This window comes from Pseudoxanthomonas mexicana (genome assembly GCF_010093385.1).
GTDB lineage: Bacteria > Pseudomonadota > Gammaproteobacteria > Xanthomonadales > Xanthomonadaceae > Pseudoxanthomonas_A > Pseudoxanthomonas_A mexicana.
In genome coordinates this window covers 1-55,214 of the sequence record NZ_PDWV01000006.1, presented here as the reverse complement: position 1 = coordinate 55,214, position 55,214 = coordinate 1, and the positions used below count along the sequence as shown (strand labels likewise).

At 66.1% G+C, this 55,214-nt stretch carries 57 protein-coding genes, 1 other RNA gene and 1 pseudogene (1 of these 59 running past the window's edge); 34 read left to right on the top strand and 25 right to left on the bottom strand.

The window, feature by feature from the left end; all coding sequences use genetic code 11:
* From CSC76_RS03905 to CSC76_RS03885, 5 genes are all read right to left on the bottom strand, one after another.
* On the bottom strand, positions 1-515 hold the 5' portion of the coding sequence (locus CSC76_RS03905) for an efflux RND transporter permease subunit (protein WP_056881674.1). Its footprint begins 2,674 nt before the window's first position; only the first 515 of its 3,189 coding nucleotides appear in the window; the start codon lies at positions 513-515; the stop codon falls past the left edge of the window.
* 10 nt (positions 516-525) lie between these two features.
* On the bottom strand, positions 526-1,761 hold the full coding sequence (locus tag CSC76_RS03900) for an efflux RND transporter periplasmic adaptor subunit (protein ID WP_056881675.1): 1,236 nt from the start codon (positions 1,759-1,761) through the stop codon (positions 526-528).
* Positions 1,758-3,008 carry a TolC family protein gene (locus CSC76_RS03895; RefSeq protein WP_081420489.1) on the bottom strand — a complete coding sequence of 417 codons (1,251 nt, stop codon included), beginning with the start codon at positions 3,006-3,008 and terminating at the stop codon, positions 1,758-1,760. The genes CSC76_RS03900 and CSC76_RS03895 overlap by 4 nt, the downstream gene beginning before the upstream one ends.
* A 66-nt stretch (positions 3,009-3,074) precedes the next feature.
* Positions 3,075-3,401: a hypothetical protein gene (locus tag CSC76_RS03890; protein WP_155944765.1), complete on the bottom strand. Its 327-nt coding sequence runs from the start codon at positions 3,399-3,401 to the stop codon at positions 3,075-3,077.
* A gap of 123 nt (positions 3,402-3,524) precedes the next feature.
* On the bottom strand, positions 3,525-3,797 hold the full coding sequence (locus CSC76_RS03885) for a metal/formaldehyde-sensitive transcriptional repressor (RefSeq protein WP_056881807.1): 273 nt from the start codon (positions 3,795-3,797) through the stop codon (positions 3,525-3,527).
* 53 nt (positions 3,798-3,850) lie between these two features.
* Here CSC76_RS03885 and dmeF point away from each other — a divergent pair, with 53 nt between their 5' ends.
* From dmeF to CSC76_RS03865, 3 genes are all read left to right on the top strand, one after another.
* Positions 3,851-4,831 carry a CDF family Co(II)/Ni(II) efflux transporter DmeF gene (gene dmeF, locus CSC76_RS03880; protein WP_056881678.1) on the top strand — a complete coding sequence of 327 codons (981 nt, stop codon included), beginning with the start codon at positions 3,851-3,853 and terminating at the stop codon, positions 4,829-4,831.
* Positions 4,828-5,019 carry a DUF1289 domain-containing protein gene (locus CSC76_RS03875; protein WP_056881679.1) on the top strand — a complete coding sequence of 64 codons (192 nt, stop codon included), beginning with the start codon at positions 4,828-4,830 and terminating at the stop codon, positions 5,017-5,019. The genes dmeF and CSC76_RS03875 overlap by 4 nt, the downstream gene beginning before the upstream one ends.
* Before the next feature lie 239 nt (positions 5,020-5,258).
* Entirely contained in the window at positions 5,259-5,900 is a 642-nt protein-coding gene (locus CSC76_RS03865) for an SEC-C metal-binding domain-containing protein (RefSeq protein WP_162108745.1), read from the top strand.
* 29 nt (positions 5,901-5,929) lie between these two features.
* On the opposite strand, the gene CSC76_RS03860 is transcribed toward CSC76_RS03865, so the two are convergent.
* The 9 genes and pseudogenes from CSC76_RS03860 to CSC76_RS03820 all read right to left on the bottom strand — a co-directional run bounded on the left by CSC76_RS03860 (position 5,930) and on the right by CSC76_RS03820 (position 20,670).
* Positions 5,930-7,168, bottom strand: a complete 1,239-nt coding sequence (locus tag CSC76_RS03860) for a site-specific integrase (protein ID WP_155944768.1) — start codon at positions 7,166-7,168, stop codon at positions 5,930-5,932.
* 70 nt (positions 7,169-7,238) lie between these two features.
* Entirely contained in the window at positions 7,239-9,272 is a 2,034-nt protein-coding gene (locus CSC76_RS03855; RefSeq protein WP_162108744.1) for a DEAD/DEAH box helicase, read from the bottom strand.
* 3 nt (positions 9,273-9,275) lie between these two features.
* Positions 9,276-9,872, bottom strand: coding sequence for a hypothetical protein (locus CSC76_RS03850; RefSeq protein ID WP_162108743.1), 597 nt, complete (start codon positions 9,870-9,872; stop codon positions 9,276-9,278).
* Positions 9,869-11,785 (bottom strand): hypothetical protein, encoded by a 1,917-nt coding sequence (locus tag CSC76_RS03845; RefSeq protein WP_056881693.1) that lies wholly within the window; start codon positions 11,783-11,785, stop codon positions 9,869-9,871. The genes CSC76_RS03850 and CSC76_RS03845 overlap by 4 nt, the downstream gene beginning before the upstream one ends.
* Positions 11,786-12,144: 359 nt before the next feature.
* The gene (locus CSC76_RS03840) at positions 12,145-14,604 is read right to left on the bottom strand and encodes a hypothetical protein (protein WP_155944770.1); all 2,460 of its coding nucleotides are present in this window, start codon (positions 14,602-14,604) and stop codon (positions 12,145-12,147) included.
* A 140-nt stretch (positions 14,605-14,744) separates the two neighbouring features.
* A pseudogene (locus tag CSC76_RS03835) lies at positions 14,745-15,674 on the bottom strand (OB-fold nucleic acid binding domain-containing protein); the annotation flags it as partial.
* Positions 15,675-15,762: 88 nt separating this feature from the next.
* Positions 15,763-18,213, bottom strand: a complete 2,451-nt coding sequence (locus CSC76_RS03830) for a TonB-dependent receptor (RefSeq protein WP_162108741.1) — start codon at positions 18,211-18,213, stop codon at positions 15,763-15,765.
* Positions 18,214-18,270: 57 nt separating this feature from the next.
* Entirely contained in the window at positions 18,271-19,431 is a 1,161-nt protein-coding gene (locus tag CSC76_RS03825) for an SO2930 family diheme c-type cytochrome (RefSeq protein WP_162108740.1), read from the bottom strand.
* 3 nt (positions 19,432-19,434) lie between these two features.
* Complete coding sequence (locus tag CSC76_RS03820) at positions 19,435-20,670, bottom strand: parallel beta-helix domain-containing protein (protein WP_162108739.1); 1,236 nt, start codon at positions 20,668-20,670, stop codon at positions 19,435-19,437.
* 120 nt (positions 20,671-20,790) lie between these two features.
* Between CSC76_RS03820 and CSC76_RS03815 the strand changes: the two genes are divergently transcribed.
* Entirely contained in the window at positions 20,791-21,828 is a 1,038-nt protein-coding gene (locus tag CSC76_RS03815) for an AraC family transcriptional regulator (protein ID WP_202923479.1), read from the top strand.
* Positions 21,829-21,922: 94 nt separating this feature from the next.
* On the opposite strand, the gene CSC76_RS03810 is transcribed toward CSC76_RS03815, so the two are convergent.
* The 6 genes from CSC76_RS03810 to CSC76_RS03785 all read right to left on the bottom strand — a co-directional run bounded on the left by CSC76_RS03810 (position 21,923) and on the right by CSC76_RS03785 (position 26,939).
* Positions 21,923-22,306, bottom strand: coding sequence for a RidA family protein (locus tag CSC76_RS03810; protein WP_162108738.1), 384 nt, complete (start codon positions 22,304-22,306; stop codon positions 21,923-21,925).
* A 32-nt stretch (positions 22,307-22,338) separates the two neighbouring features.
* On the bottom strand, positions 22,339-22,719 hold the full coding sequence (locus CSC76_RS03805) for a hypothetical protein (protein WP_162108737.1): 381 nt from the start codon (positions 22,717-22,719) through the stop codon (positions 22,339-22,341).
* 15 nt (positions 22,720-22,734) lie between these two features.
* Positions 22,735-24,906 (bottom strand): RelA/SpoT family protein, encoded by a 2,172-nt coding sequence (locus CSC76_RS03800; protein WP_162108736.1) that lies wholly within the window; start codon positions 24,904-24,906, stop codon positions 22,735-22,737.
* Between the two features lie 125 nt (positions 24,907-25,031).
* A complete protein-coding gene (gene rpoZ / locus CSC76_RS03795) occupies positions 25,032-25,331 on the bottom strand; it encodes a DNA-directed RNA polymerase subunit omega (protein ID WP_162108735.1) in 300 nt (99 codons plus the stop codon).
* A gap of 133 nt (positions 25,332-25,464) precedes the next feature.
* Positions 25,465-26,082, bottom strand: coding sequence for a guanylate kinase (gmk, locus tag CSC76_RS03790; protein WP_162108734.1), 618 nt, complete (start codon positions 26,080-26,082; stop codon positions 25,465-25,467).
* On the bottom strand, positions 26,079-26,939 hold the full coding sequence (locus CSC76_RS03785; RefSeq protein WP_162108733.1) for a YicC/YloC family endoribonuclease: 861 nt from the start codon (positions 26,937-26,939) through the stop codon (positions 26,079-26,081). Before CSC76_RS03785 ends, gmk begins: the two co-directional genes overlap by 4 nt.
* Before the next feature lie 111 nt (positions 26,940-27,050).
* On the opposite strand from CSC76_RS03785, the gene rph reads away from it, so the two are divergent.
* From rph to CSC76_RS03720, 13 genes are all read left to right on the top strand, one after another.
* The gene (rph, locus tag CSC76_RS03780) at positions 27,051-27,776 is read left to right on the top strand and encodes a ribonuclease PH (RefSeq protein WP_162108732.1); all 726 of its coding nucleotides are present in this window, start codon (positions 27,051-27,053) and stop codon (positions 27,774-27,776) included.
* A gap of 31 nt (positions 27,777-27,807) precedes the next feature.
* Entirely contained in the window at positions 27,808-28,197 is a 390-nt protein-coding gene (locus CSC76_RS03775) for a VOC family protein (protein ID WP_162108731.1), read from the top strand.
* A 4-nt stretch (positions 28,198-28,201) separates the two neighbouring features.
* Entirely contained in the window at positions 28,202-28,795 is a 594-nt protein-coding gene (rdgB, locus tag CSC76_RS03770) for an RdgB/HAM1 family non-canonical purine NTP pyrophosphatase (RefSeq protein WP_162108730.1), read from the top strand.
* 3 nt (positions 28,796-28,798) lie between these two features.
* Positions 28,799-29,953, top strand: coding sequence for a radical SAM family heme chaperone HemW (gene hemW / locus CSC76_RS03765; protein ID WP_162108729.1), 1,155 nt, complete (start codon positions 28,799-28,801; stop codon positions 29,951-29,953).
* 88 nt (positions 29,954-30,041) lie between these two features.
* Positions 30,042-32,531 (top strand): DUF1631 domain-containing protein, encoded by a 2,490-nt coding sequence (locus CSC76_RS03760; protein ID WP_162108728.1) that lies wholly within the window; start codon positions 30,042-30,044, stop codon positions 32,529-32,531.
* Entirely contained in the window at positions 32,528-32,875 is a 348-nt protein-coding gene (locus CSC76_RS03755) for a PilZ domain-containing protein (RefSeq protein WP_162108727.1), read from the top strand. Before CSC76_RS03760 ends, CSC76_RS03755 begins: the two co-directional genes overlap by 4 nt.
* A 67-nt stretch (positions 32,876-32,942) precedes the next feature.
* Positions 32,943-34,283 (top strand): Xaa-Pro dipeptidase, encoded by a 1,341-nt coding sequence (pepQ, locus tag CSC76_RS03750; protein WP_162108726.1) that lies wholly within the window; start codon positions 32,943-32,945, stop codon positions 34,281-34,283.
* 60 nt (positions 34,284-34,343) lie between these two features.
* Entirely contained in the window at positions 34,344-34,778 is a 435-nt protein-coding gene (locus CSC76_RS03745) for a hypothetical protein (protein WP_162108725.1), read from the top strand.
* A 133-nt stretch (positions 34,779-34,911) separates the two neighbouring features.
* The gene (locus CSC76_RS03740; RefSeq protein ID WP_162108724.1) at positions 34,912-35,241 is read left to right on the top strand and encodes a hypothetical protein; all 330 of its coding nucleotides are present in this window, start codon (positions 34,912-34,914) and stop codon (positions 35,239-35,241) included.
* A 56-nt stretch (positions 35,242-35,297) separates the two neighbouring features.
* Positions 35,298-35,678 (top strand): VOC family protein, encoded by a 381-nt coding sequence (locus CSC76_RS03735; RefSeq protein ID WP_162108723.1) that lies wholly within the window; start codon positions 35,298-35,300, stop codon positions 35,676-35,678.
* Positions 35,679-35,686: 8 nt separating this feature from the next.
* Positions 35,687-35,917: a hypothetical protein gene (locus tag CSC76_RS03730; RefSeq protein ID WP_162108722.1), complete on the top strand. Its 231-nt coding sequence runs from the start codon at positions 35,687-35,689 to the stop codon at positions 35,915-35,917.
* Between the two features lie 63 nt (positions 35,918-35,980).
* Positions 35,981-36,376, top strand: a complete 396-nt coding sequence (locus CSC76_RS03725; protein ID WP_162108721.1) for a YciI family protein — start codon at positions 35,981-35,983, stop codon at positions 36,374-36,376.
* Positions 36,376-36,822 (top strand): GFA family protein, encoded by a 447-nt coding sequence (locus tag CSC76_RS03720; RefSeq protein WP_162108720.1) that lies wholly within the window; start codon positions 36,376-36,378, stop codon positions 36,820-36,822. The genes CSC76_RS03725 and CSC76_RS03720 overlap by 1 nt, the downstream gene beginning before the upstream one ends.
* Before the next feature lie 34 nt (positions 36,823-36,856).
* Here CSC76_RS03720 and CSC76_RS03715 read toward each other — a convergent pair whose 3' ends face one another.
* Positions 36,857-38,182, bottom strand: coding sequence for an aminopeptidase P N-terminal domain-containing protein (locus CSC76_RS03715; protein ID WP_162108719.1), 1,326 nt, complete (start codon positions 38,180-38,182; stop codon positions 36,857-36,859).
* On the bottom strand, positions 38,182-38,724 hold the full coding sequence (locus CSC76_RS03710) for a UPF0149 family protein (RefSeq protein ID WP_162108718.1): 543 nt from the start codon (positions 38,722-38,724) through the stop codon (positions 38,182-38,184). Before CSC76_RS03710 ends, CSC76_RS03715 begins: the two co-directional genes overlap by 1 nt.
* A gap of 202 nt (positions 38,725-38,926) precedes the next feature.
* Between CSC76_RS03710 and CSC76_RS03705 the strand changes: the two genes are divergently transcribed.
* The 7 genes from CSC76_RS03705 (at position 38,927) to rpiA (ending at position 44,143) form a co-directional block, all read left to right on the top strand.
* Positions 38,927-41,122: a putative bifunctional diguanylate cyclase/phosphodiesterase gene (locus tag CSC76_RS03705; RefSeq protein ID WP_162108717.1), complete on the top strand. Its 2,196-nt coding sequence runs from the start codon at positions 38,927-38,929 to the stop codon at positions 41,120-41,122.
* A 138-nt stretch (positions 41,123-41,260) separates the two neighbouring features.
* Positions 41,261-41,482: a TIGR02449 family protein gene (locus tag CSC76_RS03700; RefSeq protein WP_162108716.1), complete on the top strand. Its 222-nt coding sequence runs from the start codon at positions 41,261-41,263 to the stop codon at positions 41,480-41,482.
* Positions 41,479-41,775, top strand: coding sequence for a cell division protein ZapA (locus CSC76_RS03695; protein WP_162108715.1), 297 nt, complete (start codon positions 41,479-41,481; stop codon positions 41,773-41,775). The genes CSC76_RS03700 and CSC76_RS03695 overlap by 4 nt, the downstream gene beginning before the upstream one ends.
* Before the next feature lie 84 nt (positions 41,776-41,859).
* Positions 41,860-42,046, top strand: a non-coding RNA gene (ssrS, locus tag CSC76_RS03690) — 6S RNA.
* Between the two features lie 178 nt (positions 42,047-42,224).
* Complete coding sequence (locus tag CSC76_RS03685) at positions 42,225-42,851, top strand: 5-formyltetrahydrofolate cyclo-ligase (RefSeq protein ID WP_162108714.1); 627 nt, start codon at positions 42,225-42,227, stop codon at positions 42,849-42,851.
* Positions 42,848-43,315: an EVE domain-containing protein gene (locus CSC76_RS03680; protein ID WP_162108713.1), complete on the top strand. Its 468-nt coding sequence runs from the start codon at positions 42,848-42,850 to the stop codon at positions 43,313-43,315. Before CSC76_RS03685 ends, CSC76_RS03680 begins: the two co-directional genes overlap by 4 nt.
* 177 nt (positions 43,316-43,492) lie before the next feature.
* Positions 43,493-44,143 (top strand): ribose-5-phosphate isomerase RpiA, encoded by a 651-nt coding sequence (gene rpiA, locus CSC76_RS03675; protein ID WP_162108712.1) that lies wholly within the window; start codon positions 43,493-43,495, stop codon positions 44,141-44,143.
* Between the two features lie 23 nt (positions 44,144-44,166).
* Here rpiA and CSC76_RS03670 read toward each other — a convergent pair whose 3' ends face one another.
* Positions 44,167-44,511, bottom strand: coding sequence for a hypothetical protein (locus CSC76_RS03670; RefSeq protein WP_202923478.1), 345 nt, complete (start codon positions 44,509-44,511; stop codon positions 44,167-44,169).
* A 208-nt stretch (positions 44,512-44,719) separates the two neighbouring features.
* Here CSC76_RS03670 and CSC76_RS03665 point away from each other — a divergent pair, with 208 nt between their 5' ends.
* The 3 genes from CSC76_RS03665 to CSC76_RS03655 are packed head-to-tail and all read left to right on the top strand — an operon-like array spanning position 44,720 to position 46,540.
* Positions 44,720-45,145 carry a hypothetical protein gene (locus CSC76_RS03665; protein WP_162108710.1) on the top strand — a complete coding sequence of 142 codons (426 nt, stop codon included), beginning with the start codon at positions 44,720-44,722 and terminating at the stop codon, positions 45,143-45,145.
* 58 nt (positions 45,146-45,203) lie between these two features.
* Positions 45,204-45,653, top strand: a complete 450-nt coding sequence (locus CSC76_RS03660; protein ID WP_162108709.1) for a DUF192 domain-containing protein — start codon at positions 45,204-45,206, stop codon at positions 45,651-45,653.
* Between the two features lie 38 nt (positions 45,654-45,691).
* Positions 45,692-46,540 carry a SirB1 family protein gene (locus CSC76_RS03655; protein ID WP_162108708.1) on the top strand — a complete coding sequence of 283 codons (849 nt, stop codon included), beginning with the start codon at positions 45,692-45,694 and terminating at the stop codon, positions 46,538-46,540.
* A gap of 196 nt (positions 46,541-46,736) precedes the next feature.
* Here the strand turns inward: CSC76_RS03655 and CSC76_RS03650 are convergent, their stop codons facing one another.
* Entirely contained in the window at positions 46,737-46,967 is a 231-nt protein-coding gene (locus tag CSC76_RS03650; RefSeq protein ID WP_202923477.1) for a rubredoxin, read from the bottom strand.
* 27 nt (positions 46,968-46,994) lie between these two features.
* On the opposite strand from CSC76_RS03650, the gene thiE reads away from it, so the two are divergent.
* From thiE to CSC76_RS03620, 6 genes are all read left to right on the top strand, one after another.
* Positions 46,995-47,633 (top strand): thiamine phosphate synthase, encoded by a 639-nt coding sequence (gene thiE / locus CSC76_RS03645; RefSeq protein WP_162108706.1) that lies wholly within the window; start codon positions 46,995-46,997, stop codon positions 47,631-47,633.
* Between the two features lie 123 nt (positions 47,634-47,756).
* Positions 47,757-49,049 carry a glutamate-1-semialdehyde 2,1-aminomutase gene (gene hemL / locus CSC76_RS03640; RefSeq protein WP_162108705.1) on the top strand — a complete coding sequence of 431 codons (1,293 nt, stop codon included), beginning with the start codon at positions 47,757-47,759 and terminating at the stop codon, positions 49,047-49,049.
* Entirely contained in the window at positions 49,046-49,675 is a 630-nt protein-coding gene (locus tag CSC76_RS03635; protein ID WP_162108704.1) for an HAD-IA family hydrolase, read from the top strand. The genes hemL and CSC76_RS03635 overlap by 4 nt, the downstream gene beginning before the upstream one ends.
* Positions 49,676-49,745: 70 nt before the next feature.
* Positions 49,746-50,870 carry a DJ-1/PfpI family protein gene (locus tag CSC76_RS03630; RefSeq protein ID WP_238394865.1) on the top strand — a complete coding sequence of 375 codons (1,125 nt, stop codon included), beginning with the start codon at positions 49,746-49,748 and terminating at the stop codon, positions 50,868-50,870.
* A gap of 3 nt (positions 50,871-50,873) precedes the next feature.
* The gene (locus CSC76_RS03625) at positions 50,874-51,563 is read left to right on the top strand and encodes a response regulator transcription factor (RefSeq protein WP_162108703.1); all 690 of its coding nucleotides are present in this window, start codon (positions 50,874-50,876) and stop codon (positions 51,561-51,563) included.
* The gene (locus tag CSC76_RS03620; RefSeq protein WP_162108702.1) at positions 51,560-52,888 is read left to right on the top strand and encodes a sensor histidine kinase; all 1,329 of its coding nucleotides are present in this window, start codon (positions 51,560-51,562) and stop codon (positions 52,886-52,888) included. The genes CSC76_RS03625 and CSC76_RS03620 overlap by 4 nt, the downstream gene beginning before the upstream one ends.
* Here the strand turns inward: CSC76_RS03620 and CSC76_RS03615 are convergent.
* Positions 52,842-54,074: an acetylornithine transaminase gene (locus CSC76_RS03615; protein ID WP_162108701.1), complete on the bottom strand. Its 1,233-nt coding sequence runs from the start codon at positions 54,072-54,074 to the stop codon at positions 52,842-52,844. The two genes, CSC76_RS03620 and CSC76_RS03615, sit on opposite strands and share 47 nt — an antisense overlap.
* 114 nt (positions 54,075-54,188) lie before the next feature.
* Between CSC76_RS03615 and CSC76_RS03610 the strand changes: the two genes are divergently transcribed.
* On the top strand, positions 54,189-55,073 hold the full coding sequence (locus tag CSC76_RS03610; RefSeq protein ID WP_162108700.1) for an ion transporter: 885 nt from the start codon (positions 54,189-54,191) through the stop codon (positions 55,071-55,073).
* The last annotated feature ends 141 nt before the right edge of the window (positions 55,074-55,214 follow it).

The following is a 55,214-nucleotide window of genomic DNA, read 5'->3' as shown; positions in this document are numbered from 1 at the left end:
CGAATGACCCAGTCCTGCAACGTACGTAGATCGGTCGATGTCCACTCGGTGCCATCGGGCTTCCTGGCGCCGGCATCGGCCTCGACCGTGTACATGAAGATCTCACCCAGACCGGTGGCGACCGGACCGAGCGTGGGCTTCACGTCAGCGGGTAATTGCGAGGCGGCTTGTTGGAGCCGTTCGCTGACCTGCTGTCGGGCGAAGTAGATGTTGGTACCGTCTTCGAACACCACCGTGACCTGGGACAGGCCATAGCGGGAAATCGAGCGGGTGTATTGCATGCCGGCCATGCCGGCCAAGGCGGTCTCAACGGGAAACGTTACCCGTTGCTCGGCTTCAAGCGGTGAGTAGCCGGGCGCCTCGCTGTTGACCTGGACCTGCACATTGGTGATGTCAGGCACGGCGTCGATGGGCAGACGCCCATAGTTCCAGACGCCCAGCGCACTGACGGCTAACACCAACAGCAGGACCAGCCAGCGATGCGCGATCGCGGCTCTTATGACGCGTTCTAGCATTGTCCTGTCCTCAGTGGTCGTGGCTGGCGCCAGACTTGTCGACGTCCGCCTTGATCAGAAAGCTCTGCTCACTGACGTAGGGCGTGTTGGGTTTCAGACCCCCAAGCACTTCGACAAACTCACCATCGCGTGCGCCCAGTTCGAGCATGCGCACCTCGTAGGTCTCCCCTACCTGGGCAAAGACCACGGTGAAATCGCGAAAGCGTTGAAGGCCCGACTCTTTGACCGCCAGCGGGACCTCGCGCGAGGCCACCGTCACCTCTGCCGAGACCGCCATGCCCGGGCGCCAGCGCCCTTCGGCGTTGGGCAGGGTCACGCGTGCCACCACCGTCTGGCCGGTGGCCAGCGGCAGCAGCGTCTCGATCGTGCCTTCGGCACTGGTACCGCCCGTGGCCGAGGAGACCTTGACCTGCTGGCCGGGCGTGATCTTTTCCGCATCCGGACCAATGGCGCGCAAGTCGACCCACACATCCGACATGTTGGCGATCTCCACCAGCGTGTTGGTATCGGCCACATCGCCCACGTTGGTCGGGCGTTGCAACACAATGCCATCGAAGGGCGCGGTGACGGCGTAGGTGCGCATGCTGTCGTTGCCCTCGACCGTGACCAGCGTCTGGCCACGCTTGACGCGATCGCCCTGCTGGACCTGGACCGAGCGCACGATGCCGGGGAAGCGTGCCTTGACCTGCGCGCGCCGGTTGTCATCCACGGCCACATTGCCCATCACCTGGATGGTCTCGCGGATCACCACCGGTCCGGCGTTCTCGACGACCACGCCGCCGTCTTTGGCGGCTTGGGCCGGGATCGTCGTGCGGCCTTCATAGGAGTCGTAAGTCCAAGTATGGGTTTTCCCCGCGTACTGGGCTTTGACTTCCACATCGAAGGAATGCGGCTCGGTCACCTGGCCGCTGCCGGTCAGGTACTGGTCTTCAGGCGTGAAGGTGAAGATATTGGTTTCCCCGTCCAATCGCTTGAGCGTCACGGTGGGAACCACTTCGCTTGGCTTGATCAGCTTTCCATCTTTGTAGGCATACAAACGATACTGAGGTGGAACGTTAGTTTCGAAGATCGTGACTTCGATGGCGAAATCCCCATCACGCAGCATGCGGCCGCGATTGGGACCGCGCTCGTAGTCGCCGCTGGCCGGGGCCGCTTCAGCGGCGGCTTCACCGGCCTTGGATGCCGGTTCACCGCCGCACGCCACCAACAGCAAAGGCAACAGCAAGAGAGTGAGATGACGACTCATGGAAAGGTGTCCTGGGTGGTTGCGGTGAGCCGATCGAGCTCCACCAGCAAGGTGTGATAGCGCGCATAGGCCTCGACGAGGCGCTCGCGCAGTTCAAAGAGCGTGGTCTGCGCCTGGGAGAGCGAGAGAAATGAGAACCGCCCTGCTTCGAAGCCGCGCCGGGTAAAGGCCAGGGCTTGCTCGGCTTTGGGCACCACACGTCCGCGCAACGACTCCACCTCGGTGCGTGCATGGCCCAGTTCCTGGTACTTCTCAAAGACCAGTTGATGGCGCTCGAACTGCTCGGCTTTTCGGCGCGCTTCGATGGCCGCCAGTTGCGCGTCGGCTTCGGCGATGGAGTACCCCGCCCGCGTGCGGCTGCCCAACGGTACGGACACCGACATCACCAGACCTTGATCACTGGGCCCTTCCAGACGACGCACGCCGACGTTGAAGTTCAGATCGGGTTTGCGAGCCGCCTCAGCGATACGACGACGGGCTTCGGCCAGGCGAGCCTCACGCGAGAAGGCTTGCTGATCGATCGTGTTCGGCAAGCGCGCCAGCAGCGTGTCCAGCGGTTCGACCTCGGGCAGATCGGTCAGATCAGCAGCCACCGTGTCGAAGTCCGGGATCGTGTCGCCCCAGGTCGCGGCCAAGGTGGTGCGGGCGCTGCTGAGCTCGTGCTCGGCATGCTCACGATCCAGCTCTGCGTTGGCCACGACGATTTCAGCCGCACGCAGATCCGACTCGGGGTTGCGTGCGGCCCAGACCCAGCCTGCTACCTCGCGGCGCGTACGCTCGGCTTGGCGAACGCGTTCGTTGGCAAAGTCCAGGCGCTGCTGATCCACTGCGACTTCGATGAAGCGGGCCGCCGTGCGACTGGTCAGTTCGATACGCGTGGCGTCGGCAGCGGTTTGCTGCTGATCGATCTCGGCAGCGCCCAAGGCCTGGCGAGCGGCGCGCTTGCCGCCCAACTCGATCAGACGGCCGATCCGCAAGGTGCTTTCGGCCGAATTCACTCCGCTGAGTGAACCGGTACCGCCCACGTTCTCCAGTTCGCCGGTGACGAAGTACTGCGGGGCCAAGCCCTCGCGCTCGGCGCGGGCACGGACGGCATCGAGTTGAGCTGCTTCGGCCGCTAGGGCCGGATTTGCACCTAAGGCGCGGGAAACCGCCTCCTGCAGGCGCAGAGGTTCAGTGGCGTGTGCCCATGGCACAACACCACAGGCTCCGGCCAAGGCCAGAACCCATGCATAACACAAGTTCACGGAACATCTCCGATTGGTTGATGGACAGACGTACTCAGGCCGCGCTAACGGCGGCCGGCCCTGTCATCAGGCAATCGGAGGTCTAAACGGCGAAGAGAGTCGCTGGGGAAGCGAAGAAGCCGGCGTCCACTGCAGACGCTGAGAGGCAGCCACTTCGACGGGCGGCAGGCGGAAACTGGTGAGCAGGCCGGAGGAAGAACCCGAATCGGCCTGGTGCATCAGCAGGTGCGTGCCCGAGGCGTGGTCTTGGTCGTGATCGGCATCGAGGGCATCGCCAGGATGGCCGTGGCCGTGCTCGCTCGCGACTTCGGCCGCATGCGCGGCCCCGTGGATTTCACCCACGAAATTCAGTGCCGGCCGCACGAGAACGCCCAGCACCAGCAGCAACAGCATGCTGACGTGCAAGACACTCTTGGCGCGGGCGGAAAACCGGATCACTGCATTAGCCTACGGGGTTAAGGACGGGCCTGTCCAGCACAGACGTTCGGGAAAGCAGCACCCACCAACGGTCTGCGATCAACGGGCATAACGGGTCAGCAAGTCCATGATGGCGCCGGCTTCCTTGGCCCGCTCGGCCTCGGTTTCGGCGGTCACCACATGCTCGCTCAGATGACCGGCGAGCACTTCCATCATCAGCGCATGCATGGCGCCCTTAGCCGCGGCAATCTGGATCAGCAGATCACCGCAGTCGCCTTCGGCTTCCAGTGCGCGCTCCAATGCCGCGACCTGACCGCCGATGCGGCGAACGCGGGTGAGCAGCTTCTTTTTGTCGCGGTGGGTATGCGCCATGGAAGCGATCATATACCCTATGGGGGTATCCAGCAACCCATCCCTGCCCCGTCATGAACCTCGATGCCCTGGCCGCTACGCGGCGCCATTCCCACGCCTTCGACCAAGGCAACCCGCTCGCCGAGCGCAACACGCGTCGGGCCATGATCCTGACCCTGATCATGATGGTCGTGGAGATCACCGGAGGCTGGTGGTACAACTCGATGGCCGTGTTGGCCGATGGATGGCACATGAGCTCCCACGCGTTGGCACTGGGCCTGTCGGTCTTCGCCTACGCCTGTGCGCGCCGCTTCGCGCAGGACCGTCGCTTTGCCTTCGGCACGTGGAAGATCGAAATCCTGGGCGGTTACACCAGCGCAATCCTGCTGCTGGGTGTGGCAGGCCTGATGGCCTTCCAGTCCATCGAGCGCCTGTTCCGCCCCAGCACCATCCACTACGAGCAGGCCATTGCCATTGCCATCGTGGGCCTGGCGGTCAACCTGCTGTGCGCCTGGTGGCTGCGGGATCACCATGATCACGGGCACGGGCACGACGATCACCATCACCATCACCATCACCATGAGCATCATGGCGATCACGGACACAGCGCCCATCACGATCTGAACCAGCGCTCGGCTTACCTGCATGTCATCGCCGATGCGGCGACCTCCGTGTTGGCGATCATCGCGCTGCTGGGTGGCATGTACTTCGGTGCGGCCTGGCTGGACCCGGTGATGGGGCTAGTGGGCGCGGCCCTGGTCTCGGTGTGGGCCTGGGGCCTGATTCGCCAGACCAGCAAGGTCTTGCTCGATGCGCAGATGGATGCTCCCGTAGTGGAAGAAATCCGCGAAGCCATCGAGCAAGGCTCGGTGCCGGCGCGTATCAGCGATCTGCACGTCTGGCAGGTAGGCCGTGGCAAGTTCGCCTGTGTGGCCGAGGTCGTGACCGAAGATCCCGTGCATCCGGATCATTTCAAGCATGCCTTGGCCATTCACGAGGAGATCGTGCACGTGACCATCGAGGCGCGGACCGCGCTCAGTGAAACGCCGCGATGAGCCGCCCCTCCCCTTGCACGGACATCTGCCAGTTCGATCGGAAGACCGACGTATGCGTGGGCTGCTTTCGCACCACCGAGGAGATCCGCAGTTGGCGCAAGTACACCGAGCACAAGCGACGCAGCATTCTGTCGCACGTGCCGCGGCGGCGGGCCAAGATCCAGGCACGTCGCGGCCAGCCGTCATAGCTTTGCGCACGAGCGCAGCGACGGCTACAGCACCTGCAGGGTAATCAGCGTCAGCACGAGGTAACGGCCCACCTTGGCCAGCGTCACCAGCAGCAGGAAGCGCCAGAGCGGCTCTTTCATGACCCCGGCGGCCAAGGTCAGCGGATCACCAATGATCGGCACCCAGCTCAGCAGCAACGACCAACTGCCATAGCGCTCGGCACAACCTCTGGTTTGATGACGAGCAGAAACTGGTGCACATGGATGAGGGGTTCTCGCTCGGCATTGACATCGCTATGGCCGCGCGACGACGCGCACTACCTGGCGCCGCGACGCCACCAGGGCTACTGACCCACCATGAAGGAACGACGCTAAGCCGCATCTTGCAAGAGATTCAAGTCAGACCTGAGCCTGCGGTTCTTGATCAGGGATTCCAACTGTTGGAGTTAGATGGCCCAACGCGGGACGATCTCAACCGGCTGATTGACGGGCAGGCGCAGCAGGCCGCCCGTGATGGCAAGCCGCACAGCCTCGCGCTCATGTTCGCGGATAAGAGTGGACTCACGGTGCTGATCAGTGCGGAAAATGACCTAGAGGCGTCTCAGAGGCTGGCCGTGCTGACGACGCGCCGAAAATACCTGCAGAAGGCCGACCTATGGTTCGGCCTGTGCCTGGCCCCAGACCAGGCCCGGCTAAGATTCGGCATGCGACTGGCAGAACCTTGGCATCAGGATGATCAACTCGATGCCGCTGTGGCCCGAGAGGAACAGGTCCCGCCAGTGTCACGGAATGCCGCCATGAGGCAAGTGCTTCGAGGCGGAGAAGGCAACCAAAAAATCGGTCGAAATGATCCTTGCCCATGCGGTAGCGGACGAAAGTGGAAGAAGTGCTGCGGCCCATGAATTCCGAGTAGTCGCTGGCGCCGTGCGCCCTATCGCAACTTCTTCTTTCCGCCTTTCGGGTTAGCAGGAGCGCCTCGTCGAGATAGCTCCGCCCGCAGCGCAGCGTTCTCCGCCTTGGCTACTGCGAGCTCTGATTCGGCTTCTTCCAAGCTCGTTCGCAGCTCATGTGTGTGGTCTTTATGCGTACTGGCATGGACTGCTCGCTGATAGGCCACTTGAGAGGACAAGCTCCTGTGCCCCAGCCTATGAGCGGTGCCGTGCATGACATCCTCCATCGCGGTCGAGTAGCCGCCCGCGCGCCGCGAGGAAAGATCGTCGCGCGTGGAATCCTCTGCATACTTGCGACGAAACGAGTGAACGCCCGCGCCGCGACCGGCCTCAACCCCAATTTTCCTGAAAGCAGAGCCAATCATCTGCGTTATCGTCTTGTTGCCCAGGGGCGTGCCGGTTTTCCCACTCACGAAGAGTCGACCCTTCGCTTCTTTCTCACTCCATCCCCCCTGAATCAGCCAGCGCTCTCGCCATTGAATGAATCGTGAGATGCGTAGAGCAAGCGTTAGAGGAACGCCAAATGAGTCAGAGTGTCCGCCTTTCTGAATCGCGGGTCGGATCGGAACGCCATCGCCAGGCATTTTCTCATTCGGATGCGTTGGAAAGTCACCGCTCTCCAGAAACGTCATTGTGCCGGCACGCCAACCTACACGTGATGCGAGCTCAAGAATGATGAGGTTTCGCTCAGCGATGAAAGGGTCGTTTGCCTCGGACAGGACTTCCGCGACCTTCCTTTTGTCTTGGCCGCTCGCAAAGTACTGAGCACCCGATCGATTCCCCAATCTCCCGAACAGCAGCGGATAGGCATTCTTGTCCAGACCACTTTTCCGTTTACTGTTAGCCGAGGGCATGTTGAGTGTCGATTTGATCGGCGCGTCTTCGCCGGGCCCAAGAATCGTTCCGCATCGCTCCGTCCGCTCTGCCCAAGCGTAGTAGCGGTAGATCCACTTGAGCTGGATATTGACCGTTCGCTTTGCTGCGTTCTCATTCCCCTTGCCACGCACCGATGCTTTCACCCGCTTAAGCGCAAGATCTTTGAATCCCCGTAGCTTGGCATTGTCGGCATCCTTCCAACTGGCGCTTGTGCCGTCCAGAAATCGCAGCCACGCCAGCAACGCGTATGACACTGCTTGCACCTTGGATGTGTACGCTTGGCTCGATCCACTCTTGGCCTCGGTCTCGGCGACATAGCACACGTAGTCATGAAACTCGTCCATGAGACGTAGCTTCGCGTTGTAGAAGACTGGCAAACGCTCAGTGCCGACTCCTACCCACTCCACCAAAGCTTCAGTCCTCGTCACCGAGCATCTCCATGATCTCCATGACAGTGGACATACCTACTTGGCGATTCATCAGAAGGCTACCGGCGCTGCCATGCTGGCGAGCACCGGCGTCTGAGACATCCCCAATGCCGCGTATTCTCATGTCGTGTTCGGCAAGAACGAATCCATCGTTGGTATCAACCAGCGCCTGTAGCCTTACATCTGCATCTAAACCCACCGCGCGGGGCAGGTACAAGTAGCAGTGACCCTCTCCCCCCTCCCGTGCCAAGCGCCCACGCAACTGGTGTAGCTGCGACAGACCAAAGCGTTCTGCATGGACGATAACGACGCCTCGCAGATTGGCAATGTTCAAGCCCACCTCAACCACGGTTGTGGCGACTAAGATGCGGGCAGCGCCCGTTGCCATGTCTTCGAAAGCCTGGTGTACATCCGCCTCACCCGAGGCCCCATGCAGGGCGCGCACTAATCCAGGGAACATGGTGCTCCACTTATGTGCCACGCGCGCCACCGATGGAAGGTCAGGCCCTTCATCGTCCTCCCCCTCCTCCCTCCGAGGACACACGATCAGAACTCGAGCGCCTGCATTCAGCAGGCTCCTGAGATGCTCAACCATGTCCGATGTGCCGTTTCGATGCACAATCTGGGTACGGATGTCTTGCGGACTGTGGCGTTCCGTCAATCGCAGCACATCCAACTTCCCGTACAGCAGCATGGCCTGTGTGCGAGGAATAGGAGTGGCGCTGATCTCGACAACATGCGTTCCATCCTTTACCAAGGCACGTCGCTGCTCCACCGAGAAGCGATGCTGCTCATCGATGACGCACACATCCAAGTGGCCAATGTCACGAAACAGTAGGGCCGTTGTTCCGACGAGCCAACGCGCGTTCGTCATCGCTCGATCATTCGTCTTCCCGGTAACCAGGGCGGCATCGAACTCAGGAAATAGACGACAGATCTCCTGATGAGCCTGCACAGCCAGTCGTTCGTTGGGCAGGAGAACGGCCGCGCGTGCAGCCGAACGGACAGCGGAGGCAACCGCCATTTGGTAGACGATCGACTTCCCCATGCCGACATCGGCATTGATTAAGGTAGAGGACGCCTCTGTCCCACCAAAGCGCTCTGTCAGGCGATCGACCGCCCTAGCCTGCTCGTGCGTGAGGACAAAAGGCGCACGCGATGCGAGATCCTGCCAAGGCGAGAGGGCCAGCGGCTTTCTCACCGCGACTGGACACTGCTTGGCTGCCCTAAGATCCCCCACCGTGATGAGCGCTGACAAACGCTCAAGGTGCCATTGCGCGCGCTCTCCCACGTCCGGCGACGAAGGGAAGTGGGCTCTAACCAGCAAGTCCTCTAGGGTTCCTTCGGGCCTTCCCAGCAGTCTTCTCAGTTGCCCGTCGCTCACAAAGGCTCGTGCCCTTGCTCGGAGTTCTGCAGCACACAGGGGGATGGTAGACGGCAGTAGAGCTGCCATGACTCGACGGGCCATGGCCAGGGACAGCACCCGCGCCTTGCCTGGGTAGTGGGGCACTACCGCACCAATCAGACTCTGATCCAGCAATGTCGGATTGTTCAAATAGACATGCGCGCCCACCTGGGTAAGCGTACCCGCGAGTGCGATCGGCCCCTCGGACTCTTCGAGTGTCTTCTGCAGCGTTCGCGCATCGCCGAAGACCGAGAAACGTAGCTGCATCCCCTCCTCATCAAGGAGTGCCCCTTGCGCTTGCGGGCTGCGCTTGCCTCCCCAGCGCCCTGCACCCCACTTCGTACGCATGTTGCCTGCGTAACGTCCCACAACTACAACTTCCTGTCCCTGGCCGGTAAGGCCAAAGAAGCGCTCAATGGGTACTCGCGCATCTAGATAGCGCGACGGAAGGTAGAGCGGTACCTGCCACCGCTCCACCAGGCCCGTGGACTGGAGCTTTTTAAAGCCCTTCGCGGGCTCTATACCCGCACCCAGAGCCACAGCAAGTGCCAGGCCAGGAGCGAGGTCATGATGGTGATACATGGCGGTGATTTGCTGTCTCTGTTCTGGCGGCATCATCTATCGAACCGACTTGAGGCTCGTCGTCTTACGCAAGGTCTTAGTTAGCGCTGCGATTTGCTCATGTGCCTGAGCCAGTTCGCGCTCTTTCTCCCTTAGCAGCCCCAAGGTTCCCTGGTGCGCCCTCTTCTCGGCACCGAGATCTCTCCGGGCCGTGCGGACTTCGGCTCTTGCCTGACGATACCCCAGTAGTGCTCCGGCGCGCTTAGCGCGCTCGACCTCCGCCTTCTCCTTTGCATCTTCCACAGCAAGCTCAGGATTCAAGGCTCTCCGACAAGCTTCGGCTGTGACCTCCAACTGGCGAAGCAACTGGTTGATAGCCAGATGCAGCGAGGCATTAGATTTGAGCGTTTGGAACGCCGTCTTGCGAAGAAGCGGTTCGGACTCACGGACCGCCGCAGAGTTCTGACTACCATCCCAGGCACTGAAGCTCCGAAGACTGGTCGGATACCACTCAAGCTGTTTTGGATGCTCCGAGCCGACGCACACGGGAACTCCATCACGCGCCCAGCGCGTCATGAGATCCTTCTTTGCACTCATGGCAAGATCTGCCTGAGCACGCAAGCGACGTGAAACATGCTGATCAGAGACACTCATTCCGGCACCTTCTTTCCTGGTGGCTTGGTCAGTGGGCATCGCTGACGTTGGATAAGCGACAGTTCCAACTCTACAAGCTCTCGAGAGCACGAGGCGGTGGCGCGAAGAACTTGCGCTTCTCGCGGGTCGGTTGCCAGAGCTGCCTGCTCATCCAGGCGCTTGGCATCCTGCTCCACGTTCAGCAAAAAGGAGCTCGATGTACTGTGAAATACACAGGCGCCGCAGATATCCACTCCTGCCAGCTCCCTACGAATTGTCCCCTCCTTGCTACAACGCCCTCTCAAGCCGACCCGCGCGCCAGATTCTTCCGCCCAACAGACCCCATGAGACATCGGGGTTGGCGCGTACCCCCTGCTCTTAAACTGCTTTCGGATTTCGCTTTTCAGGGTCGCTGGGTCGCGATCAGGAAACTCGACGTGCCGCCAGATGCGCTGAATCCAACGATGTACACGCCTCGTCATTGGCCCCCCGGCACCGTCGGAAGTTAGCATCGCATCCAACTGCGCATCCGCGTAGTGGCGCTGGGCTTCTGACATCTCTTGCTCTGGGAAACAATCCGCTCTGTGCCGATGTAGTGCCTCAATTCGATCTGCCTTGTCTCGCATGGCTGGGTCGGTGATGTAGACCCTGGTCGTTTCGAGATCAAAGTGTGCAAGGAACTCCGACAAGGCCTGCAACTTGGGGTGTTCCCATCGATAGAAGTACACCAGCGCAAAGAAACGTCGGAACATGTGAGTCTTGCGTTCAGAATCAGCAACTCCCGCCAGCGAATACAGTTCCCCGCTGTGTTCGTCAAAGGAAAAACCAAACATGGCGCTCGCATCCCCGAGAAGCGCCGCGCTGCCGGGGAAGGAGAACAGCTTCTGGGCACGCCTATCCTGATCCGAGGTTCCGACCTCCTCGCCGGGAAGAGCGGCGGCCCTCAATCTTGTCAGCACGTCCACTGCATGCACCGTCAGCGCTGATGCCGGCATCTTCATCCAGGCATTCCAGGTCTTCTCGATGTAGATGTCCAGGGCATATGCATCGATATCGGGATCAATCTTCTCAAGGCACGCCGCGTAGATGCCCCATGGCCGACTCCCCTCTCCGACTACCTCATTCTTTCTTCTTGCTTGCGTAATGGCAATCAGGACGAAAGCCGCCGTCAAGAGATTCTTCACCAGCAGGGAGATGCTCTCACCGGTTGCAGTGGTGAACGAGGCCACTTCATAGGGAAAGTCCACACGCGACTTTAGCTCTGCGTATCGTTCACGTATCGCTGCATTCACGCGCGTGCTGACGTTCGCCTCGCCTTTGTACTCAGATGCTGTCCCAACAAGCGTCTCTCGCCAGAACGCCACGAGCTCGATAACTGCATCAGCCTTGTTGTAAAGCCACTCAAGCGACTCCGCTAGCAACTTAGCAGCATCCTCCACCGTCAAGTTGGCGGTCCGCCCATCCGGAATCCCGTTGGCAAGGCGCGCATGAAGCCGGGCGTTAGCGAAGGGTTCAAAGCTCAGCCTGTCAAGCGTCGCGGGAAGAATGCAAAGTCCATTCAGTGCACCGAAGCAGTTCTTGAACGACGCCTCGGACCAGGGCTGCATATCGTCGCTTCTCCGTTCCGCCCCGACTGTCACCTTCTGCATCAGACCAGCTATTTCCTTACGGAGGAACATCGGATACTCCCGCGATGTGACTACGTATCCAAGGTAAGAGGAGAGTCGCTCCGAAGAGATGCTGCAAGTCGCCCCATCATGAGATGAAGCAACCTGCAGAAGTAGGGCTTTATCGTCTTCGCAGCGCCTGACTAGCTCCCTCAGCTCGGCCTCCGTGTTTAGGGCGCTGAACCACCCCTTGGGTTGCAACTCGAGCGCCAGCCTCCTCATATCGTCCAAGGTCACATCGGCCAACTTGTAGATCCGATTCTTCACGCACCATGCGAAAAACCTGGACGTATGATTGAGCGAGTTGACCGCTTTACCTAGAGCGTCATGCCCGGTCCCGGCTGACAGAACGTTGCAAAATTGCGCGCGCGCAACATCTACCCAGTGCGGAAATTTCCCAAGAGTGAAGCTTTCCGAGAAGGGTCCGTCAGGACCATTGGCTGGCAGCGGAATTCGGGAGAGGTCGATGAGCCTAATCTTGTCACCGTTGGCCACCCGTAGAACCGGGTCATTCCAATCGCTTAGAATCCTTCTATCTCGTGCAACTCCCGTGGGCCAAGCGCCCTCATCTGAATCTCGGTTTGGCGATGGCGCAATCAAACCAGCGTCAACTTTCACGCCTTTTTTCATACCCTCTGCTCCAGCAAACACGCATACTCGGAGTCCGAGATGAGTGCCCAGAGTGCGGCTGTAAACTCGATCCGTGGAAGATGGACCTTGGAGAATCTCTCCGATGATTCAGCGCGTAATCTTTGCCAGTTCTGTGCGTAGTAGGCCCTCTGTCGAATGAGATGCATGACCCTGATCTTGTCCAGTACCAAAGGCTGCTCTGGGTCAACCATCCAGACGTCACACTCCGGCGGCATCAGACGATCCGTCACCGCACTGTCACTCACGGGAAATAGCAGCCTCTTGTCCACGTACGAAAGAGGCATCCCGCTCTTTGTCACCGCATCCTCGCCACCAGCGGCCCACACAATCGAGGCGCTTAGCACCTTCTGGAACTTCGCAATGTTGGCTGAGTTCAATACCCGAAATACGGTGCCGTCAAGATAGCCCGCAGTTGTCCTGATGCTTGTGTGCCCCAGGCGTCCTTGTGTCGCATGTGGATCGTCATGGCTAAGATAGTCAGCACCCGCGCTCTGATTTCGAAGCTGCTCCCGTGTAAAGTGCGGAAGCTCGTAGTAGGCAATGAATCTCGACAGAATTTTATGGTCTGTACCTCGCCCAAAGACTCGACGGCCCACCCCTTTCTCGATGAAGGTAACAAACAAGCCTGGCGATTCGCGAGACCAGTAGCGATCGACGTTGGCGTTGTGCTCAATCATAAGATCGATGCCAGCCTGAAGGAGCTTATCGACCGGCTCCACACTGGCGTTTTCCATCTCTCCATTTTTTCCCTTCAATGACTGGAACTCCAATCGCGCCCCCTCGCGACGAACCCCATTAGCCTCCAGATGCTTCACCGTGTCGCGATTCCATGAAGTGACTATCTGTATCTTCATTTCAATTGCCAACTGAACCCAGCGTGGCACCCACCAGATCATTTGAATGGCAAAAGAGTAGAATGGTGATGAACGACCTCCGCACCAGTTCACCAGTTCTGGGTACTCTTCGCTGATCCGTCCGAATGCGCGGTTGAAGCGACCTTGGTGGACATTCGAACGAAGCTCCCTATCGCGAGCCTCTCGATAAAGCTCGTGCTTCTGAGCGGCAAAGAAGGTGACTCTTGCAATGTCCTCAGTGGCAGCACCTCTCAGCCATTGCCGGAAATCCTCTCGCCCGTCACCAAGCCCCTTCATTTGATCCACGTAGGACCGGAAAGAGTCATCAACGCCCATCTCACCGGCGCGAAGCATGAATTTCCGCCAGTTGATGAACTCTGCTAATGCATGGTCACACGCATTCTCGATACGCTTCAGCCTATCTTCCAAGTGTTCCGCAGCACGCTCTCTACTCAGTGCGCCATCACCTCCTACGACGTGAATGATTGGAGGGCGGTTCTCCGGCGATATCGCTCCAGGATCGGCAACCTCACTGATGAGTCCGCGACTTCTTCTCGCCCAGTGCTTCGTGCTATCCAGTTGAACCTTGCTCGCACGAGTTCCTAGCGATTGAAATGCGCCATGAAAGGCCTCTTGGAACGCGCTCAGGTAGCCGCTTCTTGACCGCGGCTCTAGAGGGCGGGCATCACAACATGAGATCAGTGCATTGGTGAGAACTTGGAGATCATCTTCCTGAAGAATGTCAGATCGTGAGCTTAGGATTGCACGAACCCTAGCTTGCGAAATGCACGACGTCGCGCAGATCCATTCAACGTGACGCATCAGCCTTTGGAAGTACTGATGACTTACGGGAGTTGGCATCGCATCCAACACTTCCGTCAAGAGGCCGCCCTGCCGAACTCCCAGTTGTTCGAAGTCCACAACGTACCCTGGGTATGTCCTACGTCCGTGGGGGTTGTTCTCTGTCGGGAGGAAGACTAAGTTGCCTTGGCACGCTTTGAATTTGACGGCGGCCGCGTTCATTCTCTCTTGAAGTGCCGCCCACTCCCCGGTTCCAGGGCCGCCGGGAAGTCGCAGCCGTAGCTGCGAGAAGATGACAACCAGGCGCGCTCGTGGCCCCTTTGGCGTTACGCTTATCGCGCTGCTAGAGAAGCCGCGGGCTTCGGCTTGTTCGATGATTGCGCTGGCATGGCAGACTTTCGCTTCGTTACGCTTCTCGCAGATTGCATAGTCTGCGAGGAATGCTTCCATCTTCTTAATCACCGCTTCCATTCTAGAGGGCGGATAAACCCGCCCCACTAGACGCGTCACCAGGGCTTTCAGTGAAGAGCGGGGAAACGCTTCGCTTTCCAAACACTGTGTAGCTCCGACCCACACGAGATCAGCCTGCTCTTTCAATGTGGATTGAATGCGCTCCAGAAGCTTTTCAGTCCATCCACCTGCTGGCCGAAGCAAGGGGATTTGGATCGCGCCACATTTGGTGTGGACAGCCACCGTTGCCTTGATGTCTTTTGGACGGCGCGCCCGAGCGCCTTCCCGCCAGGACTCCTGGATGGCATCTAGTAAGTACGCCAGGAACAACTTGACATGCCATCGAAGGGCACCCCGCTTACTCTGAGCGCTTAAGGTAAGCCCCGCCCTCTTTCCTTCAGGCTTTGGTAGCCTATTGGAGCTCTTCTGCATCGAAAAGGTCTTCTGTGTACGCCCATCGATGCTAACATTCCGGTGCCCACATCGCCCTGCACCAGGCGCAGCATCGGCGACGGGCGCGCGATGTCCTCGCGGATCTGTTCGAAGACGCGCGTCTGCGCACCGGTCAGCGCGAACGGCAAGGCCTTGACCAGCGCTTTCACCAGCGTGCCCCGCCCCTTCAGCGCAGGCGCCCGGTGTTGCTGCAGGGCCAGCCGCTGGCGCCGCAGGCTCAGGTGGTGCGCGAGCAGCTCTTCGATCGCCAGCCGGCGCTGCGCCGGGTGCGTCCCCAGCGCCAGCGCGGCCACGTCCGCATCGCGTGGCGGACGATGCATGGTCAGCAGCGCGTCGCGCAGCGACGGCAATCCGAGGCCTTCGAGCAACGGCGAGGGCAGCAGCTCCAGCGCGCCCGCTTCCGGCAGGCGCTCGAGTGCCTGACCGATCAGTTTGCGCAGCGTCGCCGGGCCCAGCCCTTCGACGGCCGGGTAGATCGGGTCCAGCGCATCGCGCAGCGCGACGTCGTCCGCTTCGCCCAGCACCCGGTAGCTGGGGTGGATGATCTCCAGCCCATGCTGGCCGGGCTTGGGCGTGCCGTAGCAGCGGAGGCGGGTGCCCACCGCGAACTGCGCCACCTTCGCCGCGCGGAAATGGAAGAACCGCAGCACCAGCGTGCCATGCCCTTCGTCGCCTATCGCCACCCGAAGCACGGGGCGATAGCGGAAGCCGCGCTCGACGGCTTCCACCCGGCCTTCCACCTGCGCGGGCACGCCCGGCTGCAGCAGCCGGATCGGCGTGAGCGTCGTGCGATCCTCGTACCGCAGCGGCAGGTGCAACCACAGGTCCTGCAACGTCACCAGGCCGCGCGCCGCCAGTTTCTCCGCCACGCGCGGACCGACGCCCGGCAGGCGGCTCAGGGGTTCGGCGGAGAGATCGACGACGGGGACGTTGCGACGCACGGGCATCGCACAAGCATGCCGTGATAAGCGCCAAACAAAAACCCCGGCACCGTGAGGTGCCGGGGTGCCCACGTCCAGCGCGTCGCCGCGCGGCTCAGAACTTCACGGCCACTTCCATCCCGTAGGTGCGCGGCTCGCTGATGGTCGCGCCGACGACGCCCAGCGGACCGCGGCCATAGGTGTTCAGGCCCTTCACGTACTGGTTGTCGAAGATGTTGTTGCCGTAGACGGCCCAACTCCAGGTGCCTTGCGGCGAAGTCCAGCCGACCCGCACATCGGTGCGCTCGCGCGGCTCGCCGATGTCCAGCAGGGCGTTCACGCCGCAGTCGCCCTGCAGGTCCGAGCCCGCATTGCAGCGCGTGCGCCCGCGGTAGGCATGGCGCGCGGACAAGCGCAGGTCGCCGCTGTCGCCCAGGCTCATCTTGTAGGCCGCGCCGACCGAGGCGGTGAAACGCGGCTCGCCGGTCGGCTCGCCGTCCAGATCCACGCCTTCCGGCGTCACGTAGTCCTTGTACTTGGAGTCGATCCACTCCGCCTGCGCGTCCAGGGTGAAGGCGTCCGTCACCTTCCAGCGCATGTCGAAGTCGATGCCCGTGGCCTCGAGATCGCCGGTGTCGAACACGAAACGCGGGATGTCGACCGGATTGTTCGGGTCCGGATCGATCAGCCGGATCGACTGGCGGTTGTCGTAGCGGTAGTGGAACAGCGACGCGTTGTAGGAGAAGCGGCCGAACGACTGCTTGATGCCCACTTCCGCGTTCCACACGTCCTCGTTCTCGAACGCCGGGCCGATCTGCAGCGCGTTGAAACCGCCCGCCTTGTAGCCCTTGGCCAGCGAACCGAACACCATCGCCCTGTCGTTGAAGTGGTAGTCGACGACGAAGCGCGGGCTGAAGTCGCTCCAGCTGCGCTTGTCGCGCACCAGCACGCCCTTGTTGACCATCGCCGGCGGATCGATGAAGGCCATGTCGAAGGTCAGCAGCTCGCGGGTGATCGGGATGCCCATCTGCGCCAGCGCATCGAAGAAGCCCAGCGATTCCAGCAGGTCCAGCTTGGCTTCCAGCTCGGGCGCGTTGCGGGGCGTGTTGAGCCAGGTGAAGTCCTTCTCGTCGCGGGTGTAGCGCAGGCCGAAGGTCAGGTTGAGCTTGTCGGTGGCGCGCCAGATCACGTCGCCGAAGGCCGCGTAGGCGGTCGTCGACAGCGTGTTGGTGAAGCGCTCGTTCCAGCGGTCGCCGACCAGGGAGACCGGGATGCCGGCACTCTGGGCCAGGAACGAAGTGAACCCGAACAGGCTGCCGTCCGGGGTTGGCGCGATGCCAAGATTGCGCACGATGTTGTCGACCGCGGCGGTATTGGTGTTCACCTCGCTGGTCTGATCGGCGTCCTCCTTGAAGAAGCTGGCGCCGGCCACCCAGTCCAGACGCGCGTTGCTGCCGGCGAACTTGAACTCCTGGTAGAACGTCTCGTTGCTCTCGGTGTTGACCGAGTCGATGTACAGGTCGGCGCGGTTGGTGCCGTCCTCCTCGGTCTGGTTCAGCGCGTCGTACTGCCGCCAGGACGTGGTCGAGGTCAGGTGTCCCCAGGTCAGCGCGTGGTCCACGATCAGGGTGACGCCGTCGAAGGTGCGCCACTCGGCGTTGGTGGCGTCGCTGTAGGTCGGGATGTCGCGCGGATCGAGGGAGTCGTCGGGATCCACCGGGGCCGGCGGCCGCTGCGGATAGGCTGGCAGCGGCACGATGCCGGTGGCCACGCGGCCGTTCTGGTCCAGGCTCTCGTGGTCCCAGCTGACCAGCGCGGTGGTGTTATCGCCCAGTCCCACCTGCCAGGCGGCGCGCGTGGCCCACACGTTCTCGCCGCCCAGATCCTTGCCGGTGGCACCGTCCTTGAACCAACCGTCGCTGTGGTTGAACAGCGCGTTGAAACGCAGGGCCGAGTTGTCGCCGGTCGGGAGGTTCCACATCGCATCGGCGTACTGCTTGCCATAGTTGCCCAGGCGAAGGCGCAGGCGGGCCTCCAGCTCGTCCTGAGGTCGCCGGGTCACCAGCGAGATTGCGCCGGCAGCCGTGTTTCGGCCGAACAGCGTACCCTGCGGGCCCTTCAGCACCTCGATCCGCTCGACATCGACGAAGGGCAGCAGCACGCCGCCACCGCGGCCGCCGTAGACGCCATCGACGAACACGCCCACCGCCGGATCGGTGCCGATACCGAAGTCGCTGGTCTCCACGCCCCGCAGCCGGAACGAAGGCTGGGTCGGCTGCGCCGCATCCACGACCAGGCCTGGTACGAAGGCATCGATGTCGCCCAGGTTGTCCGCCGCCACGTCATCGAGCAGCTGCTGGTCCACGACCTGCAGCGCGATCGGCACGTCCTGCAGCTCCTGCTGGCGGCTCTGCGCGGTGACGACGATGGCGTCCAGGTTGGTGGCGTCCTGCTCGCCCTGCGGCGTCGACTGGGCCCATGCCGTACCGCCCGTCCCCAGCACCACGCAGCCGCCGAACAGCGCGCGCCGCAGCCCGACCACCAGATTCCGTTGCGTCACTTTCATCACTCCCTCCCAAGAAGCGTTGGTGCGGAAGCCGGCCTCAACGTGCCGGCGGCATGTTCACGATTCCCCTGCAGCGCTCCCGCAACTCCCCGGCTGCGCGTTGATCCAGTCGCGGATCAGCTGCACGCCCTCGCGGTGCACGACTGAGCGGCCGACCTCCGGCATCATGATCGCGGGATCGGCGCTGTCCATGCGGAATTCGAAGATGGAAGCTGCGGCATTCCCCGGCTCGATGTCGTGCAGGCGGTTGCCGGTCCCCTTCCCCGCTGCGATCGGCTGCTTGCAGAAGCCCAGTTTCAGTCGGTCCTGCGTCTGCGCGTCCAGCCACAGGCCCGAGGTGATCGCGGGACCGGTGGCGCTGTGGCAATGGCCGCAGTTGATGTCCAGGTAGGCACGCGCCCGCGCGTCCAGCGGCGCCGCGGCCTCCATCGCATCGACCAGCCGCGGCGGGTTGGCCGGCACGCCGGCCAGGTAGCCGACGCGCACGAGGTGCGCGAGCTGGGTCTCGCGGCCCCCCGCGTAGTCGAAGGCGCGGTTGAGGGGGCGGGCCTTCGGCCCGATCGGCAACAACTTGCGCGACTTGTTGTCGGTGATGTGGCAGCCGCCGCACTGATTCTGGTCGGGCACCTGGTACTCGGCCGTCTCGCGCGCGCCGGCGGCGTCGACCAGATCCAGCGTGACCAGCTCGCCGGTGCGCTTGAGCGTGGCCTGCGTCTGTGCCTCGTTCCAGACATAAGGCAGCGCGACCCACCCCTCCGCGCGATGCACCAGCAGGCGGGTCTCGATCAGGCGCACCTTGGCGAGATCGAGGGCTTCACCTTCGAGTGAGGACTGCGACGGCGGCGTGCGCGCGACGGATTTCCCGTCCCACGTCGTACCTGCCGGCAGCGGGAAGTAGAAGGTCTTGCTGAGGATGGTGCCCACCGGGAAATCGAAACTCTGTTCCGGCCGGTACGTCGCCGATGTGCCCTCGGGCATCCACACCGTGCGCAACTTGTGCGCGTAGTCGCTGAACAACGGCGTGTTGAGATCGTAAGGCACCACGCCTGGGTTGAGGCGGAGCTTCCCGTCTTCGATGCGCAGCACGCCCCACTCATCCAGCGTCTTCGGCTGCCCCTCGGCGAAGAAGTGCACGCCTGCCGACGGACGGCACGCCGAGAGCACCAGGCCCAGGGAGGCGATCACGAGCAGGAGCCCGTGCCAGTAAGGTTTGCGCATGCCTTACCCGCGCTTCAGATCGACCGCGGGCAGCCGGGGCAGCTCGCAGTCGTGGGCCTTCGCATCCTTGCTGGGGTTGCCGAAACCGCCGGGACCATCGGCGTTGACCACGCCACTGACGTCGCGCAGGCAGATCTGCGGCCCGATCTTCTTGCCGTCGACCAGCCGCTCCTTGTTGAAGTAGCCATCCCACAGCACGTCGGGGAAACGGCCGCGCAGCCCGTAGGTCGCCACCTTCAGCGCCTTCAGGTCGAAGCCGTCGGGCGAATCGCCGCCGCCGGACAGCGTGTTGCCATGGATGTAGATGCGCTCCGGATACGGATCGAAGTTCGGTGACGCGCTGCTGTCCTTGTAGCCGGTGGAGTAGACGCTGGAGACGATGATGTTCGCCGTCGCGTTGTCGCGGATCTCGTTGCCGAAGATCTCGATGTCGTCGTTGGAGTTGATGACGATGCCCGACCCCGCTGGCACGCTGGCCACCGGCGTGCCCTTGGCGCCGAAGTTCTCGTGGTTGTTGGCGATCACCTTGTTGTCGTAGACGCGGATGTTGCCGCCCTGCTGCGACAGGCCCGGCATGTTGAACACCAGGATGCCGCCGGTATTGCCGGTCGCCACGTTGTCGTAGACGTCGGCGTTGAGGGTGTTCTCTATCTCGATGCCGGCCACGTTCTGCTCGGCGCGGCTGCGGCGCACGATCACGCCATCGGACTGGCCCACGTAGATGCCGGCATCGGATGCGCCGATGGACACCGTGTCCTCGATCAACACGTTCTTCGTCAGCACCGGATAGATGCCATAGGCGCCGTTCTTGGTGCTGGGGCCGCCAGTCCACTGCACCTTCACGCCGCGCACGGTGATGTTGGACGACTCGCTGATCTTCAGGCCGTCGCCCTTGGAGTCCTCGATGGTGAGGTTCTCGATGGTGAAGTCGTCGCCGTTGACCAGCAGCCCTTCGGCGCCGGCCTTCTGGCCCTTGAAGCTCAGCACGCTCTTGTCCATGCCGGCGCCGCGGATGGTCACCCCGCTCGCGCGCAGGGTCAGGCTGCGGTCGAAGGCGTGGCGACCGGCCGGGATCTCGATCACGTCGCCCGGCTTGGCATCCAACAGGCGCTCCTGCAGGGTGGTGGCGAAGGCCGCGTCGCCGGCGGGCACCTCGGCCGCCGGAGGCGCGTCGGGCTGGCAACCCACGGCCAGCAGCGCCAGGGCGCCGGCCACTGCCACGGAAATGCTGCGCTGCATGAATCGCCTCTCCCCATACGGCTGCGTAGTGCCTGGCAGTCTGGTGCGCCGCCCCACGTCACGCAGAGGGCGGGAGCGGCATACTAAGGGGGGGAAAGCGGACAAGCTGGAGGGGCTTCGATGCGCTGGAAAACCGGACTCGGCAACCGCCTGCTGGTGGCCAACCTGCCGACCAACATGTTGTGCGGCCTGGTGCTGCTGGCCGGCGAATTCGGCGTGAATGCCGAAAGCTGGTTCGCCGGCATGCGCCTCAACGTGCAGGAAATCCACGACCCGCAGGCGCGGGTGTCCTACCGCCAGGCCAGCGAGATCATCCGTCGCGCCCTGCCGACCCTGCCGATCGACGGCGTGGGCCTGGCCATGGGCGAGAAGCAGAACGGCGGCAACTTCGGCCTGCTCGGCCTGGCGATGAAGACCGCGCCCACCTTCGGCGACGCCGTGCAGATCGGCCTGGAGTACCAGCGCAACCTCGGCCCGCTGATGGACCTGGACGTACAGGATCGCGAAGATGGCGCGCTCGCCGTCGTCGCCACGGCGCCGGAGGAGGCCGCCGACCTGCTGCCCTTCCTGTGCGAGGAAATGTTCGCCAGCACGCTGATGCTGGCGCGCGAGCTGGCAGGCCCCGACTTCCGCCCGCTCTGGCTGGAACTGGGCTATCCCGCACCGCGTTATGCCAGGCGTTACGACGACCTGTTCGGCTGCGAGATCCGCTTCAACCAGACGCAGCACGCGATGGTGGTGGATCGCCGCTGGCTGGAACTGCCGTTCGCCAGCTACAACCCGGTGACCTCACGGCAGGCACTGGCGTTGTGCCAGGCGCAGCTGGCCGCCATGTCCCTGCGCGGCGAGACCACCGCGGCGGTCGAACGCCAGCTGCGCCCGCGCCTTCGCGACAATCCGCAGATGACCGATGTCGCCGCCGCGCTGCACCTGAGCGAACGCACGCTGCGCCGGCAGCTGGCCGAGGAAAGCACCAGCTTCAGCGCCGTGCACGACCGTGTGCGCACCGAACGCGCGCTCGAACTGCTGCAGGACCTGGAACTGACCATCGCCGCGGTCGGCAGCCAGATCGGCTTCACCGACGTGCGCGAGTTCCGCCGCGCGTTCAAGCGCTGGACCGGGCACACGCCCAGCGAGATGCGCGGCACGCCGACGTAGGGCAGCGCCCGCGTCACGGCGTTTCCCTCCCCGGGGCAACGCCGATCGAAGGTGTTCGGCGCCGGGCGGTCCCGGCGCCCCGCGCCTCAGCCGGTCAGTCGAGCACCATCACCGCATCGACTTCGAACGCCGCGCCCTTTGGCAGGCCCGACACTTCGATGGTCGAGCGCGCGGGATAGGGCGCGGCGAAGTAGTCCTGCATCACCGCATTGACCGCCGCGAACTGCGACAGGTCGGTCAGGTACAGGCCCAGGCGCACGATCCGGTCCAGCGAACCGCCTGCGGCCTCGGCGACGGCCTTGAGGTTGTCGAACGCGCGACGCGCCTGCGCCGCGATGTCGCCTTCCACCAGGTTGCCGGTGGCCGGATCCAGCGGGATCTGCCCGGAAAAGTACACCGTGGTGCCGGCGCGCACGGCCTGCGAATAGGGACCGATGGCGGCGGGCGCGTGGTCGGTGTGGATGATCTGCTTGGTCATGGGTTGTCCTGTATGAAGAAAGTTTGACAGTGCTAACGCAGAATTTCGGGTCGTATGTCGTCCTGAAACGCGAAGTCGCAATCGACACGTGGTACCCCACCCACGATCTTGAGCGATGCCAGCGGCGCGCGGTTAGCCGAGCCTGCAGGTACTCTCAGACGGCGATAAACGCCACTCGAAAGATCCCAGTCGTACACATAGAGACCGACAGAAGCATAGTCATCCCAGACGTGCACCGTCCCCCAGTTGGGCGTCTCGATCAGCGACAGTACGGCGTCCAGCGATTCGCGGGCATCTATCGCAGACTTTGGTGCCATCCCTGAGCCTGCGGTAGAAAAAAGCGCCAAACGACCTTCCTTATCGATCGCGAGCCAGTCAAATTCGAAACCGACGATCTCGGGCGCAGGCCGCATACCTTTGTGGATTCCTTACTGCCGACGCACGCCGTGCACGACGTTGAGCCGCCGCAACCGGCGCATCACTTCCGCCAGGTGGTTGCGGTCGCGCACCTGGATGGAGAAGCGCAGCACGGCAACGTTGATGTCGCGCTCCAGGTACTCCACACGTTCGATGTTGGACTGGCTCTTGGCGACCGCGGCGGCGACCTGCGCCAGCACGCCGGGACGGTTCTCCACGTCGATCAGCAGCGCGGCGTCGTAGTCGCCGGTGACCTTGGCGTCCCAGGCGATCGGCACCCAGCGTTCCGGCGACTTGCGGAACTCGGTGACGTTGGGGCAGTCCAGGCGGTGCACCACGATGCCCTTGCCGGCGGTGTGATAGCCCATGATCTCGTCGCCCGGGATCGGCTGGCAGCACTGCGCGAAACTGACCACGCCGCGTTCGCCGCCGGTGATCAGGATCTTTTCCTGCGAATGCTTCGAATGGCCGCCACCGCGCAGCTCGGCGAAGGCGGTCAGCGCCTGCGCCGCCTGCGAGGGCATCCAGTTGCCCAGGGCGACGTCGGCCAGGAACGCCTCCAGGCGCGGGTACTTGTGCTCGCTGAGGAAAGCCTCCAGGCGCTGCTGCGGCAGGCGCTCGAGCGAGCTGTCCAGGTCCTCCAGCGCGCGGTCGAGCATGCGATGTCCCAGCTGCACCGCGTCCTCGTGCTCGAGCTGCTTCAACTGGTGGCGGATCGCGGTGCGCGCCTTGCTGGTCACCACGAACTCCAGCCACTGCGGCTTGGGCGCGGCCGACTTGGCGGTGATGATCTCCACGCTCTGCCCGCTGGCCAGCTTGGTACGCAGCGGCACCAGCTTCTTGTCCACGCGCGAGGCCACCGCCTGGTTGCCGACATCGGTATGCACCGCGTAGGCGAAGTCCAGCGCGGTGGCATTGCGCGGCAGCGACAGGATCTTGCCCTTCGGCGTGAACAGGTACACCTCGTCCGGGAACAGGTCCACCTTCACGTTGTCGAGGAACTCCAGCGACGAACCGGCCGCGCGCTGGTTGTCGATCAGCTCGACGATCCACGCATGCGCGCGGTTCTGCGCGCTGTTGGGCGAGTCGGTGCCGTACTTGTAGGTCCAGTGCGCGGCGATGCCGCGCTCGGCGATCAGGTCCATCTCGGTGGTGCGGATCTGCACCTCGATCGGCGAGCCGTACGGCCCGAACAGCACCGTGTGCAGCGACTGGTAGCCGTTGGCCTTGGGAATGGCGATGAAATCGCGGAAGCGGCCGTCCAGCGGCTTGTACTGCGCATGTACGGCGCCCAGGGCGTGATAGCACGACGGCACCGAATCGACGACCACGCGGAAGCCGAACACGTCCATCACCCGGTCGAAGCTCTTTCCCTCGCTGCGCATCTTGTTGTAGATGCTCCAGGGCGTCTTCACCCGGCTGACCAGGCGGTGCTCGATGCCCTCCTTGGCCAGCCGCTGCGACAGGTGCGCTTCGATCTGCGCCATCGATTCGCGGCGCATCACCGGCTGGCTGCGGATGTGCTTGTCGATGACCGCGTGCCGCCACGGATGCAGGGCGCGGAAACCGAGGGCCTGCAGTTCGGACTTGACCAGGTTCATGCCCAGCCGCTGGGCGATGGGCGCGTAGATCTCCAGCGTCTCGCGGGCGATGCGCCCACGGGCCTCGGCACTCTGCGCGCCCAGGGTGCGCATGTTGTGCAGGCGGTCGGCCAGCTTGATCATGATCACGCGCAGGTCGCGCGACATGGCCAGCAGCATCTTGCGGAAGCTTTCGGCCGCGGCTTCCTGGCGGTCGCGGGACTTCAGCTTGTCCAGCTTGGTGACGCCATCGACCAGTTCGGCGACGGATTCGCCGAACTCGCCGGCGATTTCCTCACGGGTGAGCGGCGTGTCCTCGATGGTGTCGTGCAGAATGGCCGCGATCAGCGTCTCGGCATCCATGCCCAGTTCGGCCAGCACGCCCGCCACGGCCACGGGATGGGTGATGTACGGTTCGCCCGACTTGCGGGTCTGGCCGGCATGCGCGGCGGCACCGACTTCCCACGCCCGCCGCCGCAGCGGCAGCTGCTCCCTGGGGAGGTACGCCGCCGTCTTCTCGAACTGGGCCACGTAATCCGGCAAGCCGTCGTCGCGCGATGAAGACGGGCTGCGGAGGGCCTTGGCGGAACGACCTGGATTCATGCCGCCAGACTATGCCAGTCAGGTCGTCACGGCAACGCGCACATGGCGTCCGGAAACGCGAAAAGCCCGCTTGCGCGGGCTTTCCAGCGATCGTCCGTTCCGATGGGAACGATGGACGGATGCGATCAGTCGTCGCCCTTGGACAGGTCGTCGTCGGCGACCACTTCGGCGGCGGCCCATTCCAGCGCCTCACGCTCGGCGCGCTCGCGCTCGGCCTTCTCCACGCGGTCGATCAGGTCGTTGTCGATCTTGCGCGCGGCGATCTCGCGCAGCGCCAGCACGGTCGGCTTGTCCTGCGCTTCGGTGTTGTCGATCTGGGCATCGACGCCGTTGGCCAGCTGGCGGGCGCGCTTGGCGGCCATGGTGACCAGCTCGAAACGGTTGTTGACGACTTCCAGGCAATCTTCGACGGTGATGCGGGCCATGCGGGCTCCCGGCGACCGTTGGCCGCCCAGTGAATACGGAAAGGGGCGGCGATTGTAGGCAGCGGGGCCCGGCAAGGCAAGCCTTTCTTTTAAAATCAACCAGTTATCCGGGAAAACCGGCGCTGCGCCGCCCTCAATCGGCCAGCAGGGCGGCAATCAGGCCGGCGTGGCGGACATCCTGGGCCTCACGGCGCAGCCGGCTGGCGGTGAAGATGGCATGCATCTGGGCCACCGCCTCCTCGAACACGTCATTGACGATCACGTAGTCGAATTCGCCGTAATGCGACATCTCCTCGCGGGCCGCCGCCAGGCGTCGCTGGATGACCTCCTCGCTGTCCTGTCCACGGGCGCGCATGCGCTGCTCCAGCGCCCGGCGCGACGGCGGCAGGATGAACACGCTGACCGCATCCGGCACCTTCTCGCGCACCTGGCGCGCGCCCTGCCAGTCGATCTCCAGCAACACGTCCTTGCCGGCGGCCAGCTGCGGCTCCACCGACTGGCGCGCGGTGCCTTTCCAGTCGCCGTGCACGCGGGCGTACTCGAAGAAATCGCCGGCGCAGATCATCGCCTCGAACTCCTCGGCGCTGATGAAGTGGTAATGCTGCGCATGGCGTTCGCCCGGTCGCGCGCCGCGCGAGGTGAACGAGATGGACAGGGCGATCTCGGCGTCCCGGGCCAGCACGGCGTTGACGATGCTGCTCTTGCCGGCCCCGGACGGCGCCGCGACGATATAGAGGGTTCCGCGCTTCATTCGATGTTCTGCGCCTGTTCGCGGATCTGGTCGATCAGCACCTTCAACTCGACCGCGATGTTGGTGGTGCGGATGTCCACGGACTTGGACCCCAGTGTGTTGGCCTCGCGGTTGAACTCCTGCAGCAGGAAGTCCAGCCGGCGTCCCTGAGGCTCCTTCTGGGTGAAGATGCGGCGAATCTCCTTCACATGGCTGTCCAGCCGGTCCAGTTCCTCGTCCACGTCCAGCTTCTGCAGCCACAACACCAGTTCCTGCTCCAGCCTGCCCGGCTCCATGTTCTGGGCCACGTCGGCCAGGCGGGCCTCCAGCTTCTGCCGCTGGCCGGCACGGATCTGCGGGATGAGGGTACGCACCTCGGCCGCCAGGGCGGCGATGCCGTCCACCCGCTCCAGGATCGCCGCGACCAGCTTGCCGCCCTCGCGCTCGCGCGCGGCGACGAACTGGTCCAGCACCGCGTCGAGCAACGCCAGCGCTTCGGCCTGCAGGGCCTCCATGTCCACGCCCTTGCTCTGCAGCACGCCGGGGAACTGCAGCAGGTCGGTCAGCCCGGTGCGCAGGTTCGGCATGCGCGAGGACAGGTCCAGCGCCAGTTCCGACAACTGCGCCACCACGCGCGGGTTGAGCTGCAGCGCGCCGGTGCCGTCGGGCGCGCGCAGGCGCAGGGTCAGGTCCAGCTTGCCGCGCGAAACCCGCGCGACGACGCGCTCGCGCAATGCCGGTTCCAGCACGCGCAGCTCATCGGGCAGGCGCACGCCCAGTTCGAGGAAGCGGTGGTTGACCGCCCGCAGTTCGGCCGCCAGCGTGCCACCCTCGGTGGCGCGTTCGGCGGCGGCGAACGCCGTCATGCTGCGGATCATGCGGAAGCCCATGCGAACAATGAGCGGCGCATCTTAGCAGTACGGGCGCCGGCGTCCCGGCGTGCCGGGGACGGACTGCTAAACTTCGCCCCCCTCACCGCGGATGCCCCCATGTCCTTTTCCCGCCCCAGCGGCCGCCAGCCCGACCAGATGCGCGACGTCAGCATCCTGCGCAACTACACCCGGCACGCGGAAGGCTCGGTGCTGGTCAGCTTCGGCCACACCCGGGTGCTGTGCACCGCCAGCGTCGACAACAAGGTGCCGGGTTTCCTGCGCGGCAAGGGCGAGGGCTGGCTGACGGCCGAGTACGGCATGCTGCCGCGCTCCACCCACACCCGCAGCGACCGCGAGGCCGCGCGCGGCAAGCAGGGCGGGCGCACGCTGGAGATCCAGCGCCTGATCGGCCGCACCCTGCGCGCCTGCGTGGACCGGGGCGCGCTGGGCGAACGCACCATCACCCTGGACTGCGACGTGCTGCAGGCCGACGGCGGCACCCGCACCGCCGCCATCACCGGCGCCTACGTGGCGCTGGTGGACGCGGTGAACTGGCTGAAGTCGCGCAAGGAGATCAAGCGCGATCCGATCCATGGCGCGGTGGCCGCGGTCTCGGTGGGCATCTATCGCGGCACGCCGGTGCTGGACCTGGACTACGCCGAGGACAGCGACTGCGACACCGACATGAACCTGGTGATGAACGACGGCGGCGGCTTCATCGAACTGCAGGGCACGGCCGAGGGCCATGCGTTCCGCCGCGACGAACTGGATGCACTGCTCGCCCTGGGCGAGAAGGGCATGGGCGAACTGTTCGCGGCGCAGCGTGCTGCGCTGGCGGGCTGAGTTCCGCTCCTCCAGATATCCGGCAATCCTCATGCAGATCCTCAGCCTGGTCACCCTGCTGGTCGACGACTACGACCGCGCCATCGCGCACTACTGCGGCGCGCTGGGCTTCGCGCTGCGCGAGGATACCGACCTGGGCGGCGGCAAGCGCTGGGTGCGCGTCGCGCCGCCCGGTGACGGCACCACCGACCTGCTGCTGGCCGTGGCCACCACCGACGCACAGCGCGCGCGCATCGGCGACCAGACCGGCGGGCGCGTGGGCTTCTTCCTGCAGACGGACGATTTCTGGCGCGACCATGCGCGGATGTCGGCGGCTGGCGTCGAGTTCCTCGAGTCCCCGCGCGAAGAAAGCTACGCCACCGTCGCCGTCTTCCGCGATGCCTACGGCAACCGCTGGGACCTGCTGCAACCGAAAGGATGACCGCATGAAACTCGTCCTCGCCTCCTCCAACCAGGGCAAGCTGGAAGAACTGCGCGGCCTGCTGGCCGACAGCGGCATCGAACTGGTCGCGCAGTCCGATCTGGGTGTGGAGGACGCCGACGAAACCGGCACCACCTTCGTCGAGAACGCCCTGATCAAGGCCCGTCACGCCAGCCTGCAGACCGGCCTGCCCGCACTGGCCGACGATTCGGGCATCTGCGTGGACGCGCTCAACGGCGCGCCGGGGCTTTATTCGGCCCGCTATGCCGGCGGACACGGCGACGCCCAGCGCAACATCGACAAACTGCTGGACGCGCTGCATGGGGTGCCGGGCGAGCAGCGCGGCGCGCACTTCTACTGCGTGCTGGTGCTGCTGCGCCATGCGCACGACCCGCAGCCGCTGATCGTCGAAGGCGAATGGCAGGGCCGCATCCTGCACGAACGCCGCGGCACGGGCGGCCACGGTTACGACCCGGTGTTCTTCGACCCGCAGTTCGGCCAGTCGGCCGCGGAGATGCCGCTGGACGAGAAGAACCGCATCAGCCACCGCGGCAAGGCGCTGGCGGCGCTGAAGCAGCGCCTGCTCGCACTGGCCTAGCCCATGCTGATCCCGCCGCCCCTGGCGCTCTACGTGCACCTGCCATGGTGCGTGCGCAAATGTCCGTACTGCGATTTCAATTCGCACCAGGGCAAGGGCGGGCTGCCGTTCGACGCTTACGTGGACGCCCTGCTGCGCGATCTGGACCACGACCTGCCGCTGGTCTGGGGCCGCACCGTGCACAGCGTGTTCTTCGGCGGCGGCACGCCGAGCCTGTTCCCGCCCGAGATGATCGACCGCTTCCTGCAGGGCGCCAGCAGTCGGCTGCGCTTCGCGCCGGGACTGGAAGTGACGCTGGAGACCAATCCCGGCACGGCCGAACACGGGCGCTTCGAGCACTACCGCGCTGCCGGCGTGAACCGCATCAGCTTCGGCATCCAGAGCTTCGACGATGCCAGCCTGCAGAAGCTGGGGCGCATCCACGACAGCCGCGAGGCCGAACATGCGGTGAAGCTGGCGCAGGATGCCGGCTTCGACAACCTCAACCTGGACCTGATGTACGCCCTGCCCGGCCAGACGCTGGCGATGGCCGAGCATGACCTGCAGCGCGCGTTCGCCCTGCAGCCTGCGCACGTCTCCCACTACCAGCTCACGCTGGAACCCAACACGGTCTTCTTCGCCCGGCCGCCACAGGGAATTCCCGACGACGACCTGGCCTGGGACATGCAGGAGCATTGCCAGGCGCTGCTGGCCGACGCCGGCTACCAGCATTACGAAGTCAGCGCCTATGCCCGCGCGGGTCGCCGCTGCGCGCACAACCTCAACTACTGGCGTTATGGCGATTACATCGGCATCGGCGCCGGCGCGCACGGCAAGATCACCGTGGGCGCCACGCAACAGGTCCTGCGGCGCTGGAAGGTCAAGCATCCCACTGCCTATCTCGCCTCAGCGGGCACGCCGGACGCGATCGGCGGGGACGACGACATCACGCCGGAACGGCGCCCGTTCGAATTCATGCTCCACGCGCTGCGGCTGCAGGACGGCTTCGCCCTGGCCGATTTCACCGCCACCACCGGGCTGCCGGCAGAACACATCGCGACGCCGTTGGAACAGGCCCGTCAGAGCGGCTGGCTGGCGCTGTCCGGGACGCATGTGATGCCCACCGCGCTGGGGCGCCGCTTCACGAACGACGTGATCGAACTGTTCCTGGACCATTGACGCCCATCGCCCTGCCAGGGCGACGGATGGATGCGCCGGCAACGGCGGGTGTGATAATGATGCGGCTACAGGGGAGCCCACTGCACCGATGACCGGCACACGACCGCCTTCGCCCGCTGCCACGCCGACCACCATCGCGTCGTCGGCCTTGCCGCCGCGCGTGCGCCGCGTGCTGCAGAACCTGTACGACCATATCGCGACCGACTTCATCGCCGCGCTGAACGCGATGCTGGTGGAGTTCGAGCAGCAGCTGTTCAAGCAGGCCGAGCAGGCACGCAGCAACCATCTGCAGGCCCAGGTCTTCGTCGACCTGCGTGCCCTGCAGAAGCACCGGACCGAGCTGGTCCCGCACTACATGTTCGGCCTGGAAGCCGAGCTGGCCGGCATCCGCACGCCGCGCCCGGCAGCGGAGACCGCATCGGCGCTGCGCCTGGACTACCAGACGCTCACGCTAGTCGAAGACGCGGTGATGGACCAGGAAATCGTGCTGCGCGAAGTCGCGCGCCGGCACGAGCAGCGCGGCAATGCGCAGATCCTCATGCTGGGCCAGCGTTTCGGCGTGCTGGCCCGGGCACCCGCCTACGACGCGGATACGCTGCCGCTGGGCCCCCACCGTCTCTGCCAGGTGCTGAAGGAGGCCGCCACCTGCCTGCAGCTGTCGCTGGATGCGCAGCTGGTGCTGTATCGCACCTTCGACCACAAGGTGATGCAGAACTACAGCGAATGGGCCGGGACGGTGAACCAGTTCCTGTCGCGCGAAGGCATCCTGCCGGGACTGGTCTACATGCCGCGGCGTGTCCGCGTGCAGGAGGCCATTCGCCATCCGCGCGACGCGGCCGACGGCACAGCCCGCCCCCTGACCGGCTGGCAGGGTGCTGCCTCGCACTGGGCCACGCTCACGCCCGAGCAGCTGAACGCGGTGGCGGGCGCCCTGACCGGCAGCAGCACGGCGTCCGGCGCGGGCGTGGGCACAGGTGCGGCAGCGGCGGTCGCTCAGGCGGGCGAGGCTCCACGCACCTCCGCGGACAACGCTGAAACACCGGGCGATGCGGCAGGCTCGTGCGAAGTGCTGCAGAAGCTGCTGGCGATCCGCCGCGGCGGCCTGCAGGCCGATGCACAGGCGCTCGCCGATGCCGCCGTCCAGCCGGGGGGACACGGTACGCTGGCGCAGGGCGCAGGCGGCCACCCCGCAGGCCCGACCGGGCCCGGCGGCCGTGGCGGCGCCGGCACTCCGTCGGGGCCGGGCGCCGGCGCACCGCGACTGCTTCCCACCCCCGACGTACTGGACACCTTGCGGGCCATGCAGGCCGCGCCCCTGCCCGCGCGCACGCCAGAGCAGCCGCGCCGCACGGTGCAGGACCTGCAGCAGGCGATGCTGGCGGCCGCCCGCGCGCGGCATGGACCCGATGCCACGCTGGCCAGCGCGGATTCGGACACCTTCGAACTGCTCGACCTGCTCTACAACGAGATCGAACGCGAAGTGCAGCACGATGCGCCCGCCGCCGACATGCTGGTGCGGCTGCAGGTGCCGGTGGTGCAGGCCGCCCTGCGCGACCGCAACTTCTTCCTGCGCGCACAGCATCCGGCGCGCGACCTGCTCAACACCGTGGCCGAGTCGGGCGCCACCTGGCTGGGCGAGGAGGACGTGGACCCGCAGCTGCTGCAGAAACTGCACCAGGCGGTCGAGACCGTGGTGGAGACCTACGAAGGCGACGAGACCGTCTTCGAGGACGCCAGCCGCGAGGTGCAGCAGCACCTGCAGGCCGCCGCGCGCAAGGCCGACCTGGCCGAACGACGGCAGGTCGAGGCCGCCCGCGGCAAGGACCGCCTGGAGATCGCCAAGCAGCGCGCCGCCGAGACCATCGAGTCGGCCATGGCCGAGGCCAAGCCGCAGAAGTTCGTGCAGGCCCTGCTCAGCCAGGCGTGGGCCGACGTGCTCACGCTCACCCAGCTGCGCAATGGCGAAACATCCGGCGAGTGGGCCGACGCGCTGCAGACCACCCTGGAAATCGTGGCGGCCACCACCACCGCGCAGGGAGCCAATGCGGAACTGGCCGGCAAGGTCGAGAAATCGCTGGTCCAGGTGGGCTACCACGAAGACGAGGCGGCGGCGATCGCGCGCCGTCTCTCCAGCGCCGAGGAAGACGAGACGACCTCGCGCACCGAACTGACGGCCAGGCTCAAGGCGCGCGCGCGCCTGGGTGGACAGAGCGAGGTCAAGAAGAAGCCGGCGCAGCCGCGCACCCCTGAAGAGCAGGAATGCTACGACTACCTGCGCACGCTGCCGTTCGGCACCTGGTTCGAGTTCACCCGCAACCAGCAGGGCGACGTGCAGCGGCAGCGGCTGTCGTGGTTCAGCCCGGTCACCGGCAACGCGCTGTTCGTCAACCAGCGCGGCCAGCGCGTGGGTGAACATTCGCTGGACACGCTGGCGCACCTGATGGCCAAGGGCCAGGCGCAGGTGGTCACCGAAGACCGCGGCCGCCTGATCGACCGCGCCTGGAACGCCACCCTCAATGCGCTGCGCAGCCTGACCGGCCGTCGCGGCGAAGCCGAACCCGCCGGAGGTGCCGCATGATGCGCGAATTCCGCCGCGCCCGCCGGCGCAACGTGCCCAAGCCGGTGGCCGTGTTCGACCTGATGACCGAACAGGTGATCGGCCGCGTGGGCAACCTGTCCGAATCCGGCATGCTGTTGGTGGCCACCGAACCGGTGGTCGACGATGCGCTGTACCAGTTGCGCTTCCACCTGCGCGACGAGCGTGGCCAGGACGTCCCCATCGACGTGGGCGCGCACCTGGTCTGGTCCGCGGCGGCGAACACGCCCGGGCAGGCGTTCGCCGGCCTGCGCTTTCTGACCATCGACCGCGAGCCGCTGGAGCGGCTGCGCCAGTGGGTCAACGCCGGGCCCGAAGCCGAATAGGACCCACACCACGGCCCGTCCGGGCCGGATGCGGCAAAATGGCGACTCTTCCGCACGAGTCGCCACCATGAACGCCGCCGCTTCCTTCGACATCGACCTCGTCCCGCTGTACGCCGATCATCTGGCGACGATGAAGCGGCGTGCCGACGAAGCGTTGGCGCGGGGCGGTTTCGATCACCTGGTCGTGCCCAGTGGCACGCAGCACTGGCAGGTCTTCGACGACCGCGACTACCCGTATGCGGTCAATCCGCAGTTCAAGGCCTGGCTGCCGCTCACGCGCCTGCCCTACAGCTGGCTGGTGTACACGCCGGGCGAACGGCCCAAGGTGATCTACTACCAGCCGTTCGACTACTGGCACGTGGTACCGGACGCGCCCAGCGGCTGGTGGGTGGACCACTGTGATGTCCACATCATCCGCACGCCCGACGAAGCCGCGGCCCTGCTGCCGCCTGCCGCACGCAGCGCCATCCTCGGCGAGCCGCAGAGCACGCTCGGCGACCATGCGCCGAACAATCCGGAACCCGTGATCCAGTACCTGGAGTACCAGCGCTCTTACAAGACGCCGTACGAGATCGCGCTGATGCGGCAGGCGCAGCGCCTGGCCGTGCGTGGCCACCGCGCCGCCGAAGCAGCCTTCCGCGCGGGGGAAAGCGAGTTCGGCATCCACATGGCCTACTGCACGGCGGTGGGCCAGGACGCCAATGACTTGCCCTACGGCAACATCATCGGCCTCAACGAGCACGCCGCGGTGCTGCACTACATGGAGCTGCAGCGCGTCGCACCCGACCCACTGCGCAGCTTCCTGATCGACGCCGGCGCCAGCTTCCACGGCTATGCCAGCGACATCACCCGCAGCTACGCCTACGACACCCGCAGCGAGTTCCAGGCGATGATCGATGCCGTGGATGCCGCCCAGCAGAAGATGTGCGCCGGCGTGCGCAGCGGCGTGGACTACAGGCAACTGCACGTGGACGCCCACCACACGCTGATGGGCATCCTGAAGGACTTCGGCGTGATCACCGTGTCGCCCGAGGCTGCGGTCGCCACCGGCGTCAGCGCGGCGTTCTTCCCGCACGGCCTGGGCCATCCCATCGGCCTGCAGGTGCACGACGTGGCCGGTTTCGCCGCCAGCGATCGCGGTGGTCGCATCGAACGCCCGGCCGGCCACCCCTACCTGCGCATGACCCGTGTGCTGGAACCGGGCATGGTCGTCACCATCGAACCCGGCCTGTATTTCATCGACCTGCTGCTGGAGGAGCTGAAGAAGAACGGCCACGCCGCCAGCGTCGACTGGGCGCGCGTCGATGCGTTCCGCCCCTACGGCGGCATCCGCATCGAGGACGAAGTGCTGTGCACCGGGGGCGATGCGGACAACCTTACGCGGCCGGCGTTCGGAGAGGCTGATTGACAGCAGGCGATTCGCAACGCGATCCCGTCCTCCCATCGCTCGACGCCGTACAGGACCTCCATGGACACAGATCTGGTCGTGATGACCGCGCTGACCACATTGGCCGCGTTGGGCATGGTCGTCGTTCTACTGCTGCCCGCTTGGATCGCCTGGGGAATTGCCTGGCGCAGCGCGATGCCCAGCACGCACCGGCACTCGTTCGCGTTCACCTGCCTACTGCTGACGTATGGCGTCATGACCTTAGCGACTGCCGTGCTGCTACCACTGGAGGCCCTCAAGATATTCATCGCCCCCGACCTGCACGCCCGAGGCTACATGACGCTCGGGACGGCGATCTTCAGATTCGCTGAGCACGGGGTACCGATTGTTTCTATCATGACGGGCATTCTCGCTGCCTTCCTCATTCCGTTCCGCCTGCGACGGAGATGGGTGGCGATTAGGAGGGCCGATTCTGCTGACGCTGCGCCGCAGCTGAATGGAGCCCACGAAGAATGAGTGCGGGCCACGGGCCTGGGTTATGCCGACGCGAGCATGTTCCGCGTCGAGCGTGATCCACCGCCGTCCCGATTCGCCTCTATGCTTCAGCGCTCCGAACAGGTTGCAGTGCGTCGACAAGAGGAAGACGCGGATGTTCATGATCGGCCAGGGCGAGAACGTGGTGGCAGTCGGTCCGCCCGAGCCGCAGCACTGCCCGCGCTGCGACCAGGTGCGCGATTTCGAGCCGCAGTTCGCGTACAAGTACGGCCGCTTCGACCTGCTGTTCGGCTTCGTCTACGGCCGGCGCTATCAGCTCGCGTGCCCGGTCTGCCACCACGGCTGGCGGCTCGACACCCGTGAAGCCGAGCGCTTGTACGGCCGACCCGACATCCCCTTCCGACTGCGCTACGGCCTGGTGATCCTGCTGGGCGTCTTCGCCGCGCTGGGCGCGGCCTCACTGGCGATGCCGCCAACGGGCTGACACACTCCGCGCCTGCAGCGCACGCGACGCACCGTCAAGACACCCGGAGGTCCAGCATGAAACGCGTCACCGGCATCGGCGGCATCTTCTTCAAGTCGGCGGACCCCCAGGCGCTCAGCGCCTGGTACCGCGACCACCTGGGGCTGGACACGGCCGACTGGGGCGGCGCGATCTTCCCGTGGGGCGGTGAAGGAAGCCCCACGGGCATGACCCTGTGGAGCCCGTTCAAGCAGGACACCACCTACATGGCGCCCAGCACCGCGAGCTTCATGATCAACTTCCGCGTGGCCGATCTGGATGCACTCCTGGCCGTACTGCGCGAAGAAGGCTGCAACGTCGTCGGCGATCCGCAGGTCTCCGAACAGGGCAAGTTCGGCTGGGTGCTGGACCCGGAAGGCAACAAGATCGAGCTGTGGGAACCGCCCGCGGGACAGTAGGAGCACACATGCCACTGGGTGACGTCGCGGGTGAAGCGCTGAGCGGTGCGTTCCGCTTCATCGTACGGATCGTGTTCGAGATCATCGTGGACGTGATCCTGCGCGGTACGGGCGTGATGATCCTGCGACTGCTGCGCCCGAAGCACGACCCCGGCGAAACCGGCGCCATGATGACCGGCCTGGTGTTCTGGGGCACGGCGATCACGCTGTTTTTCCTGGTGTTTCGAATGGGGCAGTGACATGAAGGCCCCGCCCCGGCCACTCACTGATTGGATTTCTTTCGAACCTGAAGGCGAACCGCAATGACCCAGTCCGACTATCTGTTGATCTCCCGCGGCCAGTGGGACGAATCCGCATCGCCGCAGGACGTGCAGGCGGCCATCGACCGCTTCTACGCATGGTACGAACGCGGCCTGGCCGACGGCGTATTGAAGCCCGGCAGCCGGCTGGAGATGCGCGGCAAGCGCGTCACCCGCGACGGCATCACCGACGGACCGTTCGCCGAAGCGAAGGAGCTGGTGGGCGGCTACTGGTTCATCGTCGCCGACTCGCTGGAGGACGCCGCACGCATCGCCGCACAGAACCCGTGCCTCGCCTTCGGCCTGGAACTGGAGATCCGGCCGCTGGAGGCCGCGCGCGCGCGGGCGGACGAGGTGACGAACGAAACGCCGCCAGCCTGGCGCTCGAACGACGGCTGATGGCGCCCATCACGGAAACGCCCTGCGTGCTCGAAGGCGGCTGCCACTGCGGTGCCATCACCCTGGCCTTCTCGACCGCGCGGGTGCCGGCGGACACGGCGCCGCGTGCCTGCGACTGCAGCTTCTGCCGCGCGCATGGCGCGGCCTGGGTCTCGGGTGCGGCGGCACAGCTGGTCCTCCATGCGCACCGGCCGGACCGCGTGCGCCGCTACCGCCAGGGATCGCTGGCCGCACAGTTCCTGCTGTGCGGCGACTGCGGCGTGCTGGTGGCCGTCGTGTTCGAGGACGGCGCCCGTACGTACGCCGCCGTCAATGCGCGCTGCCTGGAGGCGCGCGACGGGTTCGCGCCTGTCGTGCCGGCGTCGCCGCAGAAGCTGGAACCGGACGAGAAGACGGCGCGCTGGCGCCAGCTGTGGATCGCCGACGTCCGGTGGACCACCGACTGATCCGCCGGAAGGTATCGACGCGCCGGCAAGGCGATCAGGCCGCCGTCATCTCCGCTTCGATCTCGTCGGCGCTGCGCGCCAGCGCATCGGTCAGCACGAGCGGCCCCTCGGCGGTGACCAGCACATCGTCCTCGGTGCGGATGCCGATGCCGCGCCACTTCGCATCCACCGTGGTGTCGTCGTGGGACACGTACAGGCCCGGTTCGATGGTGAACACCATGCCGGGCTCCAGCAGGCGCGATTCGCCGTCGATGCGGTAGTCGCCCACGTCGTGCACGTCCAGCCCCAGCCAGTGGCCGGTCTTGTGGCGGTAGAAGCGGCGGTACGTGCCCTCGGCGAGGTTCTTCTCCAGCTTCCCCTTCAGCAGGCCCAGCTTGAGCAGCCCCTCGGTCAGCGTCTCGACCGCGGCCACGTGGCCGGCCTCATAGGGCACCCCGACGCGCGCGCAGTCCAATGCGGCGCGCTGTGCGGCGCCGACCAGGTCGTGCAGCGCGCGCTGCGCGGGCGTGAAGCGCCCGTTGACCGGGAACGTGCGGGTGATGTCGGCGGCGTAGCCGCGGTACTCGGCGCCGGCGTCGATCAGTACCAGCTCGCCGTCGCGCGCCTGCGCCGTGTTGGCGCGGTAATGCAGCACGCATGCATTGCGGCCGGCGCCGACGATGCTGTTGTAGGCCGGCCAGGCGTCGTGGGCACGGAACACGCGCTCCAGGTCGGCCTGCAGCTCGTACTCGCGGATGCCCGGGCGCGCGACGCGCATCGCGGCCCGGTGCGCATGCACGCTGATGTCGGCGGCGCGCCGCATCAGCTTGATCTCGTCCTTCGACTTGAACAGGCGCAACTCGTGCAGCAGGTGGCCCAGTTCCAGGAATTCGTGCGGCGGCTGCGCGCCCTGCTTCACGTGCGCACGCACATGGCGCACCCAGCCGATCAGCTTGAGGTCGAAGTCGGCATCGCGGCCGAAGTGGTAGTAGACGCGCGAGCGCCCTTCCAGCAGCCCCGGCAGGATCTCGTCCAGGTCGTCGATGGGATAGGCATCGTCCATCCCGTAGTCGTTCACCGCGCCGTCCTGACCGGCGCGCGGGCCGTCCCAGCCTTCCCGTTCGGGATCGCGCTCGCGGCAGAACAGGATGGCCTCGCCATGCTTGCGGCCCGGCACCAGCACCAGCACCGCGTCCGGTTCGGGAAAGCCGCTCAGGTACCAGAAATCCGAGTCCTGACGGTACGGATAATGGGTGTCGTGGCTGCGCACGCGCTCCGGCGCGGCCGGCAGCACCAGGATGGCGTCCTCGCCCGCCATGCGCATCAGCTGCCGGCGCCGGCGGGCGAACTCCGCCGCGGCGATGCCGGTCAGCGCCTTCATCAGTTCAGGCTCCGGCGGTGCCGGGGCCCCAGCACGCAATCGCCATGCAGCAACAGGGCGGCGACGCGCACGAACTCTTCCAGTTCGGCCAGCGCGTCCTCGTCTTCCTCGTCCTCGCTGCTCTCGGCCGAGGCCTTGGCCAGGCGTGCCAGGTCCTGCAGCGCTTCACTGCCCTCCTCCGACAGCGGCGGCGCGGCGCCGGCCGCCAGCCCGAACGCGCCCAGGAAACCCCGGCACCAGGAGAACAGGGCTTCGGCGCGCTCGTCCAGCGAGCGATCGGCGACGGGCAACAGCAGGTCGAACGAGAAGCCGCGATCCTCGAGCTGGACGATGGCCGCTTCGCGCAGCTGGTCCAGCACGCTACCGGGCGCCGGCGCGGGCAGGGCATCGTCGGCCAGCGCGCGCGCCAGCCAGGTGCCGTCGGTGGCGCCGCCACCGGCCAGCCAGCCGCACAGCGCGCCGTGCAGTTCGGAGGCGTCCATGGCCAGTCCCAGCTGGCGGGAAGCCGCGTCGACGGCGGCGATATCGGGAAGGTCGGGCATAGAAGAACGCAATCCGCCGCAGGTTTCGGACACCCGCGCAAGTGTACCAACGAAAAGCCGCATCCCGGCTTGTTGTGCATGCGTACGCATGCCTACACTCCGGTATCGCCTCGGCCCGGACAGCCCGTCCACCTCCATGCTCGCTCTTCCTGTCGCTGCAGTCCTCGCAACGGCGTCCCCGCTGTCGTCCCGAGCGCCGGTCATGCTGCTCGCCGGCGCGGTGCTGCTGGGCGTGGTGGCGATCGGCACGCGACGCTGGTGGCAGGACTGGCTGGCGGCGCGCCAGGCGCCGCAGGAGCCGTTGCGCAGCGACGCACTGCGCAACCGCGACGAACGCCTGAAGCTGGCCCTGTGGGCCTCGGGCGAACAGTTCTGGGACTACGACTTGGTGCAGCGTCGGCTGTACCGCATGCGGGCGGACGAGACCGCGGTGCAGACTTCGGACATCACGGTGCTCACCCGCCAGGGCGAGGTGCCCACCATCCACGAGGAAGACCTGCCGCTGGTGATGGAACGCCTGCGCCTGCACCTGCAGGGCAAGGCGCCCATCTTCACCTCCGAGCACCGCATGGACATGCAGGGCAACGGCACGTGGGTATGGGTGCGCGCCCGCGGCCGGGTGGTGGAACGCGACGCCGACGGCCAGCCGGTGCGCATCGCCGGCACCGCGCGCGACATCACCGCCAGCCGCAACGCCGAGTACGAGCACCGCATCGCCGGCGAGGTGATGCGCAGCATGAACGAGGCGGTGGCGGTGCTGGACTGGGCGCACCAGTTCATCACCATCAACCCGGCCTTCACCCGCATCACCGGCTATGCCGAAGAGGAGATCATCGGCCAGCCGATGACGATGCTGGACAGCGACCAGCACGAGGACGCCTTCTTCGAGCGGATGAACCGCGAACTGCGCCTGACCGGCCGCTGGTCCGGCGAGGTGTGGAAGGTACGCAAGGATGGCGAGGAGATCCTCTGCCGGATCGAGACCAACGTGGTGCCCGATGCCAGCGGCGAGCGCCCGCTGTACGTGCAGGTGCTCACCGACATCACCGAACAGAAGCGCGCCGAACAGGAACTGCGCTACCTGGCCAACTACGACACGCTGACCAGCCTGCCCAACCGCTCGCTGCTGTCCGAGCGCCTGTCGCGCGCCATCGTGCGGGCCCGCCGTGAACACGGACACGTGGCGGTGCTGTTCATCGACCTGGACCGCTTCAAGGACATCAACGACTCACTGGGCCACGCCACCGGCGACCGCATCCTGCGGGCGGCCGCCGCGCGCGTGCAGCAGACGGTGGGCACGCAGCACACCGTCGCACGGCTGAGCGGTGACGAGTTCACGGTGGTGCTGGAGGACATCAACGGCATGCCCGATGCCGAAGACGTGGCGCAGCGGATCATCCACGCATTCCACGCGCCGCTGAATTTCGGCGAAAGGCTAGAGCTGGCGGTATCTCCTTCGATCGGCATCAGCCTGTACCCCGAGCACGCGCAGGTCCCCACCGAACTGCTCAAGCATGCCGACACGGCGATGTACCAGGCCAAGGCGATGGGCCGGCACACCTACCAGGTGTATTCGGAATCGATGGACGAGAAGAACCGCCATCGCGCCATCCTGGCCAGCGCTTTGCGGCGGGCGATCGACCGCAACGAACTGTCGCTGGTGTTCCAGCCGCGGCTGTCGATCTCGCGCCAGCGCGTCACCGGCGTAGAGGCCCTGCTGCGTTGGGACAGCAAGGAATTCGGCATGGTCTCGCCGGCGCAGTTCATCCCGCTGGCGGAAGAATCCGGAATGATCCTCGAGCTGGGCGCCTGGGCGCTGCGCGAGGCCTGCCTGACGCTGCGCGAATGGCACGAGCAGGGGCTGGAGGAGCTTTCGATGGCGGTCAACGTCTCGTCCACCCAGCTGCAGCGCGGTGATCTGCAGGCGGTGGTGGCGCGCACGCCGCCGGAGACCGGCATTCCCGCCAACCGGCTGGAGCTGGAGCTCACCGAGAGCGTCATCATGACCCACCCCGAGCAGAACGCCGACACCCTGCGCGCGTGCCGCCGCCTGGGCATCTCGCTGGCCATCGACGACTTCGGCACCGGCTACTCGTCGCTGGCCTACCTGAAGCGCCTGCCACTGACCACGCTCAAGATCGACCGCGAGTTCATCGGCGACCTGACCCACGACACCGACGACGAGGCCATCACCAGCACCATCATCACGATGGGGCAGTCGCTGGCGCTGAAGGTGGTCGCCGAGGGCGTCGAGACCTGGGACCAGTACGAGTTCCTGCGCAACCACGGCTGCGACGAGGTGCAGGGGCACTGGGTTTCGCAGGCGCTGGGCGCGGACCAGTGCCTGCGTTTCATCCGCGAGTACTACCCGGGCTCGGGCATGCGCGTGGCCTCCTGACCCTGTAGAGCGGGCCATGCCCGCGATGCTCCTGCGTGGTCCGACCGAAAAGCATCGCGGGCATGGCCCGCTCCTACGGTAGGGCCGCTGCCCCGCCCGCCCTTGACCGTCCGCCGGGCGCATGCCTAATGTGCCACCATGGATAACGCCGACCTTCTCGACCAGCTCCGCACGCTCGGTACGCGCATCCAGGACCTGGTGGACCGTTGCCAGCGCCTGGCGGACGAGAACCGCAGCCTGCGCCAGCAACAGGAGCACCTGGTCGGCGAACGCTCGCAGCTGCTGGCCAAGAACGAACAGGCGCGCTCGCGCGTGGAAGCGATGATCAGCCGCCTGAAGTCGCTGGAGCAGCACACATGAGCGCCACCGAACCGGGCAGCGTCCATATCCTGGACCGCGAGTACACCGTCGGCGTCGCGCCCGACGAACGTTCCAGCCTGATGGCGGCCGCCAAGCTGCTGGACAGCCGCATGCGCGAGGTGCGAGGCAGCAACCGCATGGCGGCGGTGGACCGCGTGGCCGTGCTGGCCGCCCTCAATCTGGCACACGAATTGCAGCAGCTGCGCGACGAGCAGCAGGCGCGCAACCGCGAGGTCGAGCGCACGCTGCAGGACCTGCACCGCAAGCTGGATAGCGCGCTGGGCACGCCGTAACGCAGCGCGCACCACACCGACTGCCCACTGAATCCGCCGACGAACGGGCTAGGCAAAAACGCCGCATTGGCTATACTGGCCACGCGTCCTCTGCTGTTCTCGACAGTGCGCGCAAACATTCGCCTTGTCCCTTAATGACGACCACGGGAAGGTGACGGTTACCGGGAGTGCAAGTCTGCCTCGCAGCGGAAAGCCCGATGGTCACCCAACCTTCCCACTTGAACCCCGGGTTCAAGGTCGTTTCGCGAACATCGTGCATGGCGGAGGACGTATTTTTCCCGCGGCAGCGGCATCAGCCGCGACCCGGCCGGTCCAGTTGCACCCGCCCTTGAGCGGGAAGGCTTCGAAACGAAGCCGATTGCACCAGGGACCCGACGCGCAGGGCCGTGACTGACGCCGCTCCCGCGGTCCCACCGGCAACGCCGGTACGCATGCCGTAAAATTCGCGCATGCCCGACTCCCTGTCTTTCGCCCATGCCGCCGAGCGCAATGCCCTGCGCCGTGAACTGCGTGCGCGTCGCCGCGCCCTGCCCGCCGCCGCGCGCATTGCCGGCGCCGATGCACTGGCCACGCGCCTGTTCGCACTCCCGTTCTTTCCGGCCAAGGGCTACGTCGCCGGCTATTGGGCGATGGATGGCGAAATCGGCCTGCACAGCTGGCAGCTGCGCCTGCCACCCGGCCTGGTCTACTGCCTGCCCGTCCTGGCCGACGACGAGACGCTCCACTTCGCCCCCTGGCGACCGGGCGACGAACTGGTAACCAACCGCTACGGCATTCCCGAACCGGATGTCGATCCTCGCGCCAGCCTGACCGCCACGGACATGGCGTTGATCGTCGTGCCGTTGGTCGGCTTCGACGGTGCGGGCCACCGGCTCGGCATGGGCGGCGGATGGTACGACCGCACGCTGGCGTCGCGCCTGCAACGCCCCGCGCCGCCCTGGCTGGTCGGTGTCGGCTTCGAGGCCCAGCGCATCGACGCGGTCGGCGCGCAGGCCTGGGACGTACCGCTGGATGCCATCTGCACCGAGCACGATACGCTGATTCCTTCCTCCTCTTTGCCGGACGCCCCACCATGACCGCCCGCAAGCGCTACTGGCTGATGAAGTCGGAGCCTGATGCCTTCTCCATCGACGATCTTGAAAAGGTCGGCACCGAACCGTGGAACGGCGTGCGCAATTACCAGGCGCGCAACTTCATGCGCAGCATGCAGGTCGGCGACGGCGTGCTGTTCTACCACTCCAACTGCAAGGAGCCGGGCATCGTCGGTACGGCGACCGTGTCCAGTGCCGCGTATCCGGACGAAACACAGTTCGATCCGAAGTCCGACTACCACGACCCGAAGAGCACGCGCGAAGATCCGCGCTGGTCGCTGGTCGACGTCGCGTTCGAACGCAAGCTCACGCGCACCATCACCCTGGACGAGATCAAGCAGCATGCCGAAGCCCTGGGCGATGGCTTTGCGCTGATCCAGCGCGGCAACCGGCTGTCCGTGCTGCCGGTCACCGCCGCGCAATGGAAGTTCCTGCTGGCGCTGGAATGATCGATATCCCTGCAGGAGCGACGCAGGTCGCGACCATGCAGCCCCGGAGACGGGCAGCGCGATAGCACGGTGACGTCCACGTCCCTGTCATCCCGGGTTTTCCCGATGCCTCATCCCCCCGGTCGCGACTGACGTCGCGCCTACAGCAACCCCATCCTGTACACGAGTGTTGAACCCATGAGCGAAGCAAAGCGTCTGGCCGGCGAAAAGGCCATCGAGTTCGTCGAGGACGGCATGATCGTCGGCGTGGGCACCGGCTCCACCGTGGCCTATTTCATCGATGCGCTGGGGCGAGTCAAGGACCGCATCAAGGGCGCGGTGTCCAGCTCCGAGCAGAGCACCGCGCGACTGAAGCAGCACGGCATCGAGGTACTCGATCTCAACCACACCGGTACGCTGTCGCTGTACGTGGACGGCGCCGACGAATGCGATCCGCACAAGCGCCTGATCAAGGGCGGCGGCGCGGCGCTGACGCGCGAGAAGATCATCGCCGAAGCCAGCAAGCAGTTCGTCTGCATCGTCGACCCCAGCAAGCAGGTGCCGGTGCTGGGCAAGTTCCCGCTGCCGGTGGAAGTCATCCCGATGGCGCGCAGCCTGGTCGCGCGCGAGATCCTGGCGCTCACCGGCGGCCAGCCGGTCTGGCGCGACGGCACCGTCACCGACAACGGCAACGTGATCCTGGACATCCACAACCTGTCGATCACCGATCCGGTGGCGATGGAGCGCGAGATCAACCAGATTCCGGGGGTGGTCAGCGTGGGCCTGTTCGCCCGACGCCCGGCCGACATCGTCATCGTCGGCGGGCAGCCGCCGGTCGTCCTGCGCTGAGCAGGCGCGGAACCGGGACCGGCTCAGGCGCTGTCGGACAGCGCCTTGACCAACTCGCCTACCAGCTCGCGCTTCTTCGGCGACAGTTGCAGATAGGCATCGATCGTCTGCCGCTCGCGGCTGCCGACGCCTGCGGGCCACGTCATGCGAGGTTCCGCCACGCGCGATCGCGGCGCGGTGCCGAAGCGCAGCGTGTGCGGCTCCACCCCCAGCAGATCCGCCAGTACCTGCAGCTTGTCCTGCGCGGGTATGGCTTGGGCGCCCAGCCAGCGCGACGTGGTCTGCACGCTGACGGAGCGTCCGCGATAGTGCGTGTTGAACAGGTGGAACAGGACGGTGGGGCGCGGCTCGTATCCCGCCTGCTGCATGGCGTGCGCCAATCGCTGTGAGAATTTTTCGCGCTCGTTGCCCATGGAGGAAACGTTAGCGGCGACGAATCACACTTATTCACCACTTAAGTTAATTGACGCGACTTATCGAGTTCATACAGTCAGGACGTCCTGCGAAGCCAACCCTTCGATCCACCCGGAGCCGGCGACCGCAGGGTTTCCCCACCGACACAAGGAACTGTCGATGATGCTCTTCGAGACCCACGCGCCCGATGCGCCACGCACTGCCGGCCCGCATGACGGGGCCGCCCTCGCGCCCCTCCATGCCCCACTCGACGATGCCCTGCATCTGCTGCAGGCCGACCCGGGCCACAGCCTGGCCGATCCGGGCCTCGCCCGGCTGGCGCCGGCCGGCCTGGACCGCCTGTTTGTGGCCGCGCGCCGGCAGGCGGACCGGAGCCACCAGGGCATCCTGTTGCTGCTGGACCTGCTGCAGCTGGCGCAGCGTGCCGATCCGGCCACCGCTTCACGGCTGGTGGCCGGCACGGCTCGCCAGTTGCGCCATCACCTCGAAGATCAGCAACGCTGGCAGGCCCTGGCCGACAACGCCGCTTACTACCGCGACAATCGCCAGGTCGCCGAACGCATCGCCGCGCGACTGCTGCAGGAGTGACCAGCGCCTGCCACATGCAGCGCTACACTAGCCTCTCCCCTGGATGCCGGACTCCGACATGCGCTCCCGAGCTTGGCCTGTGCTTGCTTTCTCCCTCCTCCTGCTCAGCGGCTGCGCCAGCGGGGGGCCTTGGGTGGAGGTCGGTGGCGAGCGCTTCCGTGTGGAGATCGCCGATGATGATGCAGAGCGCGCCCGCGGACTGATGTTCCGCGACCGCCTGGAGGACGGCACCGGCATGCTGTTCATCCACGAGGCCGAGGAACCGCAGGCCTACTGGATGAAGAACACCCGCATTCCGCTGGATATCCTGTACTTCGACAACGCACGCAGGCTGGTGACCCAGCAGCGCAACGTACCGCCGTGTTCCGGTGGCGACCGATGCCCGGCGTATCCCAGCGACCAGCCGGCCCGCTTCGTGCTGGAACTGAACGCCGGCGAAGCCGAACGCCTCAAGCTCCAGGACGGCGCCGAGCTGACCTTCGGCGAAGGCATTCCGCCCGTCCGCTGAGGCTTGATTCGCGGCGGAATTGGCCCCAGTCTGTCCGCATGGGGGATCGACTGACATTGCCGGAATGGAATGCGTTGGCCAGCCAGCCCGATGACACGGTGCCGCTGCTGGAAACCGCGCTGCTGATCGCACGCGACGAGTATCCCGACCTGGACCCCGACCTCTACGACACGCTGGTCCAGAGCCACGCCGAGCACCTGCGCCACGAGATCGCCACGATCGAACCGTGGCCGCTGAAGATGGCCGCCATCAACCGCCATCTGTTCGACGAACTGGGCTACACCGGCAACCACGACGAGTACTACGATCCGCGCAACAGCTACCTCAACGAGGTGTTCGAGCGCCGCCTCGGTAATCCGGTGTCGCTGGCGATGGTGCAGATGGAAGTCGCGCGGCGGCTGGGCGTGCCGCTGGATGGCGTGTCGTTCCCCGGCCACTTCCTGGTGCGCCTGCCGGTGGACGACGGCCTGCTGGTGATGGACCCCTTCAACGGTGGCCGCCCGCTCGGCGTGGATGAGCTGCGCGAACGCGCCAAGCCCCATCTGGGCGGCGACATCCCCGACGATGCCGCGCTGCTGCACATCCTCAACCCGGCCTCGCACCGCGCCATCCTGGTGCGCACGCTGCGCAACCTGCACGGCGTCTACGCCGAACGCGAGGAATGGGACCGGGCCGCTCGCAGCGCCGACCGCGTGCTCAAGCTGACGCCCGACCAGCCCGACGCCCTGCGTGACCGCGGACTGGCGTACCTGAAGATGGATTACCGCGCCGGCGCGCAACGCGACCTGGCGCGCTATCTGCAGCTGTCGCCGGACGCGAAGGACGCCGCGGAACTGCGCGAACAACTGATCGAACTCAACGCGGCGCGCACGTCGCGGATGCATTGAACGCGCAGCGCCTGCCGACGCCGTTGTAGGAGCGACGCAAGTCGCGACCGCGGAAAGTCCCTTCCATCGAACTGCGGTCGCGCGCGTGTCAAACCACCGAAGCGCGTTGATGGAAGCACGTCATGGCTCATGCCGCCGCAAGGACGCCCGATCCATGCGGTCGCGACTCACGTCGCTCCTACAGTGCCCCGGAAAATCAATCCAGCTCCACCATCTCGAAATCGTCCTTGCCCACGCCGCAGTCGGGGCAGGTCCAGTCGTCCGGGATGTCTTCCCATCGCGTGCCCGGGGCGATGCCTTCTTCCGGCAGGCCGTCGGCTTCGCTGTAGATGAAGCCGCAGACCACGCACATCCAGCTGCGGTAGAGGGTGGCGGTGGCGTCGGTCACGGGGATAATGCCGGGTTGGAGAGGCGGCCATTGTCCCATCGCCGCCCACGCACCGGAAGTTCGACGATGACACCCCTGCCGCCCACCGTCCGCACCGCCCGCGGGCTGTACCTGATCACCCCGGAGGAGCCGAATACCGCCCGCCTGCTGGCGCGCGTGGCCGCGGTGCTGCCGCAGGCGACCTGGCTGCAGTATCGGCAGAAGGGCGCCGGTCCCGATCTCCGCCTCGTCCAGGCCGCCGGACTGCAGGCCTTGTGCAGGGAGGTGTGCGTGCCCCTGATCATCAACGACGACGTGGCGCTGGCTGCGGCGATCGGTGCCGCAGGCGTGCATCTGGGCGAAGAGGATGGCGACATTGCCGCCGCAAGGACGCAACTCGGTACCCAGGCCATCATCGGAGCGTCCTGCTACGACGCGCATGCGCGGGCCGAACGTGCCGTCGCCGCTGGCGCCAGCTACGTGGCGTTCGGCGCCTTCTTCCCGACCACCAGCAAGGTCACCACGCGCCGCGCCAAGCCTGCCCTGCTGGCGGAAGCCGCCGCGCTGGGCGTCCCCCGGGTGGCGATAGGCGGCATAACGCCGGACAATATGGGCCCGCTGGTGGCCGCGGGCGCCGACCTGGTCGCCGTGATCGGCGGCGTGTTCGAGGCAGCCGATCCGGTGGCTGCGGCGCTCGCCTACCGGCAGCGCTTCGAAAGCCGCTGACCACCGCTGTTGTGGGAGCGACGTAAGTCGCGATGATGGGCCGATGGTGGCCCATCGCGACTTACCGGTGCCGGCATGCCGGCACCGCTCCCACAGGACGACCCCCTACTCCCTGGAATCCCCATGAACCACGACCAGTCCCACGCCCTCTTCGCCCGCGCCCAGCAGTTGCTGCCCGGCGGCGTCAATTCGCCGGTGCGCGCGTTCAAGTCGGTGGGAGGCGAGCCGTTCTTCGTGCAGCGCGCGGACGGCGCGTACCTGCATGACGTCGACGGCAACCGCTACATCGACTACGTCGGCTCCTGGGGCCCGATGATCGTCGGCCACAACCATCCGGCTGTGCGCGAGGCGGTGCAGGCAGCCATCCAGAACGGTCTGTCGTACGGCGCGCCCTGCCCGGCCGAAGTGACGATGGCGGAAACGATCACGCGCCTGGTGCCGTCGTGCGAGATGGTGCGCATGGTCAACTCGGGCACCGAGGCCACGCTGTCGGCGATCCGGCTGGCGCGCGGCGCCACCGGCCGCAACCGCATCGTCAAGTTCGAAGGCTGCTACCACGGCCACGGCGACTCGTTCCTGGTGAAGGCCGGCAGCGGCATGCTGACGCTGGGCGTGCCCACCTCGCCCGGCGTGCCGGCAGGGCTGAGCGAACTGACGCTGACGCTGAGCTACAACAATTTCGATGGCGCGACCGCACTGTTCGAGCAGTACGGCAGCGAGATCGCCTGCCTGATCATCGAGCCCGTCGTCGGCAACGCCAACTGCCTGCCCCCGCGCGAAGGCTACCTGCAGCATCTGCGCGCCCTGTGCACGCAGCATGGCGCGCTGCTGATCTTCGACGAAGTGATGACCGGCTTCCGCGTGGCGCTGGGCGGCGCGCAGGTGCACTACGGCATCACGCCGGACCTGACCACCTTCGGCAAGATCATCGGCGGCGGCATGCCGGTGGGCGCCTATGGCGGGCGTCGCGAGCTGATGCAGCAGATCGCGCCGGCCGGTCCGATCTACCAGGCCGGCACGCTGAGCGGCAATCCGGTGGCGATGGCGGCCGGCCTGGCGATGCTGGGGCTGATCCAGGCGCCGGGTTTCCACGACGGGCTCGCTGCCGCGACGGCAGCGCTGTGCGAAGGCATGGAGGCTGCCGCGCGCGACGCCGGCGTGCCGCTGACCACCACCCGCGTGGGCGCGATGTTCGGGCTGTTCTTCACCGACCAGCAGGTCGATACCTACGCCCAGGCCGTGGCCTGCGACACCGCGGCGTTCAATCGTTTCTTCCACGCAATGCTGGAGCGCGGCGTGTACCTGGCACCGTCGGCGTTCGAAGCCGGCTTCATGTCCAGCGCGCACACGCCTGACGTCATCGACGCGACGATTTCCGCCGCCCGCGAGGCCTTCAAGGTGGTTGCCGCGGGATGAAGCCGCGGATCCACCAGGTGCTGTTCGATTTCGACGGCGTCCTGGCGCACTACCGGCACGACGTCCGGATCGCACACCTCGCGGCGCATGCCGGCTGCGCGCATGAGCGCGTGCGCGAGGTGCTGTTCGTATCGGGGCTGGAAGTTGAGTACGACAGCGGCCGCGTCGACACGGCGACGTACCTGCGCCGGATCGGCGAAGGGATCGGTGCCGCCATCGACGAGGATGCATGGATCGCCTCGCGGATGGCCGGCAGCACGGCCATGGACGATGTGCTGACCCGTGTCACCGCACTGCACCCGGACGTGGCGATGGGCGTGCTGACCAACAACGGGGCCATGATGACGCAGGCCATCCCGCGCATCGTCGCGCCGCTGGCAGCGCGGATCGAAGGCCGGGTGCTGACCAGCGGCGGCCTGCAGCGTCGCAAGCCGGCACCGGCCACCTTTGCGCATGCGCTGGAGCTGCTCGGCTGGGACGCCGCCAGCACACTGTTCGTCGACGACAGGTTCTCCAACGTGCAGGGCGCACGCGAGGCCGGTCTGCACGCAGAGACCGTCACCGACGGACGCACGCTGGGCAAGGCGCTGAAGCGCTATGCCTTCGGCCCCCAGACCGGCTGGTGATCGGCCTGGTTTGAACCTTGATTGATCCGACGGCCGGACACTGGTGTCCCTCCACCGGAGAACCGTCGTCATGCGCTTCATGTCACGCACGTTCCACCTGGCCTGCGCACTCCTGCTGGCCACCGTCGCCACACCGCTGCACGCGGCGAAGGCGGACAGGATCCTGATCGTCGTCAGCGGCGAGGGCCGCGACCAGGGCAAGACCCGCCCCGGTTACGAGTTCGATGAGCTTTCGCAGGCCTGGCTGATCTTCCAGGCCAACGGCTTCGCCATCGATATCGCCAGCCCGCAGGGCGGCGCTGTGGAGGCCGACAGATACGACCCGCAACAACCCTTCAACGCTGCCCTGCTCGCCGACACGGAGGCCACGCGCATGCTGGCCGCCACGCGCAGGACGGACCAGGTGAAGGCCGAGGACTACGCGGCGATCTACGTGGTCGGCGGCAAGGGCGCGATGTTCGACCTGCCGCGCGACACCGCACTGACCACGCTGCTGGGCGATGCCTACGAACGCGGCGTGGTGATCGGCGCGGTCTGCCACGGACCGGCCGCCCTGGCCGACGTGCGCCTGCGCGATGGCACACCCCTGGTGCAGGGCAAGGCGTTGACCGGATTCACCAACGAGGAAGAAGCGGTCTTCGGCAAGCGCTGGGCGAAGGAGTTTCCGTGGCTGCTCGAGGACCGTATGCGCGCGCGTGGTGCGCAGTGGCAGGAAGCGCCGCTGATGATGGCGAAGGTCGTCGTGGATGGCCGCCTGGTCACCGGGCAGAATCCGTATTCCACCCCCGGCGTCGCGGACGCCATCATCCGTGCCACGGGGCGCACGCCGGTGTCGCGGACGCCGTGGCGCGACGAACTGACGATGGGTCTCGCGGCGCAGGTGCGTGCTGGCGACGTGGGTGCCGCCGCCACCGCACTCGCGACCGATGGCGCGCGCTACCACGTGGACCTGCTCGGCATGCTCGGGTACTACCAGGCACAGGCCGCGACCCGCGACGAGGACGTGCGCCACGCCCTGCAGCTGATGCAGCTGGCGTTGCCGTACATGCCGCAGCCGGAATTGAGACTCGGCGCCGCCGAAGCGCATCTGCGCCTGGGCGAACGGGAGCAGGCGAAATCGCTGGTGCGCCAGGTGCTGGCGGGCAAGCCGGACATGGCCGAAGCTAAGGCCCTCCTGCAACGCATCGACGGCTGAACGATGGCGGCACCGGCGGCCCGTATCCTGGTGATCGAAGACAACGCGCTGCTGCGGGCGCAGCTGCAGCGGCTGTTCGCCGACGCCGGCATGGCGGTCGAGTTCGCCTCGGACGGCCTGGCCGGATTGCAGATGGCACTCGACGCGCCCCCCGACGTGCTGGTGCTCGACGTGGGCCTGCCCGGACTCGATGGCCTGCGCCTATGCGAGCGCCTGCGTACGCACGCCGATCGGCATGTCCCGGTGCTGATGCTGACCGCGCGCGATGCGCTCGAGGACAAACTGCAGGGCTTCCGCGCCGGCGCCGACGACTATCTGGTCAAGCCGTTCGCCGGTGCGGAACTGCTCGCGCGCTGCCAGGCGCTGACCGTCCGCCACCGCAGCGGCGAGACGCACGTGCTGCGGATCGGCACCCTGCGCATCGACCGCCGGCAGGGCCAGGCGGCGCGCCAGGACAGGCCGCTCGACCTGCACCAGACCGCCTACCAGATCCTGCTCGCCCTGGCCGAAGCATGGCCGCGCACGCTGACGCGCAGCGAACTGATCCAGCGCCTGTGGGGCGATGCGCCGCCGGACTCCGATCCGCTGCGCACGCATCTCTACCTGCTGCGCCAGGCGCTGGACAAACCGTTCGCCACGCCGATGCTGAAGACCGTGCACGGCGTAGGCTTCCGCCTGCAGGCCGACGCATGAGCGCATCCCCCTTGCCGCGTCGACGGTTGCGCAACCGGTTGATGCTGGTGTTCGCCGGCTTCACGCTGTTGCTGGCCATGTTGTTCGGCCTTTACGCGCTGCTCTTCGTCTACACCGTCGAAGACCGGCTGTTCGACACGCTGCTCGAGCGCGAAGCCGCGGCGCAACAGGCGCACTACGCCGCGCATGGGCGCTGGTCCCCGCCACGCAACGGCTTCATGGACGTGGTGGAGCGGACCGACGCACTGCCCGACGGCATCGGCGACGTGCTTGGCGAGGAGCCGGCGCGCCGGGAGTTCGCCGGCACGCAGGGACGCCATTACCACCTGCGCGCACTGGATCCTCCCGCGCCCGCGCCACGCGCCTGGCTGGTCGCCGAGGTCAGCGGTCTGCTGGCGGTCCGGCCGATGCGGTCGGAGATGCTGCAGCTGCTGGCCTGGACCGGCGCGATCGCCGTGGCGCTCGCGCTGCTGGTCGGCGGCTGGCTGGCGCGACGGACCACCGCACCGCTCTCACGACTGGCGGAGGCCGTCGGGGACGCGACGCCGGAACGGCTGCCGCCCCACTTCGCGGCCGGCTTCCCCGACGACGAGGTCGGGCTGCTCGCCCGCCGCCTGGACGATCTGATCGCGCGCATCCGCGCCTTCGTGGAGCGCGAACGCGAGTTCACCCGCGATGCGAGCCACGAACTTCGCACCCCCCTGACCGTGATCCGCGCCGCCAGCGAACGGCTTTCCGCCGATCCCGGCCTGGGTGCGGATGCACGCGCCAGTGTCGACCACATCGGCCAGTCGGCCGCGCACCTTGAGCAGACCATCGCCCTGCTGCTGGCGCTGGCGCGTGAACAGGAATCGCCGGCCGCGGTGCCGGACACGATCGTGCTGCCGTTGCTGGAACGTGTCGTGGTCGAGCAATCACCGTTGCTGGAAGGCAAGCCCGTTGAGGTGAGCGTGAACGTTGCGACCGACCTCGGCAGCACGCTGCCGGCACCGGTGCTGCAGGTCCTGCTCGCCAACCTGGTCGGCAACGCGTTTGCGCACACCCGCGCGGGGCGCATCGCGATCACGGGCGACGGCGATGCGCTGCGCATCGCCAATCCGGGTGCCGCGGTCGGTGAGCACGATTTCGCGCCCTTCGCGAAAGGCGAAGAAAGCACGGGCTTCGGGCTGGGCCTGTCGATCGTGCGCCGGCTGTGCGAGCGGCACGCCATCGACCTGCGCTTCGAACAGGAGAAAGACGGCACGGTGGCCTACCTCCCGCTCCGCAAGGGCGCGGGGCTCAGCCCGGCTTCGCGAACGCCCTCAGCGCTGCGTGCAGGCGACTGAGACCCTCGCCGACTTCCTGATCGGTGATGTTCAGCGACGGTACGAAGCGCAGCACGTCGGGGCCCGCCTGCAGCATCAGCAGGCCCTTCGCGGCGGCCAGGTCCAGTACCTCGCCCGCACGGCCGGCGTACTTCGCGTCGAGCACGGCGCCCAGCATCAGGCCGCGACCACGCACCTGCGAGAACAGGCCGAGTTCGGCGTTCATCGCATCCAGCCCCTTGCGCAGCGCGGCCGACTGACGCGCCACGTTGTTGGCGATCTGCGGCGAGGCCAGTTTGCGCAGCGCCACGCGCGCCACCGCCGCGGCCAGCGGGTTGCCGCCGAAGGTGGTGCCATGCGCGCCGAACTGCATCGCCTGCGCCACCTTGGGGCCGGCCAGCATCGCACCGATCGGGAACCCGCCGCCCAGGGCCTTGGCCAGCGTCACGATGTCGGGCACCACGCCATCCTGCCAGTGCGCGAACAGCGTGCCGGTGCGGCCCATGCCGGCCTGGATCTCGTCCAGCACCAGCAATGCGCCGTGGTGGTCGCACAGCTCGCGCACCGCGCGCAGGAAACCGGACGCGGCCGGCATCACCCCGCCCTCGCCCTGCACCGGCTCCAGCATCACCGCGGCCACGTCGCCGCAGGACATGGCGATCTCGAGCTGGGTCACATCGTTGAAATCGACGTAGCGGAAGCCGCCGGGCAAGGGCTCGTAACCTTCCTGGTACTTGGGTTGCGCGGTGGCGGTGACCGCGGCCAGCGTGCGGCCGTGGAAGCTGCCGCGGAAGGTCACGATGACGCGCTGGTCCGGCGCGCGGCCCTGCGATGCCGCCCACTTGCGCACCAGCTTGATCGCGGCCTCGTTGGCCTCGGCGCCGGAGTTGCACAGGAACACGCGTTCGGCGAAGCGCGACGCGGTGACCAGTTCCTCGGCCAATCGCAGTGGCGGTTCGCTGTAGAACACGTTGCTGGTATGCCAGAGCTTGCCGGCCTGCTCGGTGAGTGCAGCCACCAGATCCGGATCGTTGTGGCCCAGCCCGCATACGGCGATGCCCGCGGACAGGTCCAGGTATTCGCGGCCCTCGCTGTCCCAGACGCGTGCGCCCTGACCGCGCTCAAGGATCACTTCGCGCGGGCGGTACACCGGCAGGTAATAGCGCTGGCCGTGGGCCAGCAGGTCGGCGGTGGTGGAGACGCTCATGGGCGGACGGGCAACAGGAAGGAGGGCGTATTGTGACGCATGCCGGCACCACCGGCGGAATCTGCGCCGCCGTCCCGCAGGACGCACGGTCGCCATTAGTGCATCATCGCGCCCATGAAGTTCCAGCCGCGCCTGTTCTCCGATCCCCAGCTCAATCCCGCCACCGACACGGGCTGGAGAAGGCGCTGGTTCGACATCATCTATCGCCACGACACGCCGCCGTCGCGCAACTTCGACCTGGCGCTGGTGCTGGCGATTCTCGCCAGCGTCATCGTGATCATGCTGGACAGCGTGCAGGCCTTCCACGCCCGCCATGCAGGCGTCCTGTACGCGCTCGAGTGGGCCTTCACCCTGTTGTTCACCGCGGAATACGTGCTGAGACTGGCGACGGTCCGCCGCCCGCTGCGTTACGCGGTCAGCATCTGGGGCATCATCGACCTGCTGTCGATCCTGCCCACCTACATATCGGTACTCGTACCGGGTGCGCAGAGCCTGCTGGTGGTGCGCATCCTGCGCATCCTGCGGCTGTTCCGCATCCTGAAGCTGACCCAGTACGTCGAAGAGAGCGGGCAACTGGTGGGCGCGCTCTGGCGAAGCCGGCGCAAGATCTTCGTCTTCGTCTGCGCGGTGCTGACGCTGGTCGTCATCTTCGGCGCACTGATGTACGTGGTGGAGGGTCCGGAACACGGCTTCACCAGCATTCCCACCAGCATGTACTGGGCCATCGTCACGATGGCGACCGTCGGCTTCGGCGACATCGCGCCGCAGACCACGGCCGGCAGGGCCATCACCTCGGTGCTGATCCTGATCGGTTACAGCATCATCGCCGTGCCCACCGGCATCTACACCGCCGAACTGGCCAGCAGCCTGCGCGAAGCCTCCCACGAGCGCGGCCACCTCGATCGCCGCGGCTGTCCCGAATGCGGCCTGGAGGGCCACGACCCCGACGCCCTGCACTGCCGCCATTGCGGCGCGCGCCTGCCCGTCCCGATGGGCTGAACCCGCCGCCTAGGTGTGATCTCTCGGTAGGTTGTTCATCCGGGGCATCTCTGGAAGATGGGGGTTGCGAAGCCAACCCAGCCCCCAGGAGCCCCGGATGAACCTGCATAAACATGCCCGTTTGAGCCCGCGCGGTCGAGC

Bases quoted from the DNA above. Each gene is read 5' to 3' on its own strand.
- CSC76_RS03610 (WP_162108700.1), top strand. From the start codon at position 54,189: ATGAAGTTCCAGCCGCGCCTGTTCTCCGATCCCCAGCTCAATCCCGCC.
- hemW (WP_162108729.1), top strand. From the start codon at position 28,799: ATGCTGATCCCGCCGCCCCTGGCGCTCTACGTGCACCTGCCATGGTGC.
- gmk (WP_162108734.1), bottom strand. From the start codon at position 26,082: ATGAAGCGCGGAACCCTCTATATCGTCGCGGCGCCGTCCGGGGCCGGC.
- CSC76_RS03855 (WP_162108744.1), bottom strand. From the start codon at position 9,272: ATGCCGCCAGAACAGAGACAGCAAATCACCGCCATGTATCACCATCAT.
- CSC76_RS03620 (WP_162108702.1), top strand. From the start codon at position 51,560: ATGAGCGCATCCCCCTTGCCGCGTCGACGGTTGCGCAACCGGTTGATG.
- CSC76_RS03850 (WP_162108743.1), bottom strand. From the start codon at position 9,872: ATGAGTGTCTCTGATCAGCATGTTTCACGTCGCTTGCGTGCTCAGGCA.
- CSC76_RS03715 (WP_162108719.1), bottom strand. From the start codon at position 38,182: ATGAAGGCGCTGACCGGCATCGCCGCGGCGGAGTTCGCCCGCCGGCGC.
- thiE (WP_162108706.1), top strand. From the start codon at position 46,995: ATGACACCCCTGCCGCCCACCGTCCGCACCGCCCGCGGGCTGTACCTG.
- rdgB (WP_162108730.1), top strand. From the start codon at position 28,202: ATGAAACTCGTCCTCGCCTCCTCCAACCAGGGCAAGCTGGAAGAACTG.
- CSC76_RS03825 (WP_162108740.1), bottom strand. From the start codon at position 19,431: ATGCGCAAACCTTACTGGCACGGGCTCCTGCTCGTGATCGCCTCCCTG.
- pepQ (WP_162108726.1), top strand. From the start codon at position 32,943: ATGAACGCCGCCGCTTCCTTCGACATCGACCTCGTCCCGCTGTACGCC.
- rpoZ (WP_162108735.1), bottom strand. From the start codon at position 25,331: ATGGCCCGCATCACCGTCGAAGATTGCCTGGAAGTCGTCAACAACCGT.
- CSC76_RS03625 (WP_162108703.1), top strand. From the start codon at position 50,874: ATGGCGGCACCGGCGGCCCGTATCCTGGTGATCGAAGACAACGCGCTG.
- CSC76_RS03815 (WP_202923479.1), top strand. From the start codon at position 20,791: ATGCGCTGGAAAACCGGACTCGGCAACCGCCTGCTGGTGGCCAACCTG.
- CSC76_RS03830 (WP_162108741.1), bottom strand. From the start codon at position 18,213: ATGAAAGTGACGCAACGGAATCTGGTGGTCGGGCTGCGGCGCGCGCTG.
- CSC76_RS03740 (WP_162108724.1), top strand. From the start codon at position 34,912: ATGTTCATGATCGGCCAGGGCGAGAACGTGGTGGCAGTCGGTCCGCCC.
- dmeF (WP_056881678.1), top strand. From the start codon at position 3,851: ATGAACCTCGATGCCCTGGCCGCTACGCGGCGCCATTCCCACGCCTTC.
- CSC76_RS03685 (WP_162108714.1), top strand. From the start codon at position 42,225: ATGCCCGACTCCCTGTCTTTCGCCCATGCCGCCGAGCGCAATGCCCTG.
- hemL (WP_162108705.1), top strand. From the start codon at position 47,757: ATGAACCACGACCAGTCCCACGCCCTCTTCGCCCGCGCCCAGCAGTTG.
- CSC76_RS03670 (WP_202923478.1), bottom strand. From the start codon at position 44,511: ATGCAGCAGGCGGGATACGAGCCGCGCCCCACCGTCCTGTTCCACCTG.
- CSC76_RS03775 (WP_162108731.1), top strand. From the start codon at position 27,808: ATGCAGATCCTCAGCCTGGTCACCCTGCTGGTCGACGACTACGACCGC.
- CSC76_RS03660 (WP_162108709.1), top strand. From the start codon at position 45,204: ATGCGCTCCCGAGCTTGGCCTGTGCTTGCTTTCTCCCTCCTCCTGCTC.
- rph (WP_162108732.1), top strand. From the start codon at position 27,051: ATGTCCTTTTCCCGCCCCAGCGGCCGCCAGCCCGACCAGATGCGCGAC.
- CSC76_RS03680 (WP_162108713.1), top strand. From the start codon at position 42,848: ATGACCGCCCGCAAGCGCTACTGGCTGATGAAGTCGGAGCCTGATGCC.
- CSC76_RS03725 (WP_162108721.1), top strand. From the start codon at position 35,981: ATGACCCAGTCCGACTATCTGTTGATCTCCCGCGGCCAGTGGGACGAA.
- CSC76_RS03745 (WP_162108725.1), top strand. From the start codon at position 34,344: ATGGACACAGATCTGGTCGTGATGACCGCGCTGACCACATTGGCCGCG.
- CSC76_RS03730 (WP_162108722.1), top strand. From the start codon at position 35,687: ATGCCACTGGGTGACGTCGCGGGTGAAGCGCTGAGCGGTGCGTTCCGC.
- CSC76_RS03865 (WP_162108745.1), top strand. From the start codon at position 5,259: ATGGATGAGGGGTTCTCGCTCGGCATTGACATCGCTATGGCCGCGCGA.
- rpiA (WP_162108712.1), top strand. From the start codon at position 43,493: ATGAGCGAAGCAAAGCGTCTGGCCGGCGAAAAGGCCATCGAGTTCGTC.
- CSC76_RS03635 (WP_162108704.1), top strand. From the start codon at position 49,046: ATGAAGCCGCGGATCCACCAGGTGCTGTTCGATTTCGACGGCGTCCTG.
- CSC76_RS03665 (WP_162108710.1), top strand. From the start codon at position 44,720: ATGCTCTTCGAGACCCACGCGCCCGATGCGCCACGCACTGCCGGCCCG.
- CSC76_RS03875 (WP_056881679.1), top strand. From the start codon at position 4,828: ATGAGCCGCCCCTCCCCTTGCACGGACATCTGCCAGTTCGATCGGAAG.
- CSC76_RS03755 (WP_162108727.1), top strand. From the start codon at position 32,528: ATGATGCGCGAATTCCGCCGCGCCCGCCGGCGCAACGTGCCCAAGCCG.
- CSC76_RS03820 (WP_162108739.1), bottom strand. From the start codon at position 20,670: ATGCAGCGCAGCATTTCCGTGGCAGTGGCCGGCGCCCTGGCGCTGCTG.
- CSC76_RS03695 (WP_162108715.1), top strand. From the start codon at position 41,479: ATGAGCGCCACCGAACCGGGCAGCGTCCATATCCTGGACCGCGAGTAC.
- CSC76_RS03655 (WP_162108708.1), top strand. From the start codon at position 45,692: ATGGGGGATCGACTGACATTGCCGGAATGGAATGCGTTGGCCAGCCAG.
- CSC76_RS03630 (WP_238394865.1), top strand. From the start codon at position 49,746: ATGCGCTTCATGTCACGCACGTTCCACCTGGCCTGCGCACTCCTGCTG.
- CSC76_RS03810 (WP_162108738.1), bottom strand. From the start codon at position 22,306: ATGACCAAGCAGATCATCCACACCGACCACGCGCCCGCCGCCATCGGT.
- CSC76_RS03800 (WP_162108736.1), bottom strand. From the start codon at position 24,906: ATGAATCCAGGTCGTTCCGCCAAGGCCCTCCGCAGCCCGTCTTCATCG.
- CSC76_RS03705 (WP_162108717.1), top strand. From the start codon at position 38,927: ATGCTGCTCGCCGGCGCGGTGCTGCTGGGCGTGGTGGCGATCGGCACG.
- CSC76_RS03900 (WP_056881675.1), bottom strand. From the start codon at position 1,761: ATGAGTCGTCATCTCACTCTCTTGCTGTTGCCTTTGCTGTTGGTGGCG.
- CSC76_RS03700 (WP_162108716.1), top strand. From the start codon at position 41,261: ATGGATAACGCCGACCTTCTCGACCAGCTCCGCACGCTCGGTACGCGC.
- CSC76_RS03885 (WP_056881807.1), bottom strand. From the start codon at position 3,797: ATGGCGCATACCCACCGCGACAAAAAGAAGCTGCTCACCCGCGTTCGC.
- CSC76_RS03860 (WP_155944768.1), bottom strand. From the start codon at position 7,168: ATGGACGAGTTTCATGACTACGTGTGCTATGTCGCCGAGACCGAGGCC.
- CSC76_RS03760 (WP_162108728.1), top strand. From the start codon at position 30,042: ATGACCGGCACACGACCGCCTTCGCCCGCTGCCACGCCGACCACCATC.
- CSC76_RS03710 (WP_162108718.1), bottom strand. From the start codon at position 38,724: ATGCCCGACCTTCCCGATATCGCCGCCGTCGACGCGGCTTCCCGCCAG.
- CSC76_RS03615 (WP_162108701.1), bottom strand. From the start codon at position 54,074: ATGAGCGTCTCCACCACCGCCGACCTGCTGGCCCACGGCCAGCGCTAT.
- CSC76_RS03650 (WP_202923477.1), bottom strand. From the start codon at position 46,967: ATGGGACAATGGCCGCCTCTCCAACCCGGCATTATCCCCGTGACCGAC.
- CSC76_RS03785 (WP_162108733.1), bottom strand. From the start codon at position 26,939: ATGATCCGCAGCATGACGGCGTTCGCCGCCGCCGAACGCGCCACCGAG.
- CSC76_RS03720 (WP_162108720.1), top strand. From the start codon at position 36,376: ATGGCGCCCATCACGGAAACGCCCTGCGTGCTCGAAGGCGGCTGCCAC.
- CSC76_RS03735 (WP_162108723.1), top strand. From the start codon at position 35,298: ATGAAACGCGTCACCGGCATCGGCGGCATCTTCTTCAAGTCGGCGGAC.
- CSC76_RS03805 (WP_162108737.1), bottom strand. From the start codon at position 22,719: ATGCGGCCTGCGCCCGAGATCGTCGGTTTCGAATTTGACTGGCTCGCG.
- CSC76_RS03890 (WP_155944765.1), bottom strand. From the start codon at position 3,401: ATGCTGTTGCTGCTGGTGCTGGGCGTTCTCGTGCGGCCGGCACTGAAT.